General features: G+C 45.8%; 31 protein-coding genes. 27 read left to right on the top strand and 4 right to left on the bottom strand.

The genetic code is table 11. From position 1 onward, the window contains the following. Positions 1-880 precede the first annotated feature (880 nt). A complete protein-coding gene (locus tag FC82_RS04690) occupies positions 881-3310 on the top strand; it encodes a collagen-binding domain-containing protein (RefSeq protein WP_056996343.1) in 2430 nt (809 codons plus the stop codon). A 98-nt stretch (positions 3311-3408) separates the two neighbouring features. Here FC82_RS04690 and FC82_RS04685 read toward each other — a convergent pair whose 3' ends face one another. Then, a complete protein-coding gene (locus tag FC82_RS04685; RefSeq protein ID WP_054762225.1) occupies positions 3409-3864 on the bottom strand; it encodes a hypothetical protein in 456 nt (151 codons plus the stop codon). Positions 3865-4336: 472 nt separating this feature from the next. Here FC82_RS04685 and FC82_RS04680 point away from each other — a divergent pair, with 472 nt between their 5' ends. The 3 genes from FC82_RS04680 to rpiA all read left to right on the top strand — a co-directional run bounded on the left by FC82_RS04680 (position 4337) and on the right by rpiA (position 14242). Next, positions 4337-5638, top strand: coding sequence for an adhesive domain-containing protein (locus tag FC82_RS04680; RefSeq protein WP_054762227.1), 1302 nt, complete (start codon positions 4337-4339; stop codon positions 5636-5638). Between the two features lie 54 nt (positions 5639-5692). Then, the gene (locus tag FC82_RS04675; RefSeq protein WP_056996342.1) at positions 5693-13099 is read left to right on the top strand and encodes a DUF7601 domain-containing protein; all 7407 of its coding nucleotides are present in this window, start codon (positions 5693-5695) and stop codon (positions 13097-13099) included. A gap of 462 nt (positions 13100-13561) precedes the next feature. Continuing rightward, positions 13562-14242 carry a ribose-5-phosphate isomerase RpiA gene (gene rpiA / locus FC82_RS04670; RefSeq protein WP_056996341.1) on the top strand — a complete coding sequence of 227 codons (681 nt, stop codon included), beginning with the start codon at positions 13562-13564 and terminating at the stop codon, positions 14240-14242. A 118-nt stretch (positions 14243-14360) separates the two neighbouring features. Here the strand turns inward: rpiA and FC82_RS04665 are convergent, their stop codons facing one another. Then, positions 14361-15230: a LysR family transcriptional regulator gene (locus tag FC82_RS04665; protein ID WP_056996340.1), complete on the bottom strand. Its 870-nt coding sequence runs from the start codon at positions 15228-15230 to the stop codon at positions 14361-14363. Positions 15231-15332: 102 nt separating this feature from the next. Here FC82_RS04665 and FC82_RS04660 point away from each other — a divergent pair, with 102 nt between their 5' ends. Beyond that, positions 15333-15818, top strand: a complete 486-nt coding sequence (locus FC82_RS04660) for a GNAT family N-acetyltransferase (protein WP_054762249.1) — start codon at positions 15333-15335, stop codon at positions 15816-15818. A 738-nt stretch (positions 15819-16556) separates the two neighbouring features. Here the strand turns inward: FC82_RS04660 and FC82_RS04655 are convergent. After that, complete coding sequence (locus FC82_RS04655; RefSeq protein ID WP_063285719.1) at positions 16557-17090, bottom strand: isochorismatase family protein; 534 nt, start codon at positions 17088-17090, stop codon at positions 16557-16559. 1239 nt (positions 17091-18329) lie between these two features. Between FC82_RS04655 and FC82_RS04645 the strand changes: the two genes are divergently transcribed. The 17 genes from FC82_RS04645 (at position 18330) to FC82_RS04560 (ending at position 38407) form a co-directional block, all read left to right on the top strand. Continuing rightward, positions 18330-19157 (top strand): alkaline phosphatase family protein, encoded by an 828-nt coding sequence (locus tag FC82_RS04645; protein ID WP_054762254.1) that lies wholly within the window; start codon positions 18330-18332, stop codon positions 19155-19157. A 39-nt stretch (positions 19158-19196) separates the two neighbouring features. Next, positions 19197-20450 (top strand): NupC/NupG family nucleoside CNT transporter, encoded by a 1254-nt coding sequence (locus FC82_RS04640; RefSeq protein ID WP_056996338.1) that lies wholly within the window; start codon positions 19197-19199, stop codon positions 20448-20450. 719 nt (positions 20451-21169) lie between these two features. Continuing rightward, positions 21170-22480, top strand: coding sequence for an NCS2 family permease (locus FC82_RS04635; RefSeq protein WP_056996337.1), 1311 nt, complete (start codon positions 21170-21172; stop codon positions 22478-22480). A gap of 85 nt (positions 22481-22565) precedes the next feature. Beyond that, a complete protein-coding gene (gene rihC / locus FC82_RS04630) occupies positions 22566-23480 on the top strand; it encodes a ribonucleoside hydrolase RihC (RefSeq protein WP_054762256.1) in 915 nt (304 codons plus the stop codon). A 1042-nt stretch (positions 23481-24522) separates the two neighbouring features. Further along, positions 24523-25254, top strand: a complete 732-nt coding sequence (gene rsmG / locus FC82_RS04625) for a 16S rRNA (guanine(527)-N(7))-methyltransferase RsmG (RefSeq protein WP_056996336.1) — start codon at positions 24523-24525, stop codon at positions 25252-25254. A gap of 191 nt (positions 25255-25445) precedes the next feature. After that, complete coding sequence (noc, locus tag FC82_RS04620) at positions 25446-26276, top strand: nucleoid occlusion protein (RefSeq protein ID WP_054762260.1); 831 nt, start codon at positions 25446-25448, stop codon at positions 26274-26276. A gap of 18 nt (positions 26277-26294) precedes the next feature. After that, positions 26295-27068 carry a ParA family protein gene (locus FC82_RS04615; RefSeq protein WP_054762262.1) on the top strand — a complete coding sequence of 258 codons (774 nt, stop codon included), beginning with the start codon at positions 26295-26297 and terminating at the stop codon, positions 27066-27068. After that, positions 27052-27930 carry a ParB/RepB/Spo0J family partition protein gene (locus FC82_RS04610; protein ID WP_056996335.1) on the top strand — a complete coding sequence of 293 codons (879 nt, stop codon included), beginning with the start codon at positions 27052-27054 and terminating at the stop codon, positions 27928-27930. The genes FC82_RS04615 and FC82_RS04610 overlap by 17 nt, the downstream gene beginning before the upstream one ends. A gap of 17 nt (positions 27931-27947) precedes the next feature. Continuing rightward, positions 27948-28142 carry a DUF951 domain-containing protein gene (locus FC82_RS04605; RefSeq protein ID WP_056996334.1) on the top strand — a complete coding sequence of 65 codons (195 nt, stop codon included), beginning with the start codon at positions 27948-27950 and terminating at the stop codon, positions 28140-28142. Positions 28143-28178: 36 nt separating this feature from the next. Then, positions 28179-29279, top strand: a complete 1101-nt coding sequence (gene ychF, locus FC82_RS04600) for a redox-regulated ATPase YchF (protein ID WP_056996333.1) — start codon at positions 28179-28181, stop codon at positions 29277-29279. A gap of 967 nt (positions 29280-30246) precedes the next feature. Further along, on the top strand, positions 30247-31011 hold the full coding sequence (locus tag FC82_RS04590; RefSeq protein ID WP_056996332.1) for a DUF1129 family protein: 765 nt from the start codon (positions 30247-30249) through the stop codon (positions 31009-31011). Positions 31012-31451: 440 nt separating this feature from the next. Next, positions 31452-32594 (top strand): IMP dehydrogenase, encoded by a 1143-nt coding sequence (gene guaB, locus FC82_RS04585; protein WP_056996331.1) that lies wholly within the window; start codon positions 31452-31454, stop codon positions 32592-32594. Between the two features lie 1049 nt (positions 32595-33643). Beyond that, positions 33644-34333: a response regulator transcription factor CroR gene (croR, locus tag FC82_RS04580; protein ID WP_054708986.1), complete on the top strand. Its 690-nt coding sequence runs from the start codon at positions 33644-33646 to the stop codon at positions 34331-34333. Positions 34334-34437: 104 nt separating this feature from the next. Next, positions 34438-35619 (top strand): sensor histidine kinase, encoded by a 1182-nt coding sequence (locus FC82_RS04575; RefSeq protein ID WP_056996330.1) that lies wholly within the window; start codon positions 34438-34440, stop codon positions 35617-35619. After that, positions 35609-36943, top strand: a complete 1335-nt coding sequence (locus tag FC82_RS04570) for a D-alanyl-D-alanine carboxypeptidase family protein (protein ID WP_063285723.1) — start codon at positions 35609-35611, stop codon at positions 36941-36943. Before FC82_RS04575 ends, FC82_RS04570 begins: the two co-directional genes overlap by 11 nt. A 343-nt stretch (positions 36944-37286) precedes the next feature. Then, on the top strand, positions 37287-38048 hold the full coding sequence (locus FC82_RS04565) for an AzlC family ABC transporter permease (RefSeq protein WP_235809172.1): 762 nt from the start codon (positions 37287-37289) through the stop codon (positions 38046-38048). A 14-nt stretch (positions 38049-38062) separates the two neighbouring features. Further along, positions 38063-38407 (top strand): AzlD domain-containing protein, encoded by a 345-nt coding sequence (locus FC82_RS04560; protein ID WP_056996329.1) that lies wholly within the window; start codon positions 38063-38065, stop codon positions 38405-38407. 388 nt (positions 38408-38795) lie between these two features. Here the strand turns inward: FC82_RS04560 and FC82_RS04555 are convergent, their stop codons facing one another. Next, on the bottom strand, positions 38796-39977 hold the full coding sequence (locus tag FC82_RS04555) for an SAM-dependent methyltransferase (protein WP_054762675.1): 1182 nt from the start codon (positions 39975-39977) through the stop codon (positions 38796-38798). Positions 39978-40155: 178 nt separating this feature from the next. Here FC82_RS04555 and FC82_RS04550 point away from each other — a divergent pair, with 178 nt between their 5' ends. The 5 genes from FC82_RS04550 to FC82_RS04530 all read left to right on the top strand — a co-directional run bounded on the left by FC82_RS04550 (position 40156) and on the right by FC82_RS04530 (position 44234). Continuing rightward, positions 40156-41091: a hypothetical protein gene (locus tag FC82_RS04550; RefSeq protein WP_054762673.1), complete on the top strand. Its 936-nt coding sequence runs from the start codon at positions 40156-40158 to the stop codon at positions 41089-41091. A gap of 82 nt (positions 41092-41173) precedes the next feature. Then, positions 41174-42292 (top strand): AI-2E family transporter, encoded by a 1119-nt coding sequence (locus FC82_RS04545; protein WP_054762671.1) that lies wholly within the window; start codon positions 41174-41176, stop codon positions 42290-42292. Further along, entirely contained in the window at positions 42289-42876 is a 588-nt protein-coding gene (locus FC82_RS04540) for a sugar O-acetyltransferase (RefSeq protein ID WP_056996328.1), read from the top strand. The genes FC82_RS04545 and FC82_RS04540 overlap by 4 nt, the downstream gene beginning before the upstream one ends. 259 nt (positions 42877-43135) lie before the next feature. Next, on the top strand, positions 43136-43828 hold the full coding sequence (locus FC82_RS04535) for a 2,3-diphosphoglycerate-dependent phosphoglycerate mutase (RefSeq protein WP_054762669.1): 693 nt from the start codon (positions 43136-43138) through the stop codon (positions 43826-43828). Between the two features lie 163 nt (positions 43829-43991). Further along, the gene (locus FC82_RS04530; RefSeq protein WP_235809171.1) at positions 43992-44234 is read left to right on the top strand and encodes a hypothetical protein; all 243 of its coding nucleotides are present in this window, start codon (positions 43992-43994) and stop codon (positions 44232-44234) included. The last annotated feature ends 194 nt before the right edge of the window (positions 44235-44428 follow it).

The raw sequence follows: 44428 nt of genomic DNA, 5'->3' as shown, positions 1-44428 counted from the left end.
AGAAGTGGTTCGAAAAGCAGCGTAGCAATTCGTCCAAGTATGGGGGCACGGTCCAGCCTTCTGGAGCACGTTTAGACACGGAGGCCAAAAGCGCGAAGCCGGCACCACAAGATCAAATACAGAAAAGTCCGGGCCTGACTTTTCTGACCGAAGTGCCTTGTGCAGTAGCCCCCTGCCTTCTGGAGCACGTTTAGACACGGAGGCCAAAAGCGCGAAGCCGGCACCACAAAATCAAATAGAGAAAAGTCCGGGCCTGACTTTTCTGACCAAAGTGCCTTGTGCAGTAGCCCCCCTGCCTTCTGGAGCACGTTTAGACACGGTGGCCTAAAAGCGCGAAGCCAGCACCACAATGGCAAATAAAGAAAAGTCCGGGCCTGACTTTTCTGACCGAAGTGCCTTGTGCAGTAGCCCCCTGCCTTCTGGAGCACATTTAGACACGGAGGCCAAAAAGCATGGTTCAGACTATCGAAAATTCACAAAGATCTGACACTGCGAGTGTTGAACAATCTTTTATATAGCGAATAACTAATGATGATAATAAATGTATTTGAAGAATCTACGTGTGACGGTAGATTCTTTTTTTTGTGGATTAAACTATTTTTTGAAATTATAGTGCTTTTAAGCCAGCTATGATAGCGTTCTGACACAACGTCCATTAAAAATCGAGTCGTTATACTGGCGTTTTTAGTCATTTGGCAGTTTAATGTTAGCGTAAGAAATATTATTAATTTCTTATGATAATATTTAGTAAACACACGTATGAAGTTTGTGAAAATTCACAGATTACTTCTTCTTGTTCCGAAACGACTTTTTTTGCATGGTACCCTCCGTATTATTCGAGACTGATTGTCAGTTCATAGCCTAGAAGGAGGGAGTGCTCATGACGAGCGACCCCAGAAAGATAACGAAGATTCACTATAAAATGTACAAATCAGGTAAAATTTGGTTAGTGGCTGGTATTGCCACCAATGTTTTGTTGTTACAACCAAGCGTTGGCCGGGCGGATGAGAGCGGGCAGCAAGCTGATCAAGTGGCGGTTCAGACTGGCAGTGCCACACTAGCAGGCCAAAGCACCTTGCGTACTGGCACTGATCAGACTGTGGCTGCGACAGCGACCACCGCTAGTCAGGGTGATTTGTCGGAAAATGTTAGCGATGGTACAAGTGCTGGCCAACCTCAGACAAGGGCCACTACAGCAACCAGTCAGAGTCAGACAACACCGGCCAGTGAAAGTCAGGCTGCCGCTGCAACGACAACGGGTGCCACTCAGCAAACGGCAACGGTGCAAAACCAGTCGGCGCCTACACTTACTGAGCAAACAGTTGATCCTACTGATCATGCGACAGCCACGCCATCAACTACATCACCCGTGCCCGTTACCGGCCAGCCAAGTTCTGCTGCACGATTCGGCGCGGCTTCGGTTACCCAACCGGCACAATCGACGACACCAGCTGCCACAGTGAGCCAGTCTGCGACAAACAGCGAGAATCCAACAAGTGCTAATTCGGGTACCGTTGCGCAACCGCAGACGGCAGCCAGTCAAGTGGCAATCCCTGCAGTTCGGGCGGCTGATGAACCCGTTACGACCGCCGCCACACAATCGATTGGGCAGATTGAAAATGATCCGTTACTGAAAGACTGGCTGGCAAGGTACTATGGCTGGTCCGGCTCGGTGAGCGACTACATCCAGGCCAATCCGCTTGGTGTCGCATCATTGTTCCACGTGTTTAGTCTGGATGCCACGCTCAATGCGCATACCGAGGGTAACGTTGCAACGGCCGAGTTGTCAGGCAATGCCAATTTTAATACGCGGCTTGGCGATTTACTGACGTATGATTACAGCTACATTCAGGATTTTAACGCCAATGCTAAGGGTTTGCAGAGCGCATTTGCGGTGAATCCCAGTCGGCAGAACATGCTGTTTGTCGGTAAAAACGTTACGGTGATTCCTGGCAGCCAAGTAGGGTTGCGAAGTACAAATGGGCCTGTCATTAATGTTGATCATTTGAAGACAACCGATATTAGTAAGGATACGAATGGTCAAGTCTACATTGATTTTGATGCTGCCTTTGCCCAATTGCAGGCACTCTCCACCAAATTGGCGCAACAGGGTATCGTCACCATTTCAAACAGGGACTTTGCTGATAATAACCGGCGGATCATCGATATGAAAGAGTACGCAGATCAAGTGAACGATGACCACCAAATCGTCATCAATTTGGCACCGGATGTGATGACACAGTCAACGCAATTGATTCTGAAAAACTTCGATTACTATCTGACTGATCCCAATTTGGCAGACGTGAGCTTTGTTTTTAATGTTGACGCCGGCACGGTTAATAACTACACGGTTGCAACGCAAGTAATCTTGTGGTTGGGCGATACCGAAAACACCCGGACCGATTTTCAATCAAGCACCAACTTTTTCGATAATCATCTGCTTTGGAATTTCAGGCACACTGATATGAACCGGGGTGTCTCGCCGTACACGGTTAGAACGACCGCTAAGTTGTATGGCAGCCTCTTAGCCGTAGATGGCAACGTGATTCTCAACGTCAACGCTAGCACCGATGGTAACCTGATTGGCCGGCAAGTCATCGTCAATGCGCAAACACACCGGTGGGATTTTCAAATCCCGAAAGAACCTGGCGACCCAGGAACGCCGGTTAACCCAGGTGGCCCCGAGAAGCCGGTAGACCCAGTTGATCCAGGCGGTCCGGAGAAGCCGGTAGATCCAGTTGACCCAGGTGGCCCCGAGAAGCCGGTAGATCCAGTTGATCCGGGCGGCCCGGAGAAGCCGGTAGATCCAGTTGACCCAGGCGGTCCGGAAAAGCCAGATGACCCAGGGAGACCTGTGACGCCGATTGATCCGGGCACACCAGGAAATCCGGGGACTCCTGAAACGCCGGTAACGCCAGTAACGCCACTGACGCCGACGACACCAGATAATCCGCCAACGCCTGAACAACCAGTCACTCCGGTTGATCCGCCAGCGCCCGAAGAACCGATGACGCCAGCACCGCAACCGGAGCTTCCAGTGACGCCCCCAGAGGATACGGGTTTCACAATTTCGACTGGTCAGGGACCTAAGACCGAAACGATTCCCCAGTCTCAGCAGGTAACACAGCCACAGACGAAACAAATCGTTCAGCCACAAACTCAACCAGTAAAGAAGGCACAGACCAAATTGCCGCAACTAAAACTACCGCAAACCAGTGAAACGCAGTCTCATGTCTTTACGGCATTGGGTGTGCTCTTACTAAGCCTGTTGACCGGTATCGGCGTTTGGCTGAAACGAAAATTTGACTGATGTGATGAAACAGATAGTGTTTAGTGATTAGCAATCAGTGCGACTAGGCGACAAAGACCCGCAAATTCAAATGAATTTGCGGGTCTTTTACGGTGCTATCAGTTAAACCAGTTAACGATGCGCTGCCACAACGACTGTGAGGTATTGGCGGCCTTTTTGACGACCACCAGGCTGACAGTTTCACCTAACTTGATGTTGTGCAGCGATTTGATATTCTTCACGTTTGTTTGATCAAAACTATAATTTTTCGGAATGTGATTATTCATGCCACTGCCGGATTCAATGATGTCACTGTTGAAAATATCAGTCACATCCGTGCCCTTACCGTCGGCGTGGGCTGTCGACCAATAGTATGTGCTGACGAGTCGGCCAGCGCCGGTGACAAACCGAACCCGAACATGGTTGGTCATGAGCGCCTTGCCATGCGGCAGCAGTTTTTCGGATTGCAACGTGGATTCGCGCGTGAGTAATGATGTGCCAAAGGCAATAGCGATAACGCCAATAATGACTGTCCCCAACAGCCGTCGTTTACTTAATGTGCGGACTGAAATCAAACGCCCACCTCCTGAGTGCAATTTTGCATTATTTCATAGTTTAAGTATCGCACGTAAATGTCTCTATACTTTGCGCAAACCATGAAGAAAGTGTGAAGTTTCGCAGGGTGTCAACCGATAACTAAAGTCGCGATAACGAGAAATTTAACAAAAAAAAGACCATGGCTGAAATGCGTCATGGTCGTTTTCCTTCATTAAAACAACACAGTGCCGAAATCGTGTTCATAAAAAGGACAAACTTTGGTTAAATTTTGGTCAAAACTATTTGTTATTGTGAATGTAAGACATAGGCAATACCTTATCCACGCACAGAAAGGAAGATGCTTCGGCGCAGAAACCAATTGAATTCGAGTTCGTTAACCGCGGTTGTTTGGGTCAACCGCGGCTAACCCAATGCCAATACGGCGGTGATCTTTTAGTCATAGGCACCACTGGTCACCGCTGTCGACAACCGAAAAAGGGGAAATTTGCGATGGTGAAAAAGGTACTGATCCAAGTCGTTTCGGTGTTTACGTTAGTTTTTGGAACGTGCTACCAAAGCGTCCTTGCTCTGGCGGATAACGTCGGGCAATTCGAGATCCACTCGTCCAAAGTCATGGATAAAGAAGGCAACGCGGTTGAACGGGTCAAGGCCGGTTCAAAGCAGAACCTTGTTTTTGAAATGACCATTAACAATAAAGACGGTGACAAAGCCGCCGGGAGCACAAATGTGTTTATCCCGGAAAATCAAATGAAGGTGTTAAAGGATAAGGTCAGCGCGGAATCCAGTATTCCAGACGCCAAGGCGAGCCTGTATTTGAGTAAGAAGCGCAACCTGCGTTTGAAATGGAGTGGTGTTAATAATTCAGCCACGTTCAAACTGGAAGTCCCAGTGAAAATCGGCAACCCGATGACACTGACCGACCTGCCGGTGGCCGTGGATGACGCCACATCCTATACGCAGCAGATGATCGTGTTGGCGGAAGACGCGGACGACGATGCCATCTCCGAAGCAATTACCGACAACGATTTGCCTACAAATCTGACACTGCAATTGGATAACTATTTGAAGCAGGTTGAGGCTCAAAAGGCGCAAGAAGCGCAACAGGAAGCCGATGATCAAGCGCAAACTGCGCAGGAAAAGGCGGATGCTGCCACTAAGAAGGCCGAGGAAGATGAGGCGGCCGCTAAGGAAGCTGAAGAAAAAGAAGCCGCTGAACAGAAAGCTGCTGAAGAAAAGAAGGCTAAGGAAGAAGCTGCGGCTAAGCTCGCTGAGAAGGAGAAACTGGAGGCCGAAGAGAAGGCTAAGGCTGAGGCGGAAGCTGAGCAGGAAAAGGAGAATCAGGCCGCTGATGAGCAAAAAGAAAACGAAGAAACTGCTAAAGTTCTCCGCAGAAGCTCTATTCAGGGAAATGAAAAAGATTCAAGAGCATCCGACCGTGTTGTCAATGGTGATATCGCCAAAGCTTTAAGAGATGTAGCTGGTGATAACAAACCAGATAGCTTCTTCAGCAGCATTACAGTTAATGCTGCCGGTAAAGATACAGTAGTGACAGATGGCGAAGTGTTCAATGCATCAGATTTTGAGAATCAGGATTTGATAGTGACATACCAATGGACAATGTCAGACCTTTGGACAAAGCTTGGAGAAAAGGAAAGTATCCAAGATGGCGATTCTTATGAGTTTCAAGTTAAAGGGTTTAGCAGCATAGCACCTGATTCAGGGGAAATTAAAAATGAAAGTGGAGAAGATGTCGCTACTTTTACGGTAGAAAAAGTTGACGATGAAACGTAGACTATTCGAATTGAGTTTACAGATAAGGGATTAAGCGGTGGTTCAAAATATAAAATGGTATTAACTCAAAAGGTTGATCCGAATAAAGAATTGGTCTTTGAGTATAATTTCCAAGAAATTTTGACAATGATTCCTGACAAACAAGTTGGGTTAATTACAAAGAATGGTTATTTCGCTGGAGACAATGAAATTGAATGGAAAATTCAATTACAGGCGGATAAGGTTCATTCAAGTACGATTACAATTGATGACGAAATTCCCTCCGATAAGGATAATTTTCACAAATTTAATGAAGGAGAAGTTGACGTTAGCGTGACATACGCACCTAACAAGAATTCAGATGAATCCCAAGACGTATCCGATTCATTTACTGCATTTTCTGAAGATGGTATTAAATTGAAAATTGCGGGGGATGGTGGATCTAATAGTTTCGATGTAGACGGAACCTTAACGTTTACTTTTAAATCAAAATATTCTAGTGGAAACCATTTCAAAAATGAGGCGTCAGCAGTTTTAGATGAAATTACCACAGATGTTGCTAAGGCAAGTGTTTCTTTAGGAGATACTGAAAAATCTTATAAAAAGTTCACCAATGGTAAATATAATTGGGAATTTACAACTGATTTGTCCTCTTATACGGAAGATATGCTGGCAAATCTTGAAATAACAGATACTTTAAGCAAAGGCCACGAGTTCCAATATGATCCAGAGAAGGGCATAGATGAACTAGACTTAAAGCTGACTATTAACGATCAAGATGTCACCAATGGGTTTGATTACGTTATTAATGAAGATGGACAGTTAGAGATAACTGTTAAAAAAGGCAACGACAATATTCTCTTGGAATTACTCACATTACTTGAAAAGAGTGATTTGAAAGCCAACTACACTACCGTTCCTACCAGTGGAATTGTAGGAGAGGTTACAAATAATGTTGGTGTTAATACCAAGGGAGCCGGCACGTCAGCCGGGGCAGGAGTCAACGAGCGCATTATAGCCGAAAAAACTGGAAAATATGAGTATCAGAAAACCGAAGATAATAGTGCAATTATTAGTTGGACACTCACAATTAATAAACACGAATTACCTTTTGACAAAATAACCGTGGTTGATGTTTTACCAGAGGGGATAAATTCTTCTGATGTTAGTAATGTTAGGATTAATGGTCAGCAGGTAACCGAGAGTGGTTATGAAAAAGGATATTCCGATGCAGTTATATCAGATTCGGGATATGATTTTAATGATAAACAAGGTAAATACTCTGCTTTAAGATTTGAACTTGATAGAACTAATTATGAAAATGAGATCACAATTGAGTTTGATACGGTAATTAGTTGGGAAAATGTTCAAAAATACGATTACTCATTTGATAATAGGATGAGTGGCTTATTGTCATATAGTGGTCAAGAAAATAGTGACTTTGACAATAAAAAAGTTACAATTCCACAATCAATCGCCAATAATGCATACAAGCAGGGTAGTCTGGAAATGGCAGATACACCTGAAGGCGATAGTTTTGTTGAATGGACTGTGGGATTTGGAACACGTTGGCAATCTGTATTTGGAAGTAATCCAGGTGACGTAAATTCTGTTTCGATTTCAGATATCGTGAATGTTGACGAATATGGTAATGAAGGGATTGAATATCTTTCATTACCAAAGAAATTTGACAACTACGAAATCTATGAAATTAGCGGAGATGGTAAAAGTTGGACCCTTGGTGATGTCTTAACCCAAGATGAAGACTATGAAATTGAGTTTGGCTCAGTTAATACTGATGGAGAAAAAGAAATTAAAATTAACTTCATCGGGGAAAACACATATGAGCGATTAGCCCTTGTCTTTAAGACGGAAATTGATTTAGACGCCTGGCAATTAGGTGAAAATTCAACAACTGATGATTACAAGTTTTATAATACTGCGACAGTTAGTTACAACGACTTTGAAGAAACTGTTTGGGCAAATAATGGGTTTAACAAGGCCGAACTTTATGGTTCAAAAAAGGTTTTAGAAAGAGATGGTAATGACGTTTCTTGGCAAGCCGTTTTGAACGCACAAGGCCAAAATCTTGAAAATGTTACAATTACAGACACTTTAACGGGTTCTCAACAGCTTAATGTGTTCTCTATTAAATTATATTATGCAGAAGTCGAGACAATTTGGGATTCTCAAATGAACGGGTTTAAAATGAATAAAGTTGTTACTGGTAACCCAGTTGATCCGGAAGATTATGAGCTTTCACGAGAGAGTATAAATGGGTTTACCATAACGATGAAAGAATTAAACCAACCAATCATAATTGAATATGAAACAGTAATTGGCCCGGGTGTTACGGAGCCAGTTGGCAATAAAATTGAGATAGACGCCAAAGGATACAAAGATGTCAATTCTAATACTGCACAAATTTCGGGTGAGTATGTTGAAGAAACATTTCCAGCAGTGTTTGAAAAATTAAATGGTAGTGATGAAAATAATCCATTTGAAGGCGCGAAGTTTAAATTACAAAGAAGTTGGAATGGCGGAGATTGGGAAGATGTTCCTAATTATTCAGAAGTAGTATCTAATAAAAATGGGTTTATCCATTTTGAAAGATTAGATCCAGCATTTGATTATCGAGTAGTAGAAACACAAGCTGGATCGGATAATAAAACCGACATGGAAGCGTATGAATTCAACCGAGATACTTTTTTTGATGAGAATGGGAAGCCAAAAGGGAGCCAAGTAATTAAGAATTGGAATGTAGAAAAAACCAATTTACAGATTAAAAAGCTAACTGAAGGACTACCGGCTCAACAGTTCGAATTTGTTATTCGCGCAGTAACTGATCAAGAAGATAATGATGGTAATCTGGTCACGGATGATCGGCTTAATGGCGAATATAAAACAAATTCAAATGAAAAGGTTGAATTTGTAAATGGTGTCGCTACATTAAAAATTGGAAGTGGCGACACTGTAACAATTATGGATTTACCAATGTACGTGCCTAGTGATCCTAATGGTGATCAAGAGAAGTGGATCTTTGAAGTTGAGGAAACAAGCCATTCGGATGATTATTACACTGAAATTTATGTTGATAATCCAGACAGCGGATTTAAAGGGAAAAAGACAGAACCATTTGCACTCAGCAAGAATACCATTGCCATTTATTTCAATAACATTGCAAACCCAACGGGTAGCTTAAAGGTGAAAAAGAATGGCGAAAATGGGTTAAATACCAATCAAGTATTTAATTTCACGATTGAATCAGAAGATAGCAAGTTCAACGGGAATGCTACAAAGAAGTTCACTAATGCATCAGGCGATTCCTCTTCTGATGGAATTACTTTTGTTGATGGAAAGTATGAAACTGAGCTGAAAGCTGGTGAAACAGTCGAGTTTAGTGGATTGCCGCTTGGTAAATATAAAGTGACAGAAGAAGGCGTTGAAGGAATCCGGGCTAGCTGGACAGTTGTAGATCAAACAGGTCAAACACCGACTGTGACGGCAGAAGCTGGTGAAAATGCAGTTACAGATAATATTACAGTTTCTGATAAGAGTGACGCTACCGCAACGTTCACTAACAAGCCAACTACAACCAGTCTTGAATTAGAAAAGATTGTTAGTAGCGAGGAAACTGTAGACAATGAGAAAGAGTTTGAGTTTAAACTTGATGGTGGGAAAAAGCTTGCAAATCTTAAGGCCACAATCAAATACAGTGACGAAGAAAACGCTAAGCCATTTGTATTTGAAAACGATGGTACACAAACCGTTAAGTTACGACACAGACAAAGAGCTACAATTACTGGATTGGCAGATGGTTCTGAGATTAACGTCACTGAAAATAAAGAAGGTGGTTATGAGACCAGTTCAACAGTGGAAATTGATGGTAAAACACAAGATCCACAAACTGGTTATTCACGAGATGTGACGGTCGTTGAAGACCAAGACATGAAGGTAACGTTCTTAAACGCGACTGAACCAGCGGGTAACCTTCAAATTAAAAAGACGGTTATTGGCAGATTGAATGTTGATAGCTTCGACTTCAAGGTGACGGCACAAAACGGATTACACCCTGAAGGCGAATACGTTGTTAACATTTATGAGGCTGGCAATCATTTAGTTTCAAGCGATAAAATTTCATTCGTTCAAGAAGACGACAATTGGGTTTCGAGTTTAACTCTCGCAGATAATCAGTATGCAGTGATTATCGGGTTGCCACTAGGTAATTACAAAGTTGAAGAAACAACAATTGATGCCGATATGGAGACTCGAAACAAAGTAGACAATGATTCTTGGAAAGATGACACTGTTACGAATGATATGAGGCTCAAAAATAATGGTGATCTGAAAACTGCCTTCTATGAAAACAGGTCATCAACTGGAAAACTTGAAGTGGCCAAAAAGGCTGCTGGGAATCTTGATACTAACAAGTCATTTACGTTCAAAATTGACTCATTCGGTGCAGTAATTAACCGAGAACTGGACGCAAAACTAGTAACAGAGTCCAATTCTAAGGACATTACGATTAGTTTTGATGGCGTCGGAAATGCAGAATTCAACCTAAAGCCTGGTCAGTACGTAACCATTGATGGGGTACCATTCGGAAAATACGAAGTGAGTGAACAGGTAGAAGATGGCATTACTACAAGCTGGATGACGACATCCGGGGGCGGCAGACACAGTTCGGATGCTGGGACTGTTGCTGAGCCAATAGCTGTAGAAAAGGATCTGACGTCATCAGTTGAATTTACTAACCGACCGTTAGAAGGCGATTTAATTGTTAGTAAGGATGTCTTAAACATGCAGGCAGGCGATGCTGACAAAGAATTTGAATTCACTCTGACGGTAACCGATAAAGGTCATTTAGTTGAAGACGGGACGTTTGAAGTAGAAGGCTTACCGAATAAGACATTCTCCTTCACAAAAAATGATGATCAATATGAATACAAATTTGTGTTGAAAAATGGTGGAATGGCTCGTTTCAAGGGACTACCAGAGGGAGTTCCAATTAACGTAACGGAAACTGGTAAACAAGATAAGTTCCTTGCTCAATATCGAATTGGCAACTCTGGTACCTACACAAAACAGGATAGTGAAGGGCCGACGGTGACAATTGGTGATGAAGAGGAACAGATTGTTCAATACCAAAATGTACGTGACCCTGAAGGTAGCCTTGAAATTACTAAGAAAACGGATACCAATCAATTGAAAGATGCAGAATTCACCTTCACAGTTAACGCTTTGAATGACAACGAAGAACTGACTGAAGACTTTGCAGCTACGGTCGAAAATCGGAAGGTAACGGTTCATTTCGTTGATGGTGAAATGACCTATGATTTAAAACCAGGTCAAACATTGAAGATTGATGGGTTACCGCTTGGTCAATACCAAATTACTGAAACTGGCCAGGACGGCATCGTAACAAGTTATGATGCAGATAGTGGCAGGGATATTGGTACGACCACTGAGGAAATTGTTAAAGCGAACCATACGACCCAAGCAACGTTTACGAACAATCAAACTGAATTCACCCTTGAAAAGGTCGTTATAAACGATGACAACAATAAAGAAGAATTCAAGTTTTTGATTGATAGTGAGGGTAACGAAGCGTTAGCAGGTAAGACTTTTGAAACTGCCAGCGGAGATAAAGTTAAATTCAATGAAGAAGGACAGGCAACTATGACGCTTAAGGCTGGTCAAAAAGAAACGATTCTTGGCCTCCCCGTTGGCACTAAACTGACTGTTACTGAGTTGGATGACGAAAAAGACCCAGGCAGATACAAAGTTAGTTCCCAAGTTAATGGTGACGATTCTCAAGATGGTATGGTTCGTGAAGTGACTACGCCAGAAGATACTCACACAATGCAAGTCACGTTCGTAAATTCAAAATACGATGTGGGTAGTCTGAAGGTTGAAAAGCAAGTTATTGGTAACATGAACACTGAAACGTTTGAATTCGAAATCAAGGGGCTTGATAAGTTAGCGTTGAAGGGGACATACAGTCTTCAAAAATACGAGAATGGTCAAGCAACTGGTGGGCGAGAAAACATTGAATTCAAACAAAATGACGACGAAGAATGGGTAACGACCATTACACTTAAGGATAATCAGTACATCACAATTGATGGGCTGCCAATTGGCACCTATAACGTGACAGAACAGGATCCTAAAGAAGATGGGATGATTACTCAGTACCAGTTGAATAGCGGTAAGACTCAGGATGGCATGAGTGCTGATACGAATGAAATCGTTACTAACGGTACGTTACAAGCCGTTAAATTTATCAACACAATGCCAGCACCTGAAACCGGTGGGATTTCCGTAGAAAAGAAACTCTCCGGCGCTTACACCGAGGCTGACCAAAACCGTGACTACGAATTTATGATCACGGCATACAAGGAAGCCACGGGTGACACATCAACTGATCCAGACAACAACACAGGAACCGATACTGATACCGACTCAGGGACTGAAGCTGCTGGCCGTGCCGCAACTGAAGTAGACACCTCAATCAACGGCAAATGGGACGCAACTCTAGAAGTTGATGGCAAAACCAGTACGGTGTCTATCGAGTTCAATAACGGTGTCGCTACCGTTAAACTCCATGCTGGACAGCGTTTAACCATCAACAACATCCCTACTGGCACTCAGATGAAGGTTTCTGAAACGCCGATTGCTGACTTTACCACAACCAACAAGGTGGATACGGGCGATATCATTGCTGGAACTGACACCGACCTGATGACCATTGGCAACACCACCACGCGTCAAGTGCTGTTTACCAATAACCGGGCCGCTGAACCGGAAACTGCATCGCTGTCACTGACCAAGAATGTGTTGGGCGAAGGTGCCGACACTGAAATGGCCTTTGACTTCACGATTCAGTTGACCGACAACGCAACAGGCTTGCCTGTAACCGGACCTGTGGGCTACTTCAAGAAAGATGCCTGGGGTGCACACCCTGTGGATACGCTTAACTTTGATAGCTCTGGGATGGCAACGGTCAGCCTGTCACACGGGCAAACAATCAACTTGAACGTACCAAATGGCACACACTACCAAATTTCTGAAGCAGATTACAGCGCTGATGGCTACGTGACGACCACGACTATCGGCGGTGCAGCGGAAACGGATGGACCGGATGCCGTTGGTATCGCGCAAACAGATCAGCCAAACGCAGCCGTTGTTATGTACTACAACCGCTTAGACACCGTGACTGACGAGGAAGATTACCCAAGCATGTCTGACGACGAAGAAATTCCGGCCTTACCAGCCGCACCGACGGATGACAGCGACGGTACTTCAAGTGGCAGCTACCCGGCCATGTCAAGTGGTTCAGGAACAAGTGGCGGTTCAGGCACTAGCGGCGTCTTGCCGAAAACTGGTGAGTTCATCGCTAATAACTGGGCAACCATGCTGGGTCTGCTCCTTGGGGTACTGCTTGCAGCAGCGGCCATCAAAAAGACCCGGAAACATGATTGATTATTCGAAACTGTGAGCGGCAGGTAGGATAAACGGGAAACAGGTGTGAGTCATCACGCCTGTTTTTTGTGTTTTTTTTAAAAAAAGGGGTAAATGAAAACTATGTTGGCATCCAAAATATCAAATCAGTGGTCAAACGAATATCACCCAGGGTACAATAACAACTTAAAAAGGCCTTACCCAGAGCATACTCGCAAGGGGGCAACTCTCTGCAAACCGCTTTAAGAGCGCGACAGCAACAAGACAACTAAGTCATCCCGGGCCTGTCAAAGCATACCAGATGGTTTTTTTATTTTCTCAACCTAAAAAGAAAATAGTTACTGGGTTACTAGTAAACAAGTTTACCTAAGATATCAGCGAAATTGGTTACGCTTACAACTTGACAAAACTGCCATAAATCGATACTATATTAATGGAAATGGTAACTTTAGTAAAAACGGTTTACCTAATGAGGAGGACTTCATTAAGACGCAAGATGAACTCAAGAAAATCGCTGGCTACAAGGCTGCTGAACTCGTTGAAGACGGCATGATCGTTGGTTTGGGAACGGGAACCACTGTCCGTTACCTGCTGGACGCTCTAGGCGAACGCATTAAAAACGACGGCATGCACTTTACCGGCGTGCCAACGTCAAAACGGACTGCGGACTATGGCGCAAACTTGGGCATGACAATCAAGTCCTTAGACGAAGTTGATCGGATGGACATCACGATTGACGGTGCGGATGAGATTGACCGTGAATTAAACGGTATCAAGGGCGGCGGTGGTGCCCAAACCTGGGAAAAACTGGTTGCTGTGAACTCGAAGCAGGTGGCATGGATCGTGGATGAATCCAAGATGGTTGACCAGCTTGGCAAGTTCCCACTCCCTGTCGAAGTGTTAGCATACGGCCATCACCAACTCGTTGAACGGCTGACTGACCTGGGCTATAACCCGGTTATTCGGGTAAGGGACGGTGAAACTTTCTACACTGACGAGGGCAACATCATCGTTGATCTGCATATGGACCATATTAATGATCCTGACGCGCTAGCCGATGCACTGAGCAATATGACTGGTGTTGTTGAACATGGTCTGTTTCTGCACATGACCCAGACGGTTGTGGTAGGGACGCAGGATGGTGCGAAGGTCATCACGAAATAATTAAATGATAAACGAAAACCGTGCGTGCGGGTCAATTGACCTGACGTACGGTTTCTTTTTCTTCTATTATTAATCAAGTGATAAAGATATGGCTTTCGATAGTTGATTCCCTGAGAAACTAGGCGTTCTGCAATTGGTTGTCAGCCGCCTGCATGAATGCTTGGATCAGTTCTCGTTGCTGTTCAGCCTTTCGATAGAGCAAATGTGCATGGATGCGGTTTGTCACATCAGAAGGGATTTCATAAAGATATTGGTTGTGCAGTTCTGCCTCGACAGTTTCACGAGGCAGGTAACTGAAACCAAGCCCACTTGCCACCATTGCTTTAATGGCAGCGATACTATCCAGTTCAACGGTGGGGAACTTACGCTGATGAAGTTGCCAAGCGGAATTTTCAAACTGGGTCCGGTAACTGCATTCCGGTTCGTTGGTCAAAAACGTGGCGTTATGATCCGGAAAAAACGATGTGTACGGTCGCTCTGTCCCGTTGACCATGACCATGTCCTGCAAACCAAGGTCGTAATCGACCAAATGATTGTTGACGGTCATCGGCCACATCATAAAGGCAATGTCGACCTCTCCGCGCATGAGTTTGTCTTCGTTATGCAGACAAGTGGCGTTTGAAATCTGCAGGGTGACGTCCGGATGCTGTTGGCGAAAACGAGTAATCATCCCGGGCAAGAGGTGCGTCGTGAGAGACTCCGGCGCGGCAATGGCTAGGTGCCCACGCAATCGTTTCGTGTCCGTAATGGTCTTGACCTGGGCATAATCCACCAACAAGGTGGTGATTGCTGGTAACAAGCGTGCCCCCGCATCGGTCAACGTGAATTGCCGCTTTTGGTAGCTGTACAAATCCGTGCCGACTTCCTCAGTCAGCTGTTTCATTTGCGCCGACACCGTCGACTGTGTGTACCCCAGCAATGTTGCAGTTTGCGAAAAACTGCCCGTTTCCGCGACCGTTTTAAACGTGCGCATTTGTCGAATTTCCATCGTGACACCTCCATCATTAATTTCGATAGTGAGTATTTCTACTATCAATTATACAAATAGATGATTTGATTGTACACTATAGAAAAAAACAGGAGGCCGCTAATGCTTATTCAACCCTACCAAGCAAACCCGCACCATCTCGCACAAATTGTTGATCTGATCGATTATTGTCAAAACAAAGAAGCACATCTTGCCATCAAAATGGCCGAGCAAGACGATCTGTTTCAAATTAAAGCTTATTATCAAGATAAGGGTGGTGAATTCTGGGTTGCACTTGACCACGATGATGTCGTGGGCACCATTGCACTGCTCCCCATCGACGCCCACACTGCAGTTCTCAAAAAGTTCTTCACTTACCCAAAGTACCGCGGTCAACCCGAACGATTAGGCAGGCAACTCTATGAGACGTTTATCGTCTTTGCACAAACAAACGGTTATAACAGGATCGTTCTGGACACGCCGGAAGGGGAGGAACGGTCTCATTATTTTTATGAAAAACAGGGGTTTGTTCAGATTACGAAAGACCAGCTGCACGCGAATTACGTGTACCCGGACCGCGATTCACGCTTATATCAGCTGAATTTGTGACTGGCAGAGTACTGACTTGCAGCTTTTTTTAAAATTGTTGAACTAAACCTTGGTCATTGCATAAGAAATGTGTTACAACATAGTCGGTGTGAATCACGTTCTACAACACAAACAATAGAAACGCCTTTTTTGCAATGAGGCCTTCCTCCAAACAGACAACCAAATTGCAATCACGCTCACACACCAGCCGTAAGCGGACCTACTAAAGCGCCCGCAAAGAATGCATCCTAGCAGTTTCCGGTGGGGTGTGTTTTTTTGTAGAGTGCAAAACCAGGGGCGGTTAAGGAGTGGAGCATAAGCGGACTCTGACATAAATTCCCGGGCCAGGAATTTTCGTCAGAGTCCGCTTATGTGCAACTCCTTGCCCCGTAGCGCACGTTTACGCTAGATAGCATAAGTGAGGAATTAAAAAGAGCCTTTGGCATATTTGGAAATATAAAAACAGAGAAATTTAGAAATAACGAAATATAGAGATTTAGAAATACAGAAATACAGAAACATAAAAATTCAGAAACATAGAAATTCAGAAACATAGAAATAAAGAAAAATAAAAACATTGCAAGAACGCACCTCCAAGCCTCAACATCACCTGTTTGACCCGTGATACAAGTTTAGGCTAGAGAGCCTAAATCAGAAATGCAAAAAAGAATCATTAACAGACGCAGCAAAGAAACCATGTGAACCTTCTCAACCTGCACAAAAAAAGAGCGCCCAAAGGCACCCCTCCCAACTAAACGCCTATTCCAATTCTCGCAACAATCGTTCAGCAGAGATCACTTCATCAAAGTCTCGAATCATCTGCGCCTGCAACTCAGAATTCCGTGCCAGAGAAGCATCTTTAACCACGACAGCCTCGAATCCCAACTGCTCAGCGTCAGCAACGGTCTTCTTAACAGCGTTATCGGTACTAAATCCAGTGACATAAAGCGCATTGATGTTCTGCGCAGTTAGTCGTTCATAGAGTTCGGATTGCGCAAAACCGCTCGGCCCGTGTTTTGCTAACACAGTTCCTGCGGCCAATGCTTCATTAGAGAGCAGTGGTCGAAAGAGCCGTCCGTTAAAGCTTTTCAGAAGCCCAGTGAGTTCCAAATTCATAATAAAGACAGGCAGTCCCTTCGCCGAAAAGGCTGAAATAAGCGCGTTGTTTCGCGAAATTGCCTGATCAAAAGTTGCTGAATCGATGGTTCTGAAAACGTGCTTGCCTAAAAACTGGGCAATCGCGATCATGTCCAAAACCACAAGGGCTGGACGTTGTTCATTGCTAGAAGTCATAATACATAGCCTGATTTCGTTTTTGCCAATCATAGACTTGCCAGCATTATTCAGCAAGACTTTTTTGAAAAAAACAAAATCACGTGATCTTTGCGAAAAAGTTTCAACAACAATCCGGACGAAAAAGAATTGAACACCTTGAATTTACGTTTGTTCTGGCATGATTGAAATAAAGTTCATCGGAAACATTCGTAGTTTGCTCTTCTATGAACAAGGCCGGTGTGACGCGGATAAAACTTGGTTCAAAGTAGTTGTAACCGATTACAAAACATGGTATTATATAACCGTGGAAGAGATAAGGAATACAAACCAGGACGTTTCCATGAGTAACACCGATTATGAAGTTGATTTGATCCGTTTTGTAAGTCGAGTGAATGATTGGTACAAACGAAAGAAAACTAGTTCCGAGTTTGATCCCAATAGTGTTTTGACAAGGTTTTAAATGTTCACCAAGTTTAAATCGTGGATTCCTAACGAACGCTAGCCACCTAAGTCTTTAAAGTAACAACCTAATTGAATATCTGTTTCAGCTTAGCGTTTCTGCTAAAACGTGCGAATATCTTAGATTTAGTGATATCAGCTTAGGGGTTACAAAGGGTTCGAATGTGATGTAGGCTGAGTTTACGTGATGGTCCTAAATAAGACCTTTGGAACGTAATGAGTCGAGTTCATGGGATGCAAAGATTCTAGATTTGCCATCCAACGAACGGTGATTTGAAACGATGATCAAAAATTTGATAGAAGATCACGACAGCCGTTGGAAATTAAAGTATTTGAGGCGATAGACCATTAATTTAATGTTTACAAAACGGGTCTTCTGGTTTAACCAAGTCTCTTCCAAAGCTTCATAGGGCTCAGGGCGAAAGTCATCATACCTCATCTTGAGTCTTATTTTTTCGCAAAAAGTCAGTTTAATACTCGTCAACCAGTTGCTGGAGCGCTATAATGAAGTTCCTTGGCAGGGGCGACAAGAAGAATATGGGCATTTTTCTTGTTTGTAAAAGGATTTACTGGTTGAATTCGTCAACTAGTGAATCCTTTTCTCTTGTTAAAAGCGTTGTTTTAACAGGAAATCGAGTGTTGTGTAAGCGACAGAACGTCATTTATGCAATCGTTAAATCGGTTAACTGACTTATTTTCTGAAAGCCATTGTCGGCTTTCAGAAAAAACTGTACTATTTGAGTAGGCTTACGCTTTAATTCGAGAGCTAATACGAATGAGTGGGAGTGATTTTATCGCATGGAAACACCATTTCAACAGGTTGTGGTAGTCGACCTTGCGTCGCTTGGAATCGGCGAAGCGCCGGAAGCTAACCGCTTTAATGCGGTTGGTGCCGATACGCTCGGTCATCTAACGACCGGTCAGGAGCTGCTTAACTTAACCGCGTTTGGCCAGTGGGGCCTTGGCAACTTACGGGATAACAACCCGGTTGCTGGCATCGCCGCCACTGACTCGCCAGCAGGGTTCTTCGGCCGGGTGCACGTTGCTGCACCTGACTGGAACGCCGTCAGCGGTATTGACGAACTCTTTCAGGGGAGCGTCAATGCGTGGTTGAACAAGCAGACGTCTTCTGGTTTAGCCGTTCACCTGATTAGCACCGATTCGATTCACCAGTTTGCGCATCCGGTCATTAACGCCTCAAATGACCAGGCCGCACTTGACACCGCACTCAATCCAGCGACTGCTGTATCGCAGGACATTGAGGCTGCAGGTCAAGGCATCACGTACGTTTTGCTGACTGAAGGCACCCAGCTCGCGCTTCATTCGCGCGTTGCTGAATACCGTCAGTGGCTGCAAGACATTGATACTAAGCTATATCAGCTCAGTCAACAGTTGCTGCCTAACACGTTATTGATTGTAACGTCAACGCAGGCAATTGATCCTTCATTTGGTCGTTTGACACGTGAGTATGTGCCATTATTCTGTTTTATTAATGATCAAAATACCGGCAGAGCACTTGGTATTCGGCGTACGCTGGCCGACATATCCGCAACTATTGAAATGAATTTCCATCGGCAAAGGACTTCCCAGGGACATTCGTTTTTAGTGGAACTTACCTCGCGTTAAGGGGTTAGCCGCAAAATTCAGAAAGAGGGTATATTGTCGATGTACTTGATCGTCAACATAATTGGGGTGCTGGTTTACCTTGGAATCGCATTCCTCTTCTCAAAGAAGAAGAAAGAAATTAACTGGAAGTCTACTGGGATCGTTTTTGTTTTGAACTTATTCATCGCCTGGATCTTAACCAGCTTTAGTTGGGGCCGTGACGCTGTTAAAGCAGCTGCCGACGGATTCAACTGGTTAGTCCAAGTGGCCTACACCGGGATCAACTTTGCGCTGCCTAACTGGGTTACCCCAGCATATGGTGGGACCGCAAAGTCAATGAACTTCGTTACTAGTTCACTGCTGCCTATCCTGCTGATCGTGCCGCTGTTTGATATCTTGACCTACATTGGCTTCCTGCCATGGGCCATCAAATGGATCGGTCGCGGTCTGTCTAAGATCACTGGTCAACCAAAGTTCGAATCATTCTTCTCCGTTGAAATGATGTTCTTGGGGAACACTGAAGCCTTAGCCGTTTCACGTCTCCAAATCGAAACGATGCGGGCAGAACGTAACGTTACTTTGGCCATGATGTCGATGTCATGTATCACTGCCTCGATTGTTGGGGCATATACTCAGATGGTGCCCGGGAACTATGTTTTGACGGCTATTCCGTTGAACATTTTGAACGCCATCATCGTGACCAACATCTTGAATCCAGTTAAGGTTGAACCTGAAGAAGATACCATTGCACAAATCGGCGGCAGCTCGTCTGCTGAAGAAGCCGAAATGGACAACGGCAAGAAGGAACCATTCTTCTCATTCTTGGGCGATTCAATCTTGGGTGCCGGCCGTTTGATCTTGATCATCGCCGCCAACGTTATCGCCTTCGTTGCCTTAGCAGCGTTGATCGATAAGATTCTCGGCCTGTTCAACCCATGGCTGTCACTGGAACACATCCTCGGGATCATTATGTTCCCATTTGCATGGTTAATGGGTCTGGACGTGCACGACGCCTTCCAGTTCGCCCAATACATGGGGACTAAGCTGGTCACCAACGAATTCGTTGTTATGGGTAAGATTGCCCCAACGATTCACAACGTAAGTATGTATGGTGCCCATTACCAAGCACAACTGACTGTCTTCTTGACTTCATTTGCTAACTTCAGTACCACTGGTATGATCATCGGGGCCTTCAAGGGTCTTGCTGACAAGGAGTCTAACAACTTGATCTCTAAGAACGTTGGTTACATGCTGTTATCTGGTATCTTGGTATCACTGCTTTCTGCTGGTCTTGTTGGATTGTTTGTTTGGTAAAACGCAATTTGCTTTCGAGTCTGTTGCCTGCAAGAATTTGGCCTGAGGCTCACGACGAGTATCGTTGCGCCAATTTCAAGGGACTGAAACGCAGTCAAATCTAGTTTGCTGAGAATCCGCCGACAGCTTATCGGCTTTCGGCTGCGATACGCTCAGTATCAGGTGTTTAGCGCACAGACTGTGCTGACACTGCTGTGATGGCTGCCAGGTGACGCGCTCAAATAGCGAATGTACTTTATTACCACGAACCATCAAGTCTCAAATACAAGTTAATGAACATTTAAAACCGCGAATAGCCCAGCTCGGTGGAATTTCCTATCGAACTGGGCTATTGTCTTTGGTGAGGGGCCTTTACTATTGGTCGCTTGCTTTGTTTCTCGGGTGCCGAAACAGTGGGTGCTTGTGGATGATGGTGTTTGGGTTTGGTTTTTTGCCTAGCATCTTTTGGGTTCGCTTTTTGGCTGCATTGCCGAAACGTGTTCCGAGAGGCAGGGAGCTACTGTACAAGGCACTTCGGTCAGAAAAGTCAGGCCCGGACTTTTCCGACCAAAGTACCTTGTACTCCGCCCCCTAACCGCCTCTCTCCACACTCTACCACTGCTGAAACCCAGCTCCCCAACCCTCAACCCTGGTCGTTACCCTGACCTTCGCTGGATTGTTTGGAGTTGCAATGCCCAATCATTATCTGTCTTCGCGACAATAAAGGATAGGGAGTTTTTATGAAATTTTCGCAACAAGCTAATGTTCAGAATCAACTGTCGCTTCGGCAAGTTTGGACACAAAAAGATTTGCTGAAACGGGAGATCATCGCTGGATTCACCGGATTCTTTGCGATTTCTTACATCATTATCGTCAACCCGGTGATTCTCAAGGATGCGGGCATTCCCACTGATCTCAGTGTGTTTGCCACAATCATCAGTTCGGTGGTTGGCTGCCTCATTATGGGACTCTTTGCCAACGCGCCAATCATCCTCACCCCGGGGATGGGGGTCAACGCGTTCTTTACCTACACCATCGTTGTCACCATGGGCATGTCGTGGCAGGTTGCCGTGGCAATTTCCATGGTTGCCAGCGTGGTGTACATGCTGGTGGCGTTCACCAAACTTGCGGACGTGCTGGCAGAAGCCATTCCGGGCTCGCTGAAAAGCGGCATCACGGCGGGAATCGGGCTGTTCTTAGTTGAAATTGGGTTGGAAAAAGCGGGCCTGATTGTCCGTGGCAAATCATCCCTGATCTCACTTGGGAACCTGACGTCACCCGCTTGTCTACTCGCTATCTTTGGCCTGTTACTGAGTGTGATCTTGTACCAGCGAAACGTCACGGGTGGGTTTCTGATCGGCATTGTTGTCACGACAGTTATCGGGATTCTTTTCGGAATCCGTGACAACGACAGTATTTCCGTTCACCTCTCTCAACTAAGCCGGTACCACAACATCTTGCTGAAGGGTGATTTTAGTCAAGCACTAACGATTCCGTTCATACTGGCCGCCTTCTCTATGACCATGATTCTCGTGTTTGAGTCCATGGGTCTGCTGCAGGGTGTGCTGCCAGATAAACGCAAATTCAAGAAGTCGTTTCAGGCGAGTTCCGTGACGGCCTTTCTTTCCGGCATGCTTGGGACAAGTCCCACCGTTGCTGCGGCTGAAAGTGCATCGGGCATTGAATCTGGTGGCCGGACGGGTATCATGTCGATCACGGCCGGGATATTATTTGCCGTGTCCATGTTCTTCGTGCCGCTGCTGAGCTATGTGCCCCAAGCGGCCATCGCGCCGGTCATTATCATCACCGGTGCCATCATGATGGAGAGCATTGGCAACATCGACATGAGCGACTTTGCCGCCTGGTTTCCAGCGTTTCTCATCGTTGTACTGATTCCGATGACTAACAGTATTTCCACGGGATTGGCCTTCGGATTCGTTTTCTACCCGATCCTTCGTGTTGTTTCGGGAGACGGTCGCAGCGTTCGCGGACCGATGTATCTGCTTGGCGGACTGTTTCTCATTGATTTGGTGTTAAGCGCTATTTTGTAGCGTAAGGTGCGCGCCCATTAAGCGGCAAACACCCATTAAAGAAGTTACCAAAAGTTACCTATTATAAAAACTGGAGGAATTTTCAATGACATACAAAATTATCATGGACACTGACCCAGGTATCGACGACGCTGCCGCCATCACCATGGCGGTCAACGACCCACAAATTGACCTGCAACTGATCACCACGGTTGCCGGGAACGTCACGGTGGACAAGACCACCATCAACGCTTTGAAGCTCGTTCGCTTCTTCAACGTTGATGTGCCTGTTGCCGCCGGTGCCAAACAACCGCTGATCAAGCCATTTGAAGACGCTGCTCGAATTCACGGCGAATCCGGAATGCCTGGTTACGACTTCCCAACTGATTTGCCAAAGCCAATGGCCAAGAGCGCTGTTGAAGCTTTGCGTGACGCTATTTTGGGCAGTGATGAAAAAATCATCCTCGTCCCAACCGGCTCATACACCAACATTGCGTTATTGTTCTCTGAATACCCAGAAGTTAAGGACAACATCGAAAAAATCGTTGCCATGGGCGGTTCATTAGGCAAGGGGAACATGACCTCCGCCGCTGAATTCAACGTCTTCACTGACCCGCACGCAGCCCGCATCGTTTACAATTCGGGTGTGCCGATCGTCATGGTTGGTTTGGACATCACCATGAAGGCTTTGCTGACACACGAAAGCATCGAGAAGCTGCCAACGCTGAACGAGACTGGAAAGATGCTGCACGACATCATCATCCACGATGGCGACAACTCCGATGCCGGCATTGCCATGCACGACGTCAACACCATCTTCTACCTGCTGCACCCAGAAGCCATCACCACCGAAGACATGTGGGTCGACATTCAAACTGAAGGGCCAGCAATGGGCGAAACTGTTGGTGACATTCGTGGTGCTTACCACGATGGCAAGACCAACGCTTCTGTCTGTGTCGACATTGACGCTGCTGAATTCAACAAGTGGTTCATTGAAGAAGTCACTGCAATTAACAAATAACTAACTGCTGCATTGAAACGCAAAACTATACCGGAATTAGGCTGGACGCTTTTTGGGTCTGGCCTTTTTTCGTTGGATTTTCGGTAATGTTTTGTGTCATGATTGGTTTCGGGTGAGGATGGATAGGGCGTGTTGCATGCCGTACTCTGGCGTCATCGGCACTACAACACCCTGCCAAATCACGCCCTTCCACTCGCTTTGAAACAACTGTCTCAATTTGTTAACAATTGAAATGCAGTCAAAACTAGTTCGTAGAGAATCTGCCCTCGACTGCCTCATTCAATATAGATAGTTCTTTGCTTTGAACTAGGGTTAGATACGTTTCAATATTGAGTGGGCAACATTGGGTGTTGATTCTTCTGTTGATGCTTATATTGAGGCTGAAAAGTTTACATTTCACAGGTAGTCGTCAGGTTATTTTTGTTCAATGGAAATGGTGTTGCGCTTCAGGTTTTTTCTGAGAAGGCTGTCGTCACAGATCGATGAGTCAAAATCTTTTGTCACGATAGTGCACTCAGACATGACCTAGAGATGTTTGGCGGATGGCATCCAAAACAACTACTGCAAAATGCTTAACTAATAGCATTTATTCAAATACATCAGCACTGGAAGCTGCCTCATGAGACTTGCGCAGCAAACATGGCACTAACGGATTTCGACTTATCGGTTACTATCGCTGCGTTTCATTGTATAATGGGCGCTGTTTGTCGCAGTGATAGTGACAGATAAATTGACTAAAATTGTGACAGGGCATACTTGGCAATCGTTTCGATAATGTCTGCAGTGTGGTTCTGGCACTTGCACTATGTTAGCCTCATGGAGCGGGCCGAATAATGCTCAAATCCTCGCCGCCAAAAACAGCAGAAAATTATCGCGAACCGTTTCCACCGAGCACAAATTTCTAGTATAATAAAAAACGAACTGGTTAAGGCCAGAAGCGGGAGAAACACTGCTGAGCCGGTTGCATGTCGTAGGGAATTAAGGTAAAGTAGAACGGGACGTGAAACATCGTTGTTTCACAGAAAAAGGTGGAGAAAAATTAATGAACGATAGCCAATTTCAAACGGCGTTGGCCGCGCATGACATCACGTTGAGCGATGCCCAAATGACACAGTTTGACCAGTACTATGAGTTACTGGTGGAGACCAATAAACATTTGAACCTGACAACGATCACAGAACGTTCCGACGTGTACTTAAAGCATTTCTTTGATTCGTTGACACCAGCATTTTACATACCAGAACTGCGCACCGAGCCGCTCACGTTGTGCGACGTGGGTGCCGGGGCCGGTTTCCCGTCGATTCCATTGAAGATCGCGTTTCCTAACCTGAAAATCACCATCGTGGATTCGTTGAATAAGCGAATCAAATTTCTGGAAACGTTAGTCGACACATTAGGATTAGACGGTGTGCAGGTGTTTCACGCCCGTGCCGAAGAGTTCGGCGGCAAGCGTTCTGAGCATCGCGAATCCTATGATATCGTGACGGCACGTGCCGTTGCCCGGATGAGCGTGCTGAGTGAGCTCTGTCTGCCGCTGGTCAAAGTGCATGGCAAGTTTGTGGCGCTTAAAGCTGCCCAGACCGAAACGGAACTGGACCAGGGGGCTAAGGCCATTGCGTTACTTGGCGGTAAGCTCACTGCGGACTACGACTTTACACTGCCTGAATCAGGCGACGGTCGTCACATTGTGGTGATCGATAAGCCAAAAATCACGCCGAAACGCTTTCCGCGCAAGGCGGGAACCCCGAACAAGGAACCATTGGGCGAAGCCTAACTTCGCCATTGACCGTAGATCGATGGTCGGGGCGGCAACATAACTGACAGCGCGACCTGTGCAACAGGGCAGAGGAATGCTATTTCACCTAGCCATAACGTGTTTTTAAAGTCAGCGGGATATCGTTTTCATTAACGGGCCGCTGAACAAGTATTTAACAACACTTCCTAGGTATTGGAGGGAGAGTCGTCATGGGTTTTTCATTATTTGGCAGAAACAATTCGAATAAGGAAGATAACAGTGATGAAACGGTCAAACAAAACGTCGTCATGGTTCCGGTGAACACGATTGTGCCTAACCGGTTTCAGCCGCGGCAAGTGTTTGACGAACGGGGCATCGAAGAACTGGCGCAGACCATTGCGGATCACGGTCTGCTGCAGCCGATCGTGTTGCGGGAGTACGAGGACAAAAAGTATGAGATCATTGCCGGAGAACGCCGGTTTCGGGCGATAAATTCACTGCACTGGCAGGAAGTTCCGGCCATTATCGAGACCCTGTCAGACGACGAGACCGCGTCACTGGCACTGATTGAAAACCTGCAACGGGAAGGGCTCTCACCAATTGAGGAAGCTCAGGCTTACCGGTCACTGATGAAACTCAATCATCTGACCCAGGCATCGTTAGCCAAGGAGATCGGCAAGAGTCAGTCCTTCGTGGCCAACAAACTTCGGTTGCTGAAACTCAGCCAGCCAGTACAGGATGCCATGATGAAACACGAAATCAGTGAACGACACGGGCGGGCGTTGCTTGCAGTGACCGATAAACAGCAGGAAAAACTGCTGAAGCGGATCGAAACCGACCATCTGACCGTGAAAGATGCCGAACGGCTGATTCAGCGGTCAAAGGCCAAGGCCAAACCGAAACCGACCTTGCACTCCGTTTCAGCGGACACCAGGGTGGCAGTCAATACGATTCGTGAGTCAGTGAAAATGGTGACGGATGCTGGTCTTCAGGTTCAAACCTCGGAAGAAGACGGCGATGACCACTACCGCATCACCATTGACATCATCAAGAAATCATAAAGGAGTGACAACTAACCAATGGCAGATATAATTGCGCTTGCAAACCAAAAAGGCGGCGTTGGTAAAACGACCACAGGCGTTAACCTCGGCGCTGGTTTAGCCAATCTGGGCAACCGGGTCCTCATTATCGATATCGATGCGCAGGGGAACGCCACCAGTGGGGTGGGAATCGCTAAATCGTCAATTACTAAGGATATCTATGACGTTTTGGTTAACGAAGAACCAATCAAAGATGTTATCCTGCATACGACACATAAAGACTTAGATATTGCGCCAGCCACGATTCAACTGTCTGGCGCCGAAATTGAATTGACTTCTCAGATTGCGCGGGAGACCCGGCTGTTAGACGCTGTAAAAACGATTGGCGACGACTACGATTTCATTTTGATCGATTGTCCGCCTTCGCTGGGACTGTTGACCATCAACGCCTTTACGGCCAGCAACTCAATTCTGATTCCGGTTCAAAGCGAATACTACGCTTTGGAAGGGCTCAGCCAACTGTTGAACACGATTCAACTGGTTAGAAAACACTTCAACCCCGATTTAAAGATCGAGGGCGTTTTATTGACCATGTTCGATGCCCGGACTAAACTGGGACACCAAGTCAACGACGAAGTGAAGAAGTACTTCAAGGATAAAGTTTACAAGACCATCATTCCTCGTAACGTGCGGCTTTCAGAAGCCCCAAGTCACGGGGTGCCAATCATGGACTACGACGCAAAATCAACTGGTGCAATCGTTTATACCGAACTCGCAAAGGAAGTGGCAGCTGCTCATGGCAAACAAAAATAATAAAGGCTTAGGGCGCGGTATCGAAGCGCTGTTTGCAGATAACAGCGTCGATCCCGAGGCCGAAACAGTCGTTGATATTAAGTTGGAACAGATTCGGCCCAACCCTTATCAGCCACGCCAGAAGTTTGACACGGCAGCGCTGAAGGACCTGGCACGATCCATCAAGAAGTCTGGCGTTTTCCAGCCAATCATCGTGCGTCAGCCGGACCCCGAAGTCACCCGCTACGAAATTCTCGCGGGTGAACGTCGTTTCCGGGCGTCAAAAATGGTTGAAAATGACACAATTCCGGCAATCATTCGGGAAGTCAGTGAGTCCCAGATGATGGAAATTGCTGTACTGGAAAACTTGCAGCGTGAGGATTTAACACCGCTTGAAGAGGCTGAAGCATACGAAATGCTGATGACCAACCTCAAGCTGACGCAAAACGAAGTCTCGAAACGTTTGGGAAAGAGTCGGCCATACATCGCCAACTACCTGCGTTTGCTCGGCTTGCCAAAACAGGTCAAGGAACTACTGCAGAAGAAACGGCTGTCCATGGGACAAGCGCGGACTTTGTTGTCACTGAAGGATCGCAGCCACATGGTCAGCCTTGCTAACCGCGCCGCTGATGGCAAAATGACTGTTCGGGCGCTGGAAAGCGTCGTCGACAAAATGAACGGGCAGGCTGCTGAAAAACCAAAGAAGCGCACCAAGCAGAAGTCACCGTACCTGCGCGCGGGTGAAAACGCCATGCAGGAAAAGTTTGGCACGCAAGTTTCCATTAACGAAAATAAAGAAGGTCAGGGCCGTATTGAAATTGAATACCTCTCTGACGATGATCTGAACCGCATCTTAGACATTTTAGACGTTCATTTAGACTAGCAAATGAGGGTGATTTTATGTACGATTTTGGCGATATTGTCGAAATGAAAAAACCGCATCCATGTGGTGTTAACCGCTGGCAGATCATTCGGATGGGTGCGGATATCAAAATCAAGTGTACCGGGTGCGGCCACATTGTGATGCTGTCCCGCCGCGAATTTGAAAAGAAACTCAAAAAAGTTCTGGAGAAAGCCGACCAGGACGCGCAATAACCATATTAAATCTATAAGGAAGCGTGAATTTAAACTATGTCATTAACTGCAGGAATCGTCGGCCTGCCGAACGTCGGCAAGTCAACCCTATTTAACGCGATTACCAACGCTGGTGCCGAAATGGCCAACTACCCATTTGCTACCATCGACCCCAACGTTGGGATGGTTGAAGTGCCAGATAAGCGCTTGGACCGGATCCAGGAACTCATTCCAGCCAAGAAAGTCGTGCCAACAACCTTCGAATTTACCGACATTGCCGGAATCGTGAAGGGTGCCAGCAAGGGTGAAGGACTTGGAAACAAGTTCTTGGAAAACATTCGTCAGGTCGACGCCATCGTGCACGTTGTTCGTGCCTTTGACGATGATAACATCACCCACGTTTCGGGGAAGATCGATCCCATCGATGATATCGAGACCATTAACTTGGAACTTGGTCTCGCTGACTTAGATGCCGTTGACAAGCGGCTGGCTAAGGTTCAACGGGCCGCCAAGGGAAACGACAAAGAAGCCAAGGCTGAACTGGCTGTTTTGGAAAAAATCAAACCCGTTCTGGAAGCTGGTAAGGGCGTTCGGAGCATTGACTTTACTGAAGACGAACAACCAATCGTTAAGGGCTTATTCTTGCTGACTAGCAAACCAGTGCTGTACGTGGCCAACATTGCTGAAGACGACATGGCGGATCCGGAAGCCTCTAAGTATTTCAAACCGATCCAAGATTACGCTGCTAAGGAAGGCGCCGAAGCCATTGGCGTTGCTGCCGAAGCTGAAGAAGAGATTGCTGAACTCGATGCTGACGAAAAGAAGGACTTCCTTGAAGCCGAGGGCGTTGAGGAACCTGGTTTAAATCGTCTTATTCGTGCTTCTTATCACCTCTTAGGCCTGCAAACCTTCTTCACGGCTGGTGGCAAGGAGACTCGTGCTTGGACCTTTAAAGAAGGCACAAAGGCTCCTCAAGCAGCCGGCATTATTCACTCGGACTTCGAACGCGGCTTTATCCGTGCCGAAGTGATGGCCTTTGATGCCTTGGATGACCTAGAATCAGAGGCCAAGGTCAAGGAAGCTGGGAAGCTGCGAGTTGAAGGTAAGGATTATGTGATGCAGGATGGAGATATTGTGGAGTTTAGGTTTAATGTGTAAGAGTGTGCAGCAAGGCGTTTAGGGGCGGAGCATAAGGGACTTTGGCCGAAAAAGGCCGGGTTTGCCTTTTTGGGCCAAAGCCCCTTATGCAGGAGCCCCTTGCCTTGCGGAACACGTTTTAGCTGGGTGGAAAAGAAGCGCTGACTTTGGCCGAAAAAGGCCGGGTTTGCCTTTTTGGGCCAAAGTCCCTTATGCAGGAGCCCCTTGCCTTGCGGAACACGTTTTGGCTGGGTGGCAAAGAAAGACGGAACTAAAGATTTTAACGATTTGCCTGTAAAGTTCAGTCTGCACTCTAGCATTGGGGTTTAATTTTCACTAGCCTTGCATTTTTAACTATTACGCTGTTTATATTTAGATGAACTAAAGAACCAATTTACACAGTACTTTTTATTTTACCGTGCCGAAACGTGCTCCGGAAAGCAGGGGGCTACCGCGTAAGGCACTTCGGTCCAAAAAGTCAGAACCGGACTTTTCGGCCCAAAGTGCCTTACACTCCGCCCCCAACCGCTTTCCTCCGCACTCTACTTTTTATTTTACCGTGTCGAAACGTGCTCCGGAAAGCAGGGGGCTACTGCAGAAGCAACTTCCGGCAAAAATTCCAAGTTCAGGAATTTCTGCCGAAAGTCGCTTCTGCTCCGCCCCCAACCGCTTTCCTCCGCACTCTACTTTTTATTTTACCGTGCCAAAACGTGCTCCGGAAAGCAGGGGGCTACCGCGTAAGGCACTTCGGTCCAAAAAGTCAGAACCGGACTTTTCGGCCCAAAGTGTCTTACACTCCGCCCCCCAACCGCTTTCCTCCGCACTCTACTTTTTATTTTACCGTGCCGAAACGTGCTCCAGCAGGCAGAGAGCTCCTGCATAAGCAACTTCCGGTCTGAAATCCAAAATCGGGATTTCAAACCGAAAGTTACTTACGCTCCGCTCTCTAAACGCCTGCTTCCGCACTCTAGCCAAGGAGGAAACTAACGTGAGTGATAACGAACCACGCAACGCGGGCGCTCAGCAGCGTAATCGAAATGCTGACGTCCATCAAGACCGCAACTCTGCCGCCAAAAGTGAGCGCGCCGTCTTTGATAACATCGGCTTAACTAAGCGAAATGCCGATTACATGTACCGCTTTAATCAAGCTTTGCAGGAACAGCCTAAATTGACCGTTGATAAGAAGGCCGAAATCATTAATCAAATGGTTGCTGATCTTCAAGAGGGCCAAAAAACGGGGAAGACTGCGAAAAATCTATATGGTGGGGATGTTCACGCCCGTGTGAAGGAAATTGTCGAGGGACCAAAGCGAGACGCCAGTGAACCGGATCCATACTGGCCAAGTGCGCTTTACAACGGTCTCTGGTTCTTTACCATCTTCAGTTTGATGTTCGGGATCCTCTACATCGTTTCCCCATCAGCACAGAAGAACGGGTCGCCAGTCGGCATCACGTCCATCATCCTTTCTGGGGTGATTGCCGGGTTGGCTCTGCCCGCTATTCCACGGATGTTTGATTCAAAACGTAAACATTCTATGTCGTTGTGGATTCGGATCCTGCTGGCAATCGTGTTCGTACTGGCATGGCTTGTCCTGTTCTACGGCATGGCATACTTGCCAGGCATCTTGAACCCAGTAATGACACCATGGGCACAGTTAGTATTAGGTGTGCTGACCGGTGTCGGTGCGTGGTTCGTCAAGCAGCATTACGACCTTCGCCAAGGATTCTTTACGGGGAATTCCCAGAGAAGGTAGCGTGTGGCAGGCGGCTTTTTGAGGGCGGTCTTTTAACCTTCAGCCTTCTGAAACAGATTTCAGTTTTGTTGCCAAGACGGGCAAAGCTTAAAATGCATTGCGAGTGAAAAGCGACTTATACCGAAATACAAAACAATAATTTCAACAAACAAAAGCACGTTGCGATTCTAACCAATTGCCAGCGTGCTTTTAGTTTGCTCAAAAAGCACCACAAATGGGTGATGACTACGCTTACATGAAACCCCGAATATTTCGTTTATAGGCGGATAAATCGTTCCAAATCTTCGGAATCATAATTTATTTACTGTTCATTTCAGGCAATGAAGGGCTAAATCACGAATAAAAAAATAACAGTTTGATGAGAAACATTGCTTTTTGTGAAAGTGCCTGTTATATTAAATGGCAATACAAAAAAATATGACAAGGGAGCGTTTATTTCAATGACTACTAATTGGGATACAAAGTTTGCAAAAGAAGGAATTACATTTGATGATGTTTTACTGATACCAGTGGAAAGTCATGTGTTGCCAAACGATGTCGATTTACGGATCCAATTAGCCGATAATTTGAAGTTGAACGTACCATTTCTCAGTGCCAGCATGGACACTGTGACCGAATCAAAAATGGGGATCGCTATGGCCAACAATGGTGGCTTAGGTGTTATCCACAAGAACATGAGCAAAGAAGCTCAAGCTGCTGAAGTTGCTAAAGTCAAGGCAGTTACCAAGGATGCTGAAGCTAACCCACGTGCCGCTGTTGACGCAAACAACCATTTGTTGGTTGCCGCAGCTGTTGGGGTTACCTCAGACACCTTCGAACGTGCTGAAGGCTTGTCAGATGCCGGTGCCGATGCAATCATCATCGATACGGCACACGGCCATTCAGCCGGAGTATTACGTAAGGTTGCTGAAATTCGTAAGACCTTCCCAGAAGCAACTTTAATTGCTGGGAACGTTGCAACCGGCGACGGTACTCGAGCATTATTTGATGCCGGCGTTGACGTTGTTAAAGTTGGTATCGGTCCTGGTTCTATCTGTACTACCCGGGTCGTTGCCGGTGTCGGTGTTCCTCAACTGACTGCCATTTACGACGCCGCTACTGCTGCACATGAGTACAACAAGCCAATCATTGCTGATGGCGGTATCAAGTACTCAGGCGACATTGTTAAGGCCTTGGCTGCTGGCGGTAACGCCGTTATGCTCGGCTCAATGCTTTCAGGGACTGATGAAGCTCCTGGTGAAGTATTCGAAGACGATGGCAAGAAGTTCAAGTCATATCGTGGCATGGGTTCAGTTGCAGCTATGGAACATGGCTCAGCTGACCGTTACTTCCAAGGTGGCGTGAGTGAAGCCAACAAATTGGTGCCAGAAGGTATTGAAGCCCGCGTTGAATACAAGGGTTCTGTCGATGACATCATCTTCCAAATGATTGGCGGCTTACGTTCAGGCATGGGTTACACCGGTGCCGCAAACGTTGCTTCACTGATCAAGAAGGCTCAATTTGTCCGCATCTCAAACGCTGGCCTGATTGAATCTCATCCACATGATGTTCAATTGACTAAGGCGGCACCTAACTACAAGTAAGCGTGTGGGTCAGTCGCTTTAAGGGTTGAACGTAAGCAACTTTGTTACGAAAAAATAAATAACAAATCTCGAATAAAAAGATTAAAATAAGAACTGACGAATCCAAAGTCAGTTCTTATTTTTTTAGTTAAGTTTAAGCCTGACGGTGCAAACTATGGTATGGAATTGCTGACATGACTGGATTAGTTGTGATTGCGATACTTATGACTGACGCATTGAGTGCATCGAATAGATAAGAATTATCTTTTTTGATGATTTAGTTTTGGGCGTTACAAGTCACGTTGCGGATGCACTTAGACCCTGATGATTAATCGTTGGGATTAGAAATCTTATTTCGCACCTTTCGTTATGCTGTGACGTAGTTTAAGATAGGTTGGGTGATGAGAGGGGAGATTTTGGTTCTGCCTCTTAAATTTTTGAGGTCGCTGGTGATGTCCACGGTACGCAGAGTGTTTCTGAGACAGCGTTGCTTTGGCGACTTGGTTTTGGGGTCATAGCTGAAATGACTGCTTTTCACGCTTTGTTTGAAGGCTTGGTAGAATTGGAAATCTATATTTACCGTGCCGAAACGTGCTCCAGGAAGCTGGAGGCTAATGTGTAAGGACAACTGACCGGAAATCCAAGTTCGGGATTTCCAGTCAGTTGCCCTTACACGCCGCCCCCAAACCGCTTCCTTCCGCACTCTGTTTCTTAATTTTACACTAGTAAAAGGCCCGATTTACATGGGACTTTGTTCTTACCGTGCCGAAACGTGCTCCGGCAGGCAGAGAGCTCCCGCGTAAGCAACTTCCGGTCTGAAATCCAAAACCGGGATTTCAAACCGAAAGTTACTTACGCTCCGCTCTCTAACCGTCTGCCTCCGCACTCTGTTTCTTAAGAAACCCTAAACCAGTTTACACTCATCATAAGTTACGTAATAAATTGCTGAATGATTATTCGACTTTTGTTAATATAGATATAAGCGATCGTGTTTTGTGATTTTTGAAGTCACGATGCTTTCCCGGTAGTAATCGATCGAATTCTATGAATAAGGGAGTATTAAATTAATTATGAAAATTTTAGTTGTTGATGATGATAAAGAAATCGCGCAATTATTAGAGATTTACATTAAAAATGAAGGTTATGAACCAGTGACTGCTTACAATGGTAAGGAGGCACTGACTAAACTACACACCACACCAGACATTGGTTTGATGATTCTGGATATTATGATGCCCGAAATGAACGGAATTGAAGTTATCAAGGAAGTACGGAAAGATTCCGAACTGCCGATTTTGATTCTGTCTGCTAAGACTGATGATATGGATAAGATTCAGGGATTGATCAGTGGCGGTGATGACTATGTCACGAAACCATTTAACCCGCTAGAAGTTATGGCGCGGGTCAAGTCACTGCTGCGACGGTCACAGGATCACGTCACAGAAAGCCAGCCGGATGTGTTAGACATCGGTTCACTGACCATTAACAAGGACTCCCACGAAGTTAAAACGATTGCAGGCAGTCCAATAAATTTGACTGCATTAGAATTTGGCATTTTATATCTGCTGGCAAGCCATCCAAACCGGGTCTTTTCAGCTGACGAAATTTTTGAACGGGTTTGGCGCCAGGAATCAATTGTTTCTGCAAAAACGGTCATGGTGCACGTGTCTCATTTGAGAGATAAAATTGAAGATGCAACTGGCGGCGAAAAAGTAATTCAGACCGTTTGGGGTGTCGGTTACAAGATTGAGACCCACTAGACAAGGTTGGGTGAATAAACTCAGTTTCCAGGCGCTGTTTGGAAACTGATTTTAGTATCAGCATGCCTTTGGCGGGGGAAAAAGATTAAGGTTGGAGGATAGCCGTGAAACTCACCACACGAGAAAAAAGTGCCCTCATCATGGAGGCGTTTGTAACGATTGTCATTTTACTGTTAGTGAACCTATCAGTTATCGTGATTTTAAATGACATGATTCAAACCAATCCAGGGTTACAGGACGGGATATTTATTATTAAACGGTCCATGGTCATCGGTCCGAACCATTACCAGCTGTGGAGCTGGGAGAATATTTTTATTGGCCTGATGATTGCAGCGGACGCGGGTGTCGTTTATTGGCGACTGATTCGGCGGTATCATCAAATGCAGTTGCGCCACATTATTGACGAACTGCACTACATCGCGAACGGTCACTTTGACCACCGGATCCCGTTTACGTTAAAGGGGGACACGCAGCGTGTGGTAACGTCGGTGAATGCGCTGGTTGATTCGGTTATTTCATCGATTGAGGATGAACGGCGAATCGAAAAATCCAAGGATGAGCTGATCACGAATGTCAGTCATGACCTGAGAACGCCTTTAACGTCCATTATTGGCTATCTTGGCTTGATTGAGGACCACCAGTACCATTCGGAAGATGACATCCTTAAATACACCCATACGGCGTTTAGCAAGGCGAAACAGATGAAGTCGCTGGTGGAGGATCTTTTTGAGTACACCAAAATGCGCCAAACAGACACGCCGATGAACATTTCGAAAATTGACATCAATCAAATGCTGGAACAATTAGCCGCTAGTTTTGAGCTTGAAGCAGAAGATAAGGGCATCAAAGTCTCAGTAGACATCGATGACAAGCCCTTACAGATCGAAGCCGATGCTGAAAAATTGGGTCGGGTGTTCAATAATTTGATTACTAACGCGTTGAAGTACGGTGACGGCGGCCACAATATTATTTTGCGGTCAAAGCCGGTGAGTGAGCGGGAAATTCAGGTGAGCGTTGAAAACGATGGCTCGCCGATTCCGGAAGCGTCACTCAAGCAGGTGTTTGAACGGTTTTACCGGGTTGAAGGATCGCGTTCCAAAGCAACGGGGGGAACAGGTTTAGGGCTGGCAATCGCCCAAAGTATTGTCGACCGGCACGGCGGTTATATCTACGTGACGTCTGATAATGAAATGACGCGTTTTATCATTCACTTACCAGTCAAGAACGGCGAGAAGATCGAACATGTCCAACCAAAGATATCACCGGAGGAAAATCGTGAAGAATAAAGAGATTCAAATGAGAACTGTCGCTTCGATGGGGCTCATTTTAAGTGTTTTAGCATTGTTTTTGGCATTTTACACGAGCGGTGTGACCGCCCAGGCTTCAACGGTTTCATCGGCGTCTTCGTCGTTGAACCTAAACGTTAAGTCGGCCATCGCAATTGACGCGACGACTGGTCAGGTTCTCTATGAAAAAAATGATAAAAAGGCTTTGCCGATTGCATCCATGACAAAATTATTGGCCATCTATATTGTTTTACAGGAAATTCATGAAGGTAAGCTGTCGTGGAATCAAAAGGTACACGTTAATAAGGCGACAGCGAAACTCAGTGAAAATTCTGAGCTGACCAACGTGCCGCTGACGACAAGTGAGACGTACACTGTCAAGGAACTTTACCAAGCCTCACTGATTTATTCAGCCAACGCAGCGGTGGTTGCGTTAGGAAATGAAATTTCCGGTAGTCCGCACGCCTTCATGACGAAGATGCGGCAAACTGCAAAGAAGCTTGGGCTAAACAGCGCCAAGCTGATTACTGCGTCTGGAATCACGAACGGACAGGCTGGTTCAATGGGGTATTCATCATTGCCAAGCAAGGATGAAAACACCATGTCAGCTAGCGACGTGGCTAAACTGGCACAAGATTTGTTAAAGAAATACCCGCAAATTTTAAAAACAACCTCAACGGCCACTGCGACCTTCGACGAGGGAGGCGCCAGTGAGACAACGATGACTAGTTGGGATCTTATGCTGAAGGGTTTGTCGCAATATACGTCAAGCTTGCCAGTGGACGGGTTGAAGACCGGGTCATCAACAGCAGCTGGTGCCAACTTTACTGGTACGGTTAAGAAGAACGGTCACCGAATCATTACTGTCGTCATGCATGCTTCCTACAAGAGCAGTACTGATCCATCGCGGTTCGTTCAAACAAAGAAACTCATGCACTGGGTCTACGCCACTTACAAACCAGTCACCTTAAAGAAGGGTGCCCAGTTTGCACAGAGTGACACTGTCAGCGTTCCATACGGGAAACAGAAGACAACGACGGTTGCTGTTGGTAAGAACACCACCGTTTGGTTGACTAAGAACCAGAGTACAGCGCGTTTGAAGGGTAAAGCAGCCTTGAAGTCTTCGGTTAAAGAGAAGAACGGGTTGAAGGCGCCGCTTAAGGCTGGTACGCAAGTCGGGACCCTGAATTTGAAAACTGATGGGCAGACTTTCAGTTTCTTGAATGGTGGGACAACATTAAATGTCCCAATTAAGATCAATCACAGTCTACAACGGGCAAATTGGTTCGTTCGGACTTGGCGCGACATTGTTGGCATTTTTTAAAGCAAAAAGTTAATTAAAATGAATATCTGAACTAAAATGGATGCTTCCATTACATTGTTCGTGAACTGAAATATCAATTTAAAATTACCTATGAGACACAACTAAATTCTAATGTTTTCCTTGTGAAATCAACGTAGGAAAACATAATGAAACATGGTAGAATAGTCTTGCATTGTGTGATTATGGTGTATATTTTGTTTGATTTTGGTAAAAGAAAAGTTGCGCAGTCGTGTGTGTTGCGGCGCGTGACGATTTTAAACATTTCAGTTGTGTCGAACGCTTTGTGATGGAGGCATTCTTTTTGACTAAACAATTGCCAAACCCAGACGAGCCCAGGTGGCGGATGACGTTACGGACGTCCATGCCATTGAACCTAAGCTATATCCCAATCGGCTTGGCTTGTGGGGTGCTGTTGCACGCCGCTGGTTTTAATACGTTACTAACGGGGCTTGTTTCAATATTGGTTTTTTCCGGTGGTGCCCAATTTATGATCGCGTCAATGTTAACGATCAACGCGCCGCTGCTTTCAATTGTCTTAATGCTGTTCTTCTTGGAACTGCGTTATGCGTTACTTGGATCCAGTTTATCCCGGTACCTCAAGGGGCAGTCGGAACGGTTTCTACTGTTTTTTGCCGTATCATTAAACGATGAAAACTATGCGGTCAACTACTTGAAATTTGCTACTGATAAAAAGTGGACACCGCAAGATGCCATACAGGTAGAACATTACTCACTGCTATTCTGGGCAGTCAGCAACGTCATTGGCAGCCTGATCGGCAGTGCCTTAAAGATTGATCTTAACGTGGTCCAATTTGCGTTAACTGCACTGTTTATCTACATGGTTGTGATGCAAATCAAGGAACGCCTCACAATTGTTATCGCAATTTTGGCCGGTGTTTTGGCCGTGGTTTTCCTGACATTGACCAAGAGTACCATCGGCTTGGTCATCTCAACGTTGTTAACTTCTTTTATTGGCTTTCTTATCGAACATTATCTTTTGGAAAAACATCCCAAGAGCCACTGGCTATACAAGCTGCGGCATCATGAGCTGACTACGGAAGATGAAGATGATGAGACTGTTGATGAATCGGGTCAGAATAGCTAGATGAGGTAAACGGAATGAATTCTGTGAATACGTGGACTACCACACAACATTTTTGGCTGATTATTTTAGGCTTCTTTGTGGCCTTTGCACCACGATATCTGCCAATAAAGATTTTTACAAAGCGAAAAATTCCCGAATGGTTCAACGAGTGGATGCGTTTCGTACCCGTTTCGTTGTTTACGGCACTGGTAGTGAAGGATGTCTTCATTTCCAGTTCTTACCAGTTTGAGGTGATGCCGCACATTGCCGAAATCGTTGCTGGGATTCTCGTTTTAGTCATTGCGTACGTGACACGCTCCATGGCAATCTCCGTAGTTGCCGGGTTAGTCAGCGTGTTTCTGTTATCAATGATCATTTGAACCACCAATTTAATAGATGATCCTAACCTGAAGCTTCTGATCATTTGATCGGGGCTTTTTATTTTGGCCGCCTTTAACATGATTGGCAAAGGCGATTGGATACGGTGCATGACGTCATTTTGCTCACCATCGTAATCTCGGCAGCCACCTAATTGACAGTCTGGCAAAACAAGTTGTGGCACTACTGGGTTCTACCTTGAGTATAGCCGGTCAATGTAACGATTTTATGGCGGTTATGTAAAGGCTGTGTAAAGGTTACCCGGTAGGTGCGTTAAAAATAGGGCGACTCGTCAGGTGAACCAATTGTGGTCACAACGCAACGTTGCCTATGGATTTTCGGTAAAAAAAGGACGCTCAAAAAAGAGCGTCCATTAAAAAACAAATCTTATTAATGCTGCGTATTATATATATAGTCCCGAGTCATCGGCAATGTTTTTGCTGAGGGACCCTTTGACAGCAGGTATTGAATGACATCAATATTGCCGGATGCAAAGGAAGCTGCACTGGCTTGCAGGTAGAGGTCCCACATCCGGGTAAATCGTTCGTCCATAAGGTCAGTGATCTCAGCACGTTTGGCGTTAAAGTTCTCATCCCAAGTTTCAGTTGTTTTCTGGTAGTGGCGACGCAGGGGTTCCATATCGGCAATTTGCAGACCAGCGTCCAAAATATGTTGCATATTTTCAGTGATGCCGGGAACGTAACCGCCCGGGAAAATCCATTTGTTGAGCCAACCGTTATTGGCGCCTTTGCCCTGACGCGTGATGCCGTGGATCAGTGCCACGCCATCGTCTTTCATGTACTTGGCGACGTCGTTGAAGTAGGTGCCGAGGTTTTCTGCACCGACGTGCTCAAACATCCCAACAGAGGTGACGTAATCCCACTGTTGGTTGCCCAGTTCGCGATAATCAACTAGTTTGACTTCAGCAATAGCTTCGAGGCCTTCATTTTTGATACGATTTTGCACGAAGTCGTACTGTTCCTGGCTCAGCGTAACGCCGGTGACCTTCAGTCCGTATTCCTTGGCAGCAGTCAGCATCAAGGTGCCCCAACCGCAACCGATATCTAGTAGGGAACGTCCTGGTTTTGAATCCAGCTTGTTGATGATGTGGTGCACTTTATTGATTTGGGCGGTGGTCAGGTCGTCATCATCGTGCTCGAAATAGGCACAGGAATACGTCATGGTATCATCCAGCCAAAGGTTGTAAAAATCGTTACCCAAGTCGTAATGACTTTGAACATCTTCCTTGCTTTCTTTTTCATCATGTTTTTGTTTCGGTAGGAAATTGATGAATTTTGAGTTGTGGAAGAAACTATCAGCGCTCTCGTACGCGGCTATCAGCAGATCTTCGATACTGCCGTCGATTTCAATTTTCTTGTCCATATAGCCTTCCCCTAAGGCAATGGATGCGTTGCGCGTGATTTCCTTAATTGGAATCGGTTCATTGAACGTGATATGGATTTTCGGCTCCCCTTCGCCGTATGTTTCAGTCTTTCCGTCCCAGTATGTAACCGTGATGGGGATGTTAAACGAACGGCTCAGAAATGTTTTGTAGAATGTCTTTTCAAGCATGGTCTTCAATCCCTTTCTCATTTGAATATTAGTGCACTATATACGGTTCCGATTATACGCTTATGTGTCAAATCGTTACCTGAAATTTACCGAAAATTTACATGGCAGGGGCTTTCATCATTTGTCATCATGGTATAATAAACATAAATATGTTTGGATTAGATGTGGAGGGAATCTCTTGAAAAAGTGGGTATGGGCTGTAGCGACAGTCATAATAATCATCATTGCTGGTGGCTTGGCGTACACCAGTCACCACAATGTACAGGCGCAGTACGACAGCGCCATGAACAGCGGCAAGTTAGCCGTGCAAGATAAACGGTATACGGCAGCCGAAACGAGTTTTCAGGCAGCGTTACGTCATAAGGACAGTGACAAGACTGCCCAGGCTTACCTGTCACAGGCTCAAAATTACGTGACCGGTAATGCAGCGATGAATGATGGTAATTTTTCAACGGCCAAGAGTGCCTTTACGAAGGTGCAGAATGCTAAGAACGGGTACACCATTTTAACGAAGCGGGCCAAGACGTCACTGAAACGCTTGAAGCCGATTCGCTTGCGGGCAGAAATGTATACCCAAATTTACGAACAAGCTGTGATTCAGTATCAAGCCCAGACTTACACAGAATCGAATGCCACGTTGGATCGCATTTTGACGGACAAAGATGCAAAACAGTCTTATTACCAGGATACATATAATAAGGCAGTTGAACTGCGCTCAGCAAACAACAAGGCCATTAAAAACGGTGGCGACGGGACGCCAGCTTCTGACTCCAGTTCGGTTGCCGCAACGACTAGCGACAGTTCATCATCCACGACGGCAACAACGGACAGTTCTTCGGCAACATCCAGCAGCAGTGTATCGGGATTGACTAAGGCTGAAAGTGAAGCTGCCAAGAATTATAAGGGAACGAACGAATACACTGTTAAGAAATCACAGACTGAAATTAACGGCAAAACAATTACCAGCGCTCAAATTTCTGCGGCACGCAAAACGTTGAAGAATGCCGGTGTTCAGGAAAGCAGTTTCTCTGATCAGGATATTCGGACCGGTCTGATTGCTGCCAACAAGGCGGGCATTTCTTATAAGTCATACGTTAACAAAAATTACAAATAACACTGAAAAAGTAGTTTCCGTGGGCACCACCCGGTGCTCGTGGAAACTACTTTTAACTAAGAACTAAGTTGGGGTGACCTGAGTGGGGATTTATCATCGATTTGTTGAAAATGTAACACTGCGGCGGTGGACCGTTTTAGGCTTTATTATCGTTATTTTGTGGCTGGTTCGGTCGCAAATGAGCAAGATTCTGTTAACGTTCATCTTCACGTTTTTAGTCCTGCGCCTGATTCACTTTGTCCAACGCCACGTACGGATACCATCACGGATTATTGTGATTACCGTTTACGTGCTGATTATTCTGGCATTGTATTTTGCCATCACGATTTACCTGCCGAAGGTTGCAACGCAGGTCGTGGCTACCGTACAATCCATCTACAAGTTTTATCAGAGCTCCTCAAGCGACACTAACGCGACGATGCGGTGGGTGGCGGATTGGGTTGGAAAATCGAACATTATGCCGCAGGTTAAAAGCGGCATCAAAATTTTGATGGATTACCTGACAAGTATCGGGTCCTTTGGGGTGACCTTTGTTCTTTCATTGATTTTAAGTTTCTTCTTCACCATCGAAGAAAAGCCGATGAAGTCGTTTTCTAAACTTTTTCTGAGCAGCGATTACGGTTGGTTTTTCCAAGATGTGTACTACTTTGCACACAAGTTCTCCGACACGTTTGGCGTGGTCTTGGAAGCGCAATTTATTATCGCTATCTGCAATACAGTTGTGACGACGATTGGATTAGCCTTCATGCACATGCCGCAGTTGCTCGTCTTAGCCATCATGATCTTTATTCTAAGTCTGGTGCCAGTCGCGGGGGTCATCATCTCGGCAATTCCGCTGAGTTTGATTGGCTACTCGGTAGGCGGTATACGAGATGTCGTTTACATTCTTATTCTTCTGGTCATCGTGCACACGTTGGAAGCCTACGTACTGAATCCTAAGCTGATGTCCAGCAAAACCGAGTTGCCGATTTTCTATACCTTTGTTGTTCTGCTGGCAGGTGAAGCCATTTGGGGAACATGGGGGCTGATTGTGGCCGTGCCGGTGTTTACCTTCTTTCTGGATATTCTGGGCGTCAAACGGGCTCACGGGCTGCACGTGCCGCCAGCGCAATTTCAACAGCTTAAGGAACAACAGCTCAAACGGTTTAAAAACCGGGATTGGCACCACACCAAGTCCGGTGATTCTGGGGACGACAAATGACATTTAAAGATATGATGATGGGCAATAGTCCCTATGTCTCACAGTATCAAGACGCACCTAACGACATGCGCCAACGCGCCGACCATTTGTGCTGGCAGCTCAATCAAATGGACCCAAACGTGCAGGAAGCCCGGCAAAAAATTTTGATGCAACTCTTTGAGACCAGCGAAAATTTGCCGTTTGTGGCGGCCAATTTTCATTGCGATTATGGGTTTAATATTCACTTTCATGGGATGGCGCTGCTCAACGATAATGTGACGATTCTTGATTCATCGCCAGTGCATATCGGCGCCAACGCGTTTATTGCTCCGGGTGTCGTCATTGCCTGTGCGGGTCATGCGGTGCTGCCTGAGCAACGGGTGGCGGGTATCGGCAACAGCGCGCCCATCACCCTTAAGGACAACGTTTGGGTCGGCGCAAACAGTGTCATCACTGCGGGTACCACAATTGGAGCAGGCAGCATCATCGGCGCTGGAAGCGTGGTTACCCATGATATTCCAGCGGGCGTCATTGCGGTTGGCAGTCCGGCAAAGGTCGTGCGAGAAATTACTGAGGCGGACCGGGTGGCATTGACGCAATTTTGATTTTGGCGGGCTTTGCATAATTGTATCTTCTGCGTTTGATTGTCGAATTATTGCGAAGATGAACAACGGACAAAACAGGGACGCCAGCCATTCGCAGTGATTGCAATATTTCACAATGAATTAAATAATTAAATTGGAACCTACCAGCTCAATAATTGGACCCGTTTTCAATTAGTGAAAGACCGATTATGTGCTGTAATTCATTCTGTTTTGGTGTAAAATAGCAAGGTAATTAAAAGAAGAAAGAGGTTATTGACTAATGGCAAAATTAGTACTGATCCGTCACGGTCAAAGTGAATGGAACTTATCTAACCAGTTTACTGGTTGGGTCGATGTTGATCTTAGTGACGAAGGTGTTAAGCAAGCAATCAATGCTGGTAAGCTCATCAAGGAAGCCGGCATTGAATTCGACCAGGCCTACACTTCCGTTTTGACGCGTGCCATCAAGACATTGCATTATGCTTTGGAATACTCAGACCAACTCTGGATTCCAGAAACCAAGACTTGGCGTTTGAACGAACGTCACTACGGCGCTTTGCAAGGCCAAAACAAGGCTGAAGCCGCAGAGAAGTTCGGTGACGAACAAGTCCACATCTGGCGTCGTTCATACGACGTGTTGCCACCACTTTTGAGTGCTGACGACGAAGGTTCAGCTGCTAACGACCGTCGTTACGCTAACTTGGACCCACACATCGTTCCTGGTGGTGAAAACTTGAAGGTCACTCTCGAACGGGTTATGCCTTTCTGGGAAGACGAAATTGCACCTCAATTGCTTGATGGTAAGAACGTTATCATCGCCGCTCACGGTAACTCATTGCGTGCCCTGAGCAAGTACATTGAAGGTATCAGCGATGACGATATCATCAACCTCGAAATGAAGACTGGTCAACCAGTTGTTTATGATTTCGACGCAAAATTAAATGTAACTAACAAAACTAAGTTAGGGGACTAATTTATTTAGTGCCTGCTTGGCAAAGTCGGCCTGTATGGGTCGACTTTTTATTGTGTCAAGAGTGTGGTAAAACGGACAATAGCGACAATATCGTTGCTATTTGGCCACTAGTTACCAGAATCAAACAATCAATTAAACCTTAGAAAATGGAGTATCAACAACCTTGAATAATGAATCAGAAGTATCACAACGCGAAATGTTAAAGATCATCAGTGTTTTCCGTAAGAACGGCTTTAAGGGCGAATACGAAACCTTTGAACGGTCCAAAGAGGCCGAGGGAGAGTATTTTGTGGTCGTTACTGATGAGAAATCGGGGATCAAAGGGTTGTTTAAAGCCAACGTCTTGGACGGCTCAGTTGCCTTCCAGTACGTTTTGGATGAGAAACATTCAGTCGCAAATAGTTAACAATAACTGAAGCGTTTATTGATTGAATACCGCTGAAGTTCGCCAGTCAACGTCTTCAACGGTATTTTTTTGCGGTCAATTCCGTTTAGCCGGTGAATTGATTGCACCATAAATAATTAAGGGTTTTAAATTTAAAACCCCCGGATTTAAAATCTAAGTGCAACAAGTTCAAATTATACAAATAGGCCATGGAG

The organism is Secundilactobacillus collinoides DSM 20515 = JCM 1123, assembly GCF_001435975.1.
Classification (GTDB): Bacteria; Bacillota; Bacilli; order Lactobacillales; family Lactobacillaceae; genus Secundilactobacillus; species Secundilactobacillus collinoides.
Note: the sequence above shows the minus strand (reverse complement) of the source record. Positions and strands in the feature narration are given on the sequence as shown.

Bases quoted from the DNA above. Each gene is read 5' to 3' on its own strand.
- FC82_RS04690 (WP_056996343.1), top strand. From the start codon at position 881: ATGACGAGCGACCCCAGAAAGATAACGAAGATTCACTATAAAATGTAC.
- FC82_RS04680 (WP_054762227.1), top strand. From the start codon at position 4,337: ATGGTGAAAAAGGTACTGATCCAAGTCGTTTCGGTGTTTACGTTAGTT.
- FC82_RS04675 (WP_056996342.1), top strand. From the start codon at position 5,693: ATGGTATTAACTCAAAAGGTTGATCCGAATAAAGAATTGGTCTTTGAG.
- FC82_RS04665 (WP_056996340.1), bottom strand. From the start codon at position 15,230: ATGGAAATTCGACAAATGCGCACGTTTAAAACGGTCGCGGAAACGGGC.
- FC82_RS04660 (WP_054762249.1), top strand. From the start codon at position 15,333: ATGCTTATTCAACCCTACCAAGCAAACCCGCACCATCTCGCACAAATT.
- FC82_RS04655 (WP_063285719.1), bottom strand. From the start codon at position 17,090: ATGACTTCTAGCAATGAACAACGTCCAGCCCTTGTGGTTTTGGACATG.
- FC82_RS04645 (WP_054762254.1), top strand. From the start codon at position 18,330: ATGGAAACACCATTTCAACAGGTTGTGGTAGTCGACCTTGCGTCGCTT.
- FC82_RS04640 (WP_056996338.1), top strand. From the start codon at position 19,197: ATGTACTTGATCGTCAACATAATTGGGGTGCTGGTTTACCTTGGAATC.
- FC82_RS04635 (WP_056996337.1), top strand. From the start codon at position 21,170: ATGAAATTTTCGCAACAAGCTAATGTTCAGAATCAACTGTCGCTTCGG.
- rihC (WP_054762256.1), top strand. From the start codon at position 22,566: ATGACATACAAAATTATCATGGACACTGACCCAGGTATCGACGACGCT.
- rsmG (WP_056996336.1), top strand. From the start codon at position 24,523: ATGAACGATAGCCAATTTCAAACGGCGTTGGCCGCGCATGACATCACG.
- noc (WP_054762260.1), top strand. From the start codon at position 25,446: ATGGGTTTTTCATTATTTGGCAGAAACAATTCGAATAAGGAAGATAAC.
- FC82_RS04615 (WP_054762262.1), top strand. From the start codon at position 26,295: ATGGCAGATATAATTGCGCTTGCAAACCAAAAAGGCGGCGTTGGTAAA.
- FC82_RS04610 (WP_056996335.1), top strand. From the start codon at position 27,052: ATGGCAAACAAAAATAATAAAGGCTTAGGGCGCGGTATCGAAGCGCTG.
- FC82_RS04605 (WP_056996334.1), top strand. From the start codon at position 27,948: ATGTACGATTTTGGCGATATTGTCGAAATGAAAAAACCGCATCCATGT.
- ychF (WP_056996333.1), top strand. From the start codon at position 28,179: ATGTCATTAACTGCAGGAATCGTCGGCCTGCCGAACGTCGGCAAGTCA.
- guaB (WP_056996331.1), top strand. From the start codon at position 31,452: ATGACTACTAATTGGGATACAAAGTTTGCAAAAGAAGGAATTACATTT.
- croR (WP_054708986.1), top strand. From the start codon at position 33,644: ATGAAAATTTTAGTTGTTGATGATGATAAAGAAATCGCGCAATTATTA.
- FC82_RS04565 (WP_235809172.1), top strand. From the start codon at position 37,287: ATGACGTTACGGACGTCCATGCCATTGAACCTAAGCTATATCCCAATC.
- FC82_RS04560 (WP_056996329.1), top strand. From the start codon at position 38,063: ATGAATTCTGTGAATACGTGGACTACCACACAACATTTTTGGCTGATT.
- FC82_RS04555 (WP_054762675.1), bottom strand. From the start codon at position 39,977: ATGCTTGAAAAGACATTCTACAAAACATTTCTGAGCCGTTCGTTTAAC.
- FC82_RS04540 (WP_056996328.1), top strand. From the start codon at position 42,289: ATGACATTTAAAGATATGATGATGGGCAATAGTCCCTATGTCTCACAG.
- FC82_RS04535 (WP_054762669.1), top strand. From the start codon at position 43,136: ATGGCAAAATTAGTACTGATCCGTCACGGTCAAAGTGAATGGAACTTA.